This window comes from Nonomuraea sp. NPDC050536, from assembly GCF_044457685.1.
Taxonomy (GTDB): domain Bacteria; phylum Actinomycetota; class Actinomycetes; order Streptosporangiales; family Streptosporangiaceae; genus Nonomuraea.
Window position 1 is genome coordinate 172,680 of sequence record NZ_JBITHD010000008.1, and the last position, 56,858, is coordinate 229,537.

The window sequence follows — 56,858 nt, forward strand, 5'->3', positions numbered from 1 at the left end:
CGGCCTGCTTCGAAGTCGCGCAGCAGCTCAGCGAGCAGTCGCTCATCCTCGGGACCCAGGTCGGCGATGAAATGGGTCAACACGCCGGCCCGGTCGCTACCCGTCCCGAGGAGCCGACGCATCTGCGCGGCCACGGCGATCGATCGCGCCGCCTCGGCATCGGACGCGATCCGGTAGGCGTACGCGCGGCCGGAAGGCTCCCGCTCGGTCAGCCCTCTCTTGTGCAGCCGCGCAAGAGTGGTCATGACGGTGGTATAGGCGAGTTCTCCGCCCATCCGGGTCAGAACCTCACCGGGGGTCAGCGGCCGATCGGACGCAGTCAGGCAGTCGAGGATTTCCTGCTCGAGGGCGCCAGGGGGACGCCGCCCCGACGTTCGTCGCCGAGGTTCTTCCCTCGGCTGCCGCGGTTGCGACTCGGTCATCCATAACCCCCGGGACATCTACTACAGACCTCAAGCGTAGGATGCCTCACCGTCGACGGTGACGTCGAGCTGTGGTGCGGTTCAGCCCTGCTGGTGGTTCAGGGTCTTTTCGAGGGTTCGCAGCGCCGTGGCGCATTGTGCCTGGGTCGGGTGGTCGGCGCGCAGCGCGGTCAGCGCCCCGTCGATCGCGTCGTCCAAGGCGTGCCAGTCATCGGGGGAACGGGGCTTGAGGCCGGCTTCCGCGGCATCCCAGGCCACTTCGAGGTCCTTGATCCGAGCTTTCGCGCCGGCGAGGTCGCCCTTGGCCGTCCGCGCGTTGACGTCGTCGATGATGAGCGCGAACGAGGACAGGTCCCCGAGCTTGGCTGACGCCACATGCCGCGCCTTCGGGGCCGCCGGGTCCTTCGCTGCCGTCCCGGAGGAGTCGGCGGCCACGGTCGAGCCGGGAGGCTGGTCGGCGGCGCCGGCCGACATCCAGCCGCCGATCCCGACGACGGCGACGACGCCTGCGGCGGCCCACATCAGGTCCGCCGGCCGTCCCAGGCTCGCCCCACCCGACTTGCGTCCGGCATGTGCGCCTGTACGGCGGGCCATGGTCGCGGCCACCTGCTCGCGGGCGACGAGCACCACGATGACGGCGAAGAACAGCACGCTGGTCCGGGTCGCGCCCAGGCCGAGACCGCCGAGCGAGTGGTCCTGGGTGAGCAGGTCACCGATCGCGGCGCCCAGTGGGCGGGTCAGGATGTAGGCGGCCCAGAACGCGGGCACCTGCCAGGCCTCGACCCGCCACAGCACCAGCGTGACGAGGAAGGCGCCGCCGAACAGCAGCGCACCGTTGCGGAACCCGAGACTCAACGCCTCGGTGGCCAGGTCACCGGCGGCGGTGCCCAGCGCGAAGGTGGTCAGGATGGCACCCCAGTAGAACGCCTCTCGCCGGGGCGTGTTGATCGCGGTGATCGACAGGGTCATCTCCTGCCGGTACCAGACAGTGAAGACCACGGCCAGGAGCACCGCGAACAGCGTCGTGCTCACGTAGAGACTGACCCCGAGGGTGTCGGTGAGGAAGTCGGTGATCTGAGTCCCCGAGATGCTCACCAGTACCACGCACAGCCAGTAGATCCATGGCGTGTAGCGGCGGGAGGATGCCTGCAGCACCAGCGCCGCTGCCAGGACGACGAACACCAGACCATCGGTCACCACCGGGCCGAGCCCGACATTGACCGTCAGGTAGTCCGCGAACGTCTCCCCCACGGTCGTCGACAGGATCTTGATGACCCAGAAGGTCGCGGTGACCAGGGGCACCTTGCTCGTCATCTGCCGCAGCCGAGGTGGGGCAGTCGTGGACACCATGCGCACGCTCCAGACAGGGAAAGGGGACGTCGTCGCCGGCAAGGTCCGCGGGTACGGCACCCGACGAGAACCGATCGAGGTTAGATACTACTCACACGAATAGTAGCAAGTAGCAGAAGGCTCGAATCCGCTCGGTCGCTGCGGCCGGTCCTAGTCGACGACTGTGGTGTCGGTGTGCAGCTCGGGCTGGCCGTCGCCGCAGGTGATCCACACCTTGATCCTGCCGTTCTCCGACTCGAACTCCACCGACGCCGACGCGCCGGGACCCCGCTCCACCTCGTCGGCCGCGTATCCCTGGGCGGGGCTCCACGAGTGCAGGGTGGCCCGGTCGCCGTCGCATCCGCCGACGACCGTGCCGCCGGAGGTGACGAAGACCCGTCCGGCGCCCGCGGTGGCCGGCGAGGACGGCTGGGGCGCCGTGGTGGCGGTGGCAAGCGCCTGGGACACCTGGACCTGGCTCATCGGCGTGACCACGTGCCTGCTCAGCCCCTGTCCAAGGAGGGAGATCGCCCACGTGCTCGTCACGGTGGTGAGCGCGGCCACGGCCAGCCAGCCGAGCACGCCGAGGGTCGAGCGGCGTTTCACACCCATCACCCTGTCACCTCCACGCCTAACGCTTCCCTAAACGGCCCCTAACACGGACTGAACGCCCAGCTCATGCTATTAACGTGACAGCGTGGCCCAGCTTCTGCTCATCGAGGACGACCCCACGGTACGCGCCGCGCTGATGCGCACGCTGGCCGAGCGCGGCCACGCCCTCACCTCCGCGGCCACCGGGATGAACGGCCTGCGCATGGCCGTCGACGAGCGCCCCGACCTGGTCATCCTCGACCTCGGGCTGCCCGACCTGGACGGGTACGAGGTGATCCGCATGCTGCGCGCGGTCAGCTCGGTGCCGCTGATCGTGGCCACCGCCCGCGACGACGAGGACGAGATCGCCCGCGTCCTGGACGCCGGCGCCGACGACTACCTGGTCAAGCCCTTCCGCGCGGTGCAGTTGGAGGCCCGCGTCCGGGCGGTGCTGCGCCGCCAGCGCGGCGAGGAGGACGACCTGGCGCCGATCGCCGTCGGCGAGCTGCGCCTCGACCCACGCAGCCGCGAGGTCACCCTGTCCGGCGCGCCGCTCGACCTGCGGCCCAAGGAGTTCGACCTGCTCTACTACCTCGCCGTCCGCCGCGGCCAGGTCGTCAGCAAGCGTGAGCTGCTCACCCAGGTCTGGCAGACCCCGTACGGCGGGGCCGACAAGACCGTCGACGTCCACCTGTCGTGGCTGCGCAACAAGCTCGGCGAGTCCGCCCAGGAGCCGCGCTACATCAGGGCGGTGCGCGGCGTGGGCGTCAAGCTGGTCGAGCCATGAGGCGCCGCCTGCTGGTCCTGGTCGCCTCCACGGTCTCGCTGGCGCTGGTGGCCTTCCTCATCCCGTTGGCGTTGCTGGCCCAGACACTGGCCGCCGACAGGGCCACGGCCGACGCCCTGGTCCGCGCGCAGTCGCTGGTGCCCCTGGTGTCGGCCGACAGCCCCGAGAGCCTGCGGCTGGCCGTACAGCAGGCCAACAGCGAGAACGGCGGCCCGCTGACGATCTTCCTGCCGGGCGGGACGGCGGTGGGCGCTCCGGCGGCCGAGTCGGACGCGGTGAAGCTGGCCTTCACGGGCCGCAGCCTGACCGCGCAGGCTGCGGGCGGCCGGGAGATCGTCGTGTCGGTCCAGGGCCGTACGGCGGGCACCGCGGTCATCCGCACGTTCGTCAGCGACGCCGATCTGACCAGGGGCGTCGGCAGGGCCTGGCTGATCCTCGGCCTGATCGGCGTCGGGCTGCTGGCGATCGCGCTGGTGGTCGCCGACCGGCTGGGCCGCTCCCAGGTGCGCCTGATCGCCGGTCTGGCGGGCGTCTCGCACCAGCTCGCCGCGGGTGACCTGACCGCGCGGGCGCCCACCGAGGGGCCGCATGAGCTGCGCGAGGTGGCAGGGGCGCTGAACCATCTGGCCGACCGGATCCGCGTGCTGCTGGCCGAGGAGCGCGAGGCGGTGGCCGACCTGTCGCACCAGCTGCGCACCCCACTGACCACGCTGCGCCTGGAGACGGACGCGCTGCCGTCGTCCGAGCAGGCCGAGCGGGTCGGCACCGCGGTCGAGTCGATGGAGCGCATGGTCACCCAGGTGATCAAGGAGGCCCGCCGTTCCCGGCACGACCGGCCGGGCCGCAGCGACGCCACCGCGATCGTCGCCGAGCGGGTCGAGCACTGGGCGATGCTGGCCCGCGACCAGGACAGGCCCGTACGCACCGACCTGCCGCACGCACCGCTGCCCGTCTCCCTGTCCGACGAGGCGCTGACGACCTGCGTGGACGCCCTGCTGGAGAACGTGTTCGCGCACACGCCCGAAGGGACCGCCTTCCGGGTGGAGCTGCGCCCTGGCCAGGACGGCGGCGCCGTACTGACTGTGTCAGACGAGGGGCCCGGCTACGCGCACGCCGACCCGGCGGCGCGCGGGATCAGCGGCGGCTCGTCCACCGGGCTCGGCCTGGACATCGTCCGCCGCGCCGCCGAGCGCTCCGGCGGCTCTCTCACGCTGGCCGCCTCGCCCTCCGGGGGCGCCCGAGCGGTCGCGGTGTTCCGTTAACCCCGCGTTAGGGATCCCGCAGGGTCGCGCTATCGCCGCCCCCGGCAGCCTCGAGGTGATGACAACCCCCTCACACCGGAGGATTCGCATGCGCAAGCCCATCATTGTCGCCGGCCTGGCCGCGGCCGCCACGCTCGTCGTGGGTGGCGGCGCCGCCTATGCCGTGGCACAGAACGGCGCCCCCACGCCGACCAGCTCCCCCACGATCTCGCAGCAGCAGGCGGATCAGACCAAGCTCGACAAGGTGGACAAGGGCCAGGACGAGAAGGAGGGCCAGGAGACCGGCACCAAGGAGGAAGCCGGACAGGAAGAGGCCGGCAAGGACGACGACGCCGGCAAGGAGGACGCCGGCCAGGACGAGAACGCCCAGGAGGACGGCGGCAAGGAGGACGGCGGCAAGGACGCCACCGCCCAGGGCAGCGGCGGCGAGCAGGCCGACAGCCATGGCGACGCGTCCGGCGAGAACGAGAACGACTGACGGACCACCTGGTCACGGCCGTCGCCGTGGGCCTGGCCGCGCGCACGCCCGGCTGGACCGCGGCCGACGGCGACCTCGAGTGCGAGCGGCTGCTGGCCGTCATAGGTCGCGAAGCACGGTCAGCGGAGGCCGCGCCGCGGCTTTGACGGCGACGGCACCGGCCACGAGCAGCGCGCCCATCCCCAGGATCGCGACCAGGCCGAGGTAGACCCACGGGATGGCCAGGGCGTCGGGCGGCGGGTCGAACACGCCGCTGAGCACCGCGACCAGCATCCGCGACAGCGCCCACCCGCAGAGCGCGCCCAGCACCACCGCCAGCAGCCCGACCAGGGCCACCTCGGTCCAGATGAACGATCCCACCTGGCGCTTGTTCGCCCCGAGCACAGTGGCCAGCGCGTAGGTCCTGCGCCGCTCGGTGAAGCCGAGCACCAGCAGCAGCCCGGTGGCCAGCCCGGCCAGGGCCAGCGCGTAGGCCAGCTCGATCGTGGTCAGCCCGGACAGGTCCACCGCGGTGAGGCTGGAGCCGACCACCTGCCTGGCCGTCTCCACGTCGGTGACCTTCGCGGTGGGCCCGACGGCGCCGCGGACCGCCGCGGCGACCTGGTGCGGCGGCGTGCCGTCCGTAGTGATCAGGTACGTGGTGTCGGTGGGCGCTTGCGCTGCCAGGTAGGAGGCGTTGGCCACCAGGAAGCTGTCGCGGGGCGCCGTGGGGAACTCGGTGACGATCCCCTGGTAGTGGAAGGGGATGATCTTCCCGTTCTCGGTGCGCAGCCGGATGAGGTCGCCGAGGTGGAGCTGGAAATCGTTGACCGTCTCCTGGCTGACCAGCAGCGCGTCGGACTGCTTGGCGAGCCGGTCGAGGATCTGGCGGGCCGTGCCGCCGACGAAATACGTGTCGTGCAGCTCCGTGGTCGTCGGCCGGATGCCGTACAGGTCCTGCAGGTCGGAGCCCACGTAGGCGAAGCGGTGCTGCAGCGGCTCGACTCGCGCCACGCCGGGCACCTGGGCGAGCCGTGACGGCGGCGCGCTCGTCTGGGTGACGGTGACGTCGGCGCCGTTGGTCAGCTGGGCGTCGACCTGGGCCTGCTGCCGGTAGGTGCTGTCGAACACCGAGGTCGACAGGGCGAAGGCGACCGCGAGCGCCGCCAGTGTGGCGGTACGCGCGAGCGGCGCCCGCTGCCTGGACAGCATCGCCGCCACCATGCCCGACATGCGCCCGGACAGCGGCCTGGACAGCCAGGAGATCCACCGGGTGGGGAGCACGCGGGCGATGCGCCAGATGAGCAGCCCACTGCCCGTCCACAGCAGCGCGGGGCCGGCGAAGGCCCAGTAGTCGACCGACAGCTGCGGCAGCCCCTCGGGCACCAGGACGAGCTGGTAGCCGCTCCGCGCGGTGATCCAGAACACCACCGCGGAGCCCGCGAGCAGCCACAGGTCAAGCCCGTAGCGCAGCCAGGCGGGCGAGCGTTCCGGCCTGCCGACGGTGCGCCTGGCCCGCATGACGGTCGTGACGGGGCCCAGCGTGCTTGTCGCCGCGACCAGCAGGCCGATGACGGCGGCCCACCACGACACGGCCGCGGAACCGAACATCACCTTGCCCGCCAGTGCCGCCACGCCCAAGCCGACGAGGGTGCCCACGACGGCGACCAGCATCGACTCCGACAACGCCAGGCGGATCAGCGAAGCGCGGGAGATTCCCCTGGTGCGCAGCAGCGCCTGCTCGAAGGCTCGCCGCTGCGCGCCCGTGCGCATGACCAGCGAGGTGAGCAGGATCGCCAGCACCACGCCCGGCACGCCCAGGAACAGGAACAGCACCTGCGAATACAGGGCGTCCTCGCGGGCGGCGCCGAGCGCCGCGCCCAGGTTGTCGCCGACCAGCCCGGTGCCGGCCAGCCGCTCTTCCAGGTTGCGCGCCTGGCCGGTGACCTGCGTGTAAGCCTCGGCGGGGTCAGCGGGCAGCCGGTGGTCGATCCGCACGTGGTACTGCGTGCGGACCCGGTCCTTGGCCACCAGCGACTGCCAGTCGGCCGCGGGAAGGATCAGCACGTTGTCCGGCGGCGCCGCGGGCTGCGCGCCCGTTGGGGCGCCCACCCGCTGGAACAGCGAATCGGCCTGCGGCAGCTCCACGACCCCCGCCACCTTCACCTGCGCGTCGCGCAGCCCAGGCCGGTGGACGGTCACGGTCGATCCCGGTACGGCATGCAGGTTCGCGGCCGTCTGCTGGGCCAGCAGCGGCCCCGTGGCCGACCCGGCGAGCAGCCGCATCTCGCCGGGGAAGACGGAGGCGTAGTCGGCGGGCAACCCGAGCACCTGGCCGGGGCCGGTCGTCAGCACCTGCCCCGCCTGGTTGGCCTCGAATCCGCTGACCCTGGCGAAGTCCACCTTCCGCGACACGCCGGGCATCGGCGCCGACAGGGTCTCGCCGGGTTGCACCTCGACCTGCCAGTCGACCGCCACCCTCTGCACGGAGCGGGCGGTCATACTGGCCTTGGCCGAGGCCAGGAAGGCGCCGAGGGCGGCAGGCAGCGCCACCGCCAGCGCGATTCCGGCCGCGGCCGCCGCCAGCCGGCCCGTCCGGCGGGCGAGCAGGCCGCGCAGCCACGCGGGAATCAGCATGCCAGGGCCCCATCTCTCATCGTCCAGTTCTCCGGCAGCCGCGCGGCGACCTCCGGATCGTGGGTGGCGATCGCCAGGGCCGCGTTCAGCCTGGTGGCCACGCCGACCAGCAGGTCGATCACGCGGATCGCCATGGCGGAGTCGAGCTGCGCGGTGGGCTCGTCGGCGATGATGAGCCGGGGCGAGCTGGCCAGCACCCTGGCCACGGCCACCCGCTGAGCCTGTCCGCCCGACAGTTCCTCCGGCAACGACTCAGCCAGGTCGGCCAGGTCGATGGTGGCCAGCGCGATCAGCGCCTGCTGCCTGGCCTCCGGCTCGCGCAGGCCGGCGATGACCAGCGGCAGCGCGACGTTCTCCACGACGTCGAGCGATGGCACCAGGCTGGGTCCCTGGAAGACGACGCCGATCCGGCCGTCGAGCCCGGGCCAGGTGATCGTGCCCGAGGTGGGGCTGTCCAGCCGGGCCAGCAGATGCAACAGCGTGGTCTTGCCCGAGCCGGACGGCCCGGTGATGGCCACCTGGTCGCCCGCGCCGAGCGCGCAGGTCACGCCGTGCACGGCGACCACCGCGCCGACGCCGCGCCCGTAGGTGCGGGCCACGTCCCGGCAGGTCACGAGCTCGTTCACAGCGTCCGCCCGTCCTTCAACTCCACCACCCTGTCGGCCAGGCGGCGTACCGCCCGGCTGTGGGAGGCGATCACGACCGCGGTGTGCTCGCCCGCCTGCTCGCGGATCAGCCGCAGCACCGGCGCCTCTGTCTGTTCGTCCAGCTCACCTGTCGGCTCGTCGGCCAGCAGCAGCGCCGGACGGTTGGCCAGCGCGACAGCCAGCCCGGCGCGGGCCGCCTCGCCGCCGGACAGCTGGCTCGGCCAAGCCCGTTCCCGCTTGGTCAGGCCCAGCGCGTCCAGGATGGACCGCTGCCAGGCGACGTCGCGCCGGCCGGTCAACCGCTGGACGAAGTCGACGTTGCCCCCGACGGTCAGATGCTCGATCAGGTTGCCGCTCTGGAACAGGACTCCGACCAGCCGGGCCCGCAGCGCCGCCTTCTCGGCCTCGGGACGGTGGCTGATGCGCTGCCCGTCCACCCTGACCATGCCGCCATCGGGGTCGTCCAGCCCGGCCAGGCAGGCAAGCAGCGTGGACTTGCCCGCGCCAGACGGGCCGCTGACGGCGATGACCTCGCCCGCCTGCACGTGCAGTGACACGCCGCGCAGCGCCCTGGTTTCCTCCTCGCCCGCCCGATAGAAGCGGTACAGCTCCTCGGCCTCGAGGATCACGAGGTCCACCGGAAGGAGTCGGAGACCGTCCGCCACGGGTCCACGTTGTCGGCGCCAACCGGCCCGCTCAGCGTCAGCACGACCTCGTGGCCGTTGCGGTAGAAGACGTAGCGCTCGATCTCGTCCCTGACGACCTTGCCCGTGACCGGGTCGGGCTGGCTGTCGGCCCGGTAGACCACACGGATGGCCTTGCCGCCCTGCCTGCTCACCATGCCGACCTTGCGGATCTCCCCCTTCACCTGCGTCTTGACCGAGGCCTCCGTCGGCGCGGCGGCGGCCTGCGCCGCCTCGACGCGGACCGTGTTCAGCTTGTCAGTGAAGCTCGCCCCGGTGGGCAGGTCCGTGCGGGCCCATCCCTCGGGAACCTTCAGCTGGTACGGCTGGCCAGGATGCCGATATGCCACGAAAACCGTGTTGTCCGGAATATCGCCTGGCGGGTTGGATTCCGTTGGTTGCGGGTCCGGTGTGGTGGCCTGGACGACCGTCTGCGCGTGCGTGGTGGCCGGCGGTGGGCTGCCGGCGCAACCGGCCAGCAGGCCTACGATGCCGAGTCCCAGGATCTTCTGCCGTGCTCCCATACCGCAAACACTAGAAAACCCCTGGTCAGCGGCACCCTAGAAGCAGGTTAGACCGCTTCTTACCTGCCATCTGCGACTCTGGAGATGTGGTGCGCGAAGGGACGCCGCTACGGCGCCGGATGGTCACGGCCATCCTCTGCGGCACGGTGCTGGCCGTGGCGCTCTTCGGCGTGCCCCTGGCCTACGCGGTCAACCTGCTCTTCCGTAACGAGGCGGTGACCGGGCTGCAGCGCGACGCCGGCTGGATCGCCGCCACGATCCCCGACGACGCCGCGCCCGATTCGGGGGTGCCGCTCAAGCTGCCCGCCGACTTCTCCGACGAGCTGACCGTCGGCGTGTACACCACTGCGGGCGCCCGGGTGGCGGGGGCGGGTCCCGCCGTGTCCCGTGTCAGCGCGGCCAGCAGGGACGGGCGCACGCACGAGGCGGTCCAGGACGAGTACCTGGCGGTGTCGGCGCCGGTTCCTTCCGACAGCGGGATCGCGCTGGTGGTGCGGGTGGCCATGCCGTACCAGGTCATCGAGGATCGCGTGCACCGGGCGTGGCTGATCATGGCGGCGCTCGGGCTGGCCGCGGTCGGGGTGTCGGCGGTGCTGGGCGTGCGGCAGTCGGCGCGGCTGGCCGTACCCCTGGAGCGGCTGACCGGGGCGGCACGGGCACTGGGCGGCGGTGACTTCAGCATCAGGCACACGCACTCGGGGCTGCGCGAAGCCGACGAGGCGGGCCAAGCTCTGGAGGCTACGGCCCGGCGGCTGGGTGACGTGGTGGCGCGCGAGCGGAGCTTCAGCTCCGACGTGTCGCACCAGCTCCGCACCGGGCTGGCCGGGCAGTTGCTCGGCCTGGACAAGGCGCTGGCACAGCCTGGCGCCGATCTCGCGCCAGCTGTACGCACGGCCATCCAGCGCGGTGAAGAACTACAGCAGGTGATCGACGACCTGGTCCGGCTCAACCGCGGCACGCCAGAGGAGCCGCTGGACCTGCCCGCGGTCATGGAGGAGGTGCGCGGCACCTGGCACGGGCCGCTGGCCGAGCGGGGGCGGCGGCTGTCGATCTCGATCGAGCCAGGGCTGGACCCGGTCACCGCGCGGCCCGCCGCGGTCCGCCAAGTCCTGAGCGTCCTGATGGACAACGCGATGCGGCACGGCCGGGGCGCGGTGGACGTCGCCGTGTCGAGCGTCGGGCCCGGGGTGGCCATCGATATCAGCGACCACGGCCCGGGGATGCCGGACACCGACGACCCGTTCATCCGCAACGGCGAGCGCGGGCACGGCATCGGGCTGGCGCTGGCCCGCTCACTGGCCGAGGCCGAGGGCGGGCGGCTGGTACTCAAGCGCGCCAAGCCGGCCCTGTTCAGCCTGCTGCTGCCCGGTCAGCGCTCGTAGCGGTAGCCGTGGCCGCGGACCGTGGCGATCCGCTGCAGGTCCTGGCCGTATTCCATCAACCGGCGGCGCAGCGCGAACACGTGCACGTCGAGGGTCTTGGTCGAGCCCATCCAGTTCTCGTCCCAGACCACGTCCATGATCTCCTCGCGGGTGACGACCTCGCCCGCCCGTGAAGCCAGCAGCGACAGCAGGTCGAACTCCTTGGGCCGCAGCGGCACCTCCACCTCGCCCAGGTAGACGCGGCGGGCCGCCATGTCCATGCGCAGGTCGCCGACCGTGAGCACCCGGTCATCCAGGATCGCGGACTGCCGCCGCAGGTGGGCGCGGACCCTGGCCAGCAGCTCCACCAGCCGGAACGGCTTGGTGAGGTAGTCGTCGGCGCCGGCGTCCAGCGCCACCACAACCTCGAACTCCTCGGTCCTGGCGGTCAGAACGACAATCACGGTCTCCGGCGTGGTCAGGCGCAGCCTGCGGCACAGCGCCACGCCGTCCACGTCGGGCAGCCCCAGGTCGAGCAGCGTCAGATCGGGAGGCAGCTGCTCGGCCCGCTCCAGGGCCGCGCGGCCGGTCTCGGCCAGGAACGCCTCGTAGCCGTTCGCCGACAGCGCCTCTGCCAGTTCCGAGCCGATGACCCGGTCGTCCTCCACGACCAGCACGCGAAAGCCCGTCATACCCCGATCGTAGGACGCTCCCGCCGCCGACTCCGGTCCGGTTCTCGAGTAGCCGCTCATACAGGCTCTACTCCCCCGGCTGGAAGGTCACCCCGACAAAGAAGAAGGTCGTCGGGGTGACTTTCGACCCCTGCAGCAACTCCCCGGACCAGCCCATGGGCTACGGCATGCTCGGCCTCGGCCATCTCCGGCCGATCAGGCCTCCGTCCGTGCGCCGCCCTCGGGCCGTTCAGGCCTGTGTCGGTGCGGGCTCGGGGCGGTCGGGTGTGTCCTGGCGAAGCTGGCGGGTCAGCTCCCGGGCGAAGGCCGCGACGTGCGGCGGCTGGGTGCCGGGGCGGGTGGCGCAGTACCAGACCCGGGTCTGCGGCCTGGCCCCGACCTGCACCAGGCTGATGTGGTGCGAGGTCACGTAGGGGGCGGCGACCCAGCTGGGCAGGATGGTCACTCCCTCTCCACCGGCGACCATCTCGATCAGCAGGTCGGTGATGACCGGCATCGTGGTGACGCGGGCGGGCCGGGCGCCGTGCGGGATGGGCAGGGGCGTGGCGGGGATCCGGTTCTGGTCATAGATGTCGTAGAGGATGAGATGGGCGTCGTCGAAGTCACGCGCGGTGACATGGCGGCGATGCGCCCAGGGGTGCCGGTCCGCGACGACGGCCACCATCTCGTCCTCGAACAGGCGGGTCAGCTGGACGCGATCCATCTGACGGTCGAGCTTGGTGACCAACGCGACATCGACCAGGTCCTCGACCAGGGCGGAGATGGGCTCGTCACCGGGGACCGACTCGATCCGCACCTCGGCTTCCGGCTGCTGCTCGCGGAAGCCGCGGATGACGGGGGGCAACCACTGGAACGTGGTGCTGCACTGCGAGGTGAAGCGCACCCGACGGTCGCGACCGTCGCGGATCTCCCGCACATCGCGCGTGGCGGCGCGCAGCTCGGTCAGGACCTGGCGTGACGCGACCAGCATCCGCCGCCCCGCGGGATTCGGCACCAGCCTGCGCCCCTGCCGCTCGAACAGCCGCACGCCCAGCCTCTCCTCCAGCTTGGTGAGGCGCTGGCTCAGGGCGGGCTGGCTCACGTAGAGACGTTCGGCGGCGGCCGTCAGTGTGCCGCTGTCCGCCAGGGCGTCCAGCAGCTCGAGATCGCGCAGATCCACGTCCAGGTCCATAAGCTCAGCTTATCATTATGCCCATAACTTCGTCTTGGACGAATGGGTTTCTCGGGCCGTACGGTCCTGGTGTCAGGTCAGGAACACCACTCAGGAGGACCACCGTGTCCAGCAGAAACAGCACCGTCATCGTCACCGGATCGTCCAGCGGCATGGGCCTCGACATCGCCCGCGCGTTCCTGGAGCGAGGCGCCAACATCGTGCTCAACGGCCGCGACCCCGACAGGCTCGCCAAGGCGGCCGCCCTGCTCGGCTCCTCGGAGCGGCTGGCCGCGGTGGCCGGGGACATCGGGGCCAGGGCCACCGGCGAGGCGCTGGTCGCCGCGGCCGTCGAGCGGTTCGGCGGGGTGGACGTCCTGGTCAACAACGCGGGCGCCTTCGCGCCGAAGCCGTTCGTGGATGTCACCGAGGAAGAGCTGGACGGCTTCTTGACCGCCAACCTCAAGGGCACGTACCTCACCACGCAGGCCGTCGTACGTCGGATGATCGCCCAGGGCGGCGGATCCATCGTCAACATCGGCACCGTCCTCGTCGACCACGCCATGGCGGGATACGCCGCCTCCGCTCCCCTGGTGAGCAAGGGCGGGGTGCACGCGCTGACCACGAGCCTGGCCGCCGAGCTGGCCGGCCACGGCATCCGGGTCAACCTCGTGGCGCCCGGAGTCATCAGGACGCCGCTGCACAGCGCTTCCGAGGTGGACTCCTACGGCGGTATCGCCCTGCTGAACCGGGTCGGCGAGGTCGAGGAGACCACCGCCGCGGTGCTCTATCTCGCCGAGGCGGCGTTCACCACGGGACACATCCTGCGCGTCGACGGCGGCTACGTGACCGGCCGCGCCTGAAGACCGATCGCCCCATCATTCGACCCGTTCATGCGACAAGGAAGGACTGAGCCGTGCCGTACGTCAATGTGAAGATCACCCGTGAGGGCGCGACGCCCGAGCAGAAGGCGGAGATCATCAAGGGGGTCACCCAGCTGCTGGTGGACGTGCTCGACAAGGATCCCGCCACGACGTTCGTCGTGGTCGACGAGGTCGAACTGGAGGACTGGGGCGTCGGCGGTGTGCCGGTGACGGAGTACCGGCACAGGCAGCGCTCCTGATCCAGGACGCTGGTGTCAAGCAGACTCTCGGGTGGGCTTGCTGCTGGTCACCGCCGCATCCTTGGATCGTGCGTAGGGTCGGCATACCTGGGCGGGCAGCTGTCATCAATGGCTTCGGGGCGCAGTTCGTAGTGCCAGGGTTCGTTGCTGTAGATCTGGCACAGCCCGTACTCGGCGCCGTGCTCGGACAGCCACGCCGTGGCATCGGAGGGCCCGATGTCGACCGCGTCCCCCGACACGTGAAGAGACTTGTCCGCGGTGGCCACCCATCGGGCAGCTTCCTTTTCTGAGCCGTACTCCGAGACAGCCTCATGGCGTAGTTGTTCCTGGTACTCCGGGGAACGCCAGCCACTGTTGACGAAGAACTCGACCCCGTCGTCCGCGGCATCCGTTGCAGCTCGGCGCAGGGCACCGAGCAGATCGGGGTCGAGCTTGGCCACGGCCGGAATTTCGTCATCGAAGACCGTCACGCCGTCAGGGACGGCGCCATCTGCCTCGCCAAGTGCACCATGGTGGTCGCCGTGAAGAATGTCGGTGGGTGATCCGGCCGAGGAGGTCGCCAGCGACTGGTAAACGAGGAGACCGACAAGCGCCGCGCTGACGACTACAAGGGCAGGGAGGATGGCCGATCGGGTACGGCGGGCTGCCGTTCGTGCTGGTTCCCTGTAGGTCATGCCGCCAGTCAAGGCAGCGTGGAGTTGTCAGCACGTATCTGGTTTTCGATATGCCGACGATATGCTCCGGCTCGTAGCCTCGAGAGTGTGCGTGTGTTGATCGTCGAGGACGAACCCTTTCTGGCAGAGGCCATCCGCGATGGTCTACGCCTGGAAGCGATCGCCGCCGACATCGCCGGTGACGGTGACACCGCTCTGGAACTGCTGAGCGTCAACGCCTACGACATCGCCGTCCTCGACCGCGATATCCCCGGCCCCTCCGGCGACGAGATCGCCAAACGCATCGTCGCCTCCGGCAGCGGCATGCCTATCCTCATGCTCACCGCTGCCGACCGGCTCGACGACAAGGCCTCCGGGTTCGAACTCGGCGCCGACGACTACCTCACCAAGCCCTTCGCACTCCAAGAACTCGTGCTCCGTCTCAGAGCACTCGACCGCAGGCGCGCCCACAACAGACCACCCGTGCGAGAGATCGCCGGCCTGCGTCTGGATCCGTTCCGCCGCGAGGTCTACCGCGACGGCCGCTACGTCGCGCTCACCCGGAAACAGTTCGCCGTGCTCGAGGTCCTCGTCGCTGCCGAAGGCGGTGTCGTCAGCGCCGAAGAACTCCTACAGCGAGCGTGGGATGAGAACGCCGACCCCTTCACCAACGCCGTGCGCATCACTGTCTCGGCACTGCGCAAACGGCTCGGCGAACCAGCAATCATCGCCACCGTGGCGGGCGTCGGCTACCGCATCGGCACAGGGAGGGGACCGTGGATAGAGCCCCTGGTTTGAGTGTTCGCCTCAAACTCACCCTCAGCTACGCCGGGTTCCTCGTGCTCGCAGGTGCCTTGCTACTCGCCGCCGTGGGGGTCTACTTCCTGCGAGGCCTACCCGATGGTGCGATCTACACCACCGGCGACTTGATGATCAACCGCTCCGTCATCATGCGTTCGTTTGCTCCGGTCGCGGCCATCGTGTTGGCGTTCCTGCTGATGTTCGGTCTCGTGGGAGGGTGGCTTCTCGCCGGCCGGATGCTCGCCCCCCTGACTCGCATCACAGACGCCACCCGCATGGCCACGAGCGGATCGCTCTCCCACCGAATCCGGCTACCGGGCCGCAGAGATGAGTTCCGCGAACTCGCCGACGCTTTCGACGCCATGCTCGTACGACTCGAAGCACACGTCGCCGAACAGCAGAGATTCGCAGCCAACGCCTCCCACGAACTGCGCACCCCACTGGCGATCGCGCAGGCACTTCTCGACGTGGCCCGTAACGATCGCAACCGCGACACCGGCGAACTTGTCGACCGCCTCCACGCCGTCAACACCCGAGCGATCGACCTCACTGAAGCATTGCTCCTGCTCAGCCGCGCCGACCAACGGTCCTTCACCCGAGTACACGTCGACCTGTCCCTCATCGCGGAAGAAGCCGCTGAAACGCTCCTCCCCCTCGCAGAAAAACGCGGCCTCACCATCGAGACCTCCGGCGACGTGACCCCCACCACCGGCTCACACGCGCTCCTGCTGCAGATGACTACGAACCTCGTGCACAACGCGATCGTCCACAACCTGCCCGAACAGGGCACCGTGTGGGTCACGACCAGCGTTCACTCCAAGACTGTGGTGCTCACTGTCGAGAACACCGGCGAGAAGCTCGCCCCGAACTTGGTTTCCTCGCTTGTCGAGCCGTTTCAGCGCGGCACCGAACGCATACGCACCGACCACGCAGGTGTCGGCCTCGGCCTGGCAATCGTCAAAAGCATCACCCAGGCACACGACGGAACCCTCACCCTCACTCCCCGCCCCGCTGGCGGGCTCCGCGTCAGGGTGCGACTACCGCTTGCGCAGTCGCCCTTGATCGGGCCGGCACCTTGGCCCCGTACATCTTGATCACTCCGTAACGGGGATGGGTGAGCCGGTGGACCAACTCGCCGTCGTTCAGGTCCTCAGGACTTCACTTCTTTCCGGGGAAGGCGGCGCTCAGCACGGAACCACGGGTGATGACGGCCACGCCGACCAGGGCCAGCGCAGACAGACCCTGGAGCACGGCGTACCACGCTGGGCAGAGGCCGGGGATCAGGTCGACGCCGATGATCGCGACCGGCATGATGGTGGACAAGGTGCGCACGCGGTCGAAAGCCTTGTACGACCCCTCCGAAGCGCGGATGGTCATCCGGTAGATCAGCGGAGTGACCGCGAGCAGGATGGCTCCCCGGATCCACATGAACGAGGACGCCTCGTGGCCGGTGAACGCCATCACGGCAACCACCCCGAGGACGATGGCGCCGACAGCACCGAAGAGCGTGACGCACTTCTTCACCGTGGTGAAGGCCTCCTGGGTGCGGGCGTCGCCGAGGTCCGTCGCGGTCGTGATGTCGCTGGCGTTCGCCATGATCTTTCTCCTCCGTGTCGTTGTGGTAGCGATGCTATTTAGCGCCTGACCGGCCCAATATGGGCTTGGCCGTACGGGTGGGTGGGGCCAGACCCACTCCTGAGTCGGTGGCCGGCTTCGGCGATTCGAGCGCACGTCGTCCCGTGGAACGGTGAACTGCGGCGGGGTGCGGCGATCAGCGCGAACGAGGCCACGGCGAACGCGAGCAGCCGCGCCTGCTCCGGCATCAGCCGCGCTCCAGTGCGGTGTCCAGCAGGCCGAGCGGGGGCGCGCCGAGGTCGAACAGCGCGGTGTGGAACCTGCGCAGCGAGAATCCGGCACCCCAGCGCTCGCGCGCCTGGTCCCGCAGGTCGCGGATGGCCAGTTTGCCCCACGCGTACCCGCCGCAGAGCGGGTCGAGCAACAGCCGGTGCACCGCCCTGGTGGCGGTGCGGCCCTCCAGGAATGCGTCCTCGGTGAACCGGCGCGTCGCGTCCGCCACCGACAGGTCCCCGCTGTGCAGCCCGATCGAGCAGATCAACCGGGTGATCCTGAGCAGCCCGTCCCTGGCCACCGCCACGGGGAACCCCGGGTCGGCCGACCGGAAGCCCTGTTCCAGCGCCAGTTCCTCGGTGTAGTGCGCCCAGCCCTCGGTGAACGCGTCGGACAGCCAGGTACGGCGCACCGGCGAGGCCACCCGTCGCAACGCCCTGCCGTGCGAGAAGTGGCCGGGAGCCACCTCGTGCACGGCGATCACCGGCAGAAACGACCGCGCGTACAGCGACAGCCACTGCTCGCGGTCCCGCTCCGGCCAGTCCGGTCCGGGCGGAGTGACGTAGAACCGGCTCGGCGCGTCCGGCTCCCCCGGCGCGGCGGGCACCATCGCCGCCACCTGCCATGGCTGGGACGGCGGTGTCGGCCCGACCAGGCACTCGCCGTCGTCGTAGGGCACCAGTCCCTGCTCGGCCGTCCACGCGATCACCTCGGCGACCAGTGCGGCGGCCTCGCCGACCACCTGTTCCGGGGTGGGCCGGTCGGCCAGCAGCGCCCGCACGGTCCGCTCGCTCGGCGCGTCCGGGTCGATCCGGCGGCAGGACTCGTCGAGCAGCTGCCGCAACCGCTTCTGTTCCAGCTCCGCACGGGTGACCAGGTTGGTGAGGTCCGCGTCAAGGGCCTCGGTGGCCGACAACAGCGCGGTCAACGCGGATGCGCCCAGCGCGGCGGTGGGCTCGCCGTGCCTCGCCGCGTGTTCCAGGTGTGCCACCAGCCGGTCCAGCGCACCCAGCGCGGCCCGGTCGTGCACCCCGGTGGCCAGCCCACGCGCCGCGGGCAGCGCGGCCGTGGCGACCGGGGCGGACACCCGGTCCAGCGCGGTCACCGCCGCGTCCACCGCGTCCGGCCAGGCCGCCAGGTGCGCTCGCCGCGCCTCGGCCCGCCTCGCCTCGGCGGCGTACTCGCGGTCGTAACAGGTCAGCTCCAGGTTGGCGATGTGCCACAGCGGATTGGACCGGTGCAGTTCCAGCTCGCCGAACGACACCCGCAGCGTGTGCTCGGCGACCAGCGCCAGCTCCTCGTCGTACCGATCCGGGTAGCCGGGTCCGCCCAGCGCGGCCAGCCCGGCCCGCACCCCGGACGGGGACAGGTCCTGCGGCACCCCGTCGTACTCGTGCCTGCCCGTCCGTTCCCGCGCGCTCGGCACGGACAGGTCGCAGATCGCCTTCAGCCGGTTGTCCATTCGGCAAGCCTGTGCGATTGGATTGTGGTCCAAACGGTCCACTTTCCGCCGAAGTGGACCGTTTTCCGGAGTCAGCTGTCGATGGACGAGGGCCGGAAGCTTCAGTGGGTCGTCCGGACCTCGCCCGCCAACGGCGCAGGTGGGCTGACCGCTCGGCGTGCCTTCCCGCGCCGTCTCTCGCGGCGAGGAGAGACGGGTCACAGATGGCTGCCACCCGCATGTCGTGCCGTTAGCCTCTGGCAGCAGCGGCTCGTATATACCCGTACAAATGGAGGGAAAGTGGACCGGCATCGCGGGATGTCCGAGACGTCCGAACTGATCGACCTGCTGGGCGAGTGGAGTTCGGCCGAGGGTCCGCTGTACCGGCGGCTCACCGAAGCGTTCGTCCGAGCCGTGGGGTCCGGGGACCTGCGTACCGGTGACCGCCTGCCGTCCGAGCGGCGGCTCGCCGACGCCCTCTCGGTCAGCCGGGCGACGGTGGTCGCCGTCTACGACGCACTGCGTGGGTCGGGCCTGGTCGAGACCCGCCGGGGCAGCGGCACGCGGGTGTCGGGAGCAGCCGTCGTCCACCGGGTTCCGGCGGACGGGCGGGTGCAGGGAGGCCAGGCCACCGCGGTGATCCAGCGGCTGGTGGCACAGCCGCCGAACCTCATCTCGCTGGGGCAGGCGGCCGAGGCCGGCGGTCCGGATCTGGCCCAGGCGCTGCTCCACCTGGTCCGCGAGGACCTGCCCGGGCTGATCCTCGACGCGGGCTACCACCCGGCCGGACTCCCCGCGCTGCGGGCAGCGATCGCCGCCCACCACACCGCGCACGGACTGCCGACCACACCCGACCAAGTGGTGGTCACCACCGGTGCCACGCAGGCCGTCACCCTGAGCGCCCAGCTCTATCTCGGACGCGGGTCAACCACGATCGTGGAATCCCCCGGGTGGCCGGGCTGCCTGGACGTCCTCAGAGCGGCCGGCTCACAGCTGGTCGGCGTCGAACTCGACTCCGACGGCATCCGGATCGACCGGCTCGCCACCGCGCTCGCCGGACACCGGCCCGCGCTGCTCTACGTCATGCCGACCTACCACAACCCCACCGGCACCCTGATGTCCGCCGGACGCCGTCGCCGAGTGGCCGAGCTCGCCGCAGAACACGGCGTCACCCTCCTGGAGGACAGCGCCCACGCGGCGGCTCTCGCCCCCGGGCAGGCTCCGCCGCCGATCGCCGCGCACCCTGCCGGAGCAACCGTGCTGACGGTGGGTTCCTTGACCAAGGCGGTATGGGGCGGCCTGCGCATCGGCTGGATCCGCGCGCCGCAGGACGCCGTGGCACGCCTGGCCCGGCTCAAGGCGCTCAACGACCTCGGCAGCCCACTCCTCGACCAAGCCCTCGCCGCCCGGCTACTCCCCGAGCTCCCGGCCCTCGCACCCGAGCGGGACCGCATCCGCCGTGAGCGACTCGCCACCATCACCCGACTGCTGGCCGAGCAGCTTCCGCATTGGCGCTGGCAGGAACCGCAGGGAGGCTCCGTCCTGTGGATCCGGCTTCCCCCGGGCACCGACGCCAGGATCTACGCACAGGTGGCACTGCGCCACGGCGCGGAGGTCATCCCGGGCGCCACAATGGATCCGACCGGCGCCCACGACAACTACATCCGCCTCCCCTGCTCCTTCGCCCCGGACACCTCGGCAGAACTGGTCAGCCGCCTCTCGACGGCCTGGGCCGCACTGCCCCGGAGCAGTGGCCGCTGAGGCAGCCGCCGGCCTGTCGCTCCCGTTAGATGGTGCGGACGGCCGAAGTCGTCATCGCCACACCCTGCAGCGCGTCAAAACTCGCACACATGGTTTGAGCTGGGAGTCAGAGCCGTCGTGGCTGTATTTTGACGCGGTACAGGCTCAGTCACTGACACGTTTCTTACCGGTACCCCTTGAAGTGGCGGATTGCGGGGTACGGCGCGCAAAATCGGGGAGTATGCGCTGGCCGTGGACAAGGAACACCGATGGCTGCCAACACTTGCGCCACGGGTGCCGCTACGGATACCGACGCCGTTGGCGAAAGGCGAACCCGACGAAGGGTTCGGTTTCCACTGGTCCGTATATGAATGGATCGACGGCGAACCCGCTGGCAATCGACACCATCGGCAACCTGACCGATTTCGCGGACAACCTGGCCGCCTTCCTTGTCGCATTGCGACACGTCGATCCGACCGGAGGGCCCGAGCCGGGACTGCACAACTGGTTCCGTGGCGGGCCACTGCGGCTCTACGACCCCCAGACGCAACGCGCGCTTGAAGTGCTCGACGGTCGGATACCCCGGGACCCCATCACGGAGATCTGGCAATCGGCGCTGCGGGCGTCCTGGGATCGCCGGCCGGTGTGGTTCCACGGCGACGTAGCCCCAGGGAACCTTCTGGTCCGTGACGGCGCGCTGGCTGCCGTCATCGACTTCGGGAGTTGCGGTGTCGGCGACCCCGCGTGCGACGTGGCGATCGCCTGGACGCTCCTGTCCGGGGCGAGCCGTGAAGCATTCCGCACAAGGCTTGATGTCGACCCTGGGACGTGGGCCCGTGGGCGTGGCTGGGCACTGTGGAAGGCGCTGATCATCTATGCCGGTGCGCAGCAGGGGGACCATGTTGCGGCTGCAGAAGCCAAACGAGTGATCGACGAGATTCTCACCGAGTACGCGCAATCCGGTTGAATCAGGAAGCCCATGCCCTTGGACGTGCAGGGCGCTGGAAGACGACGAACCCGGCGGGGACATGGCCGGCGTCCTGCAAGTGGAGATCAGCGTACGCAGGTCGGTCGTGGCGATTGCCTTCTCGAGGGTGTACGAGACCGGCCATCGCACCATCGTCGCGATCCGGGACTTCACCTGGATGCGGGCCTGCTGGGTCACGCCCGGAGCAGGCCCGCAACGTCGCCGGAGTGACCAGCTATGAGCGGACGCAGCACCGTTGGCAGCCGGCGGGCCAACCAACGCCGCGAGAACGGCTCCCCTGGCGGCGAAGGAGGGGTCAGCGGAGGTCGCGGATGAGATTACCGATGACGGATTCGACCTCGCCTGAGTTGAAGGTGTCCGTGTCGATCAGCAGGGTCACGGCCCGTTGGCCGTCATCGGTGACGGCGTTCCTGAACGTGTGGCCGCCGGCCATACTGCCGCTGTGTCCCCAGGCGACGAGGTCTGGGGCGAGCCGATAGCCCTCGATTCCCAGGCCGTAGTCCTGGCCAAGGTCGTCCAGAATGGTCTGCTTCATTTCGGCGAGCTGGGCTGGGGCCAGCAGTTGCCCTGTCATCAGCGCGGTCCAGAAGGCGGTCGCATCGGCACCGGTGGAGATCAGCTCACCCGACGCGTCGGCCTCGGAGGTGTTCCATTCCGTCCTGTCCACCAGAGTCTTAGCCCGCTTCACGTAGCTCCGCAGGTCCGGCTTGGCGATCGTGGTCTGGTCGCCAGGCCAGTAGGTCTCGCGCAGCCCGAGGGGCTTGATGATCCGCTGGTCGATCTCGGTGTCGATGCTGCGACCGGTGACCTTCGTGACGATCAGTCCGGCCAGGTTGTAGTTGGTGTTGGCGTAGGCGAAGCCCGACGGAGTCCTGTCATCGGGCGGGGGCAGAGTCAGCGCCTGCTTGACCGTCTGCAAGGGCTCGATGTGATCCCAGCGGTGCGCCTCCTCGTTGTCCCAGAACGGCGCGTCCAGGTAGTCGGGCAGGCCACTGGTGTGCTGCAGGAGCTGCCGGATCGTGATCTTGCGGCCATCGTAGAGCTTGGTGCGGATGAGACCGGGCAGATAGTGGTCGACGGTGTCATCGAGGTTGATCTTGCCTTCGCCGACGAGCTGAAGCACGATCGTGGCCGTCCAGGTCTTGGTATCGCTGCCGATACGGCTGTGCTCATTGCCGACGACCTTACGGCCCGTCCTGCGGTCGGCGAGGCCGACGCCGCCGTTCCAGACGCCGCAGCGCGGACTCTTCACCGTCACGGCGATCCCTGGGGCGCCGACGCGCTTCAGCGCCTCCAGCGCTGTCAGGATGGGCTTGGTGTCACACTGTGGTGTCGCGGCCGTCGCGGCAGGCGCCACCACCAGAGAGGCGGTGACCGCTAAGGCCACGAGAGCACTCGTCCTACCTCGCATGATGTCTCCTTCTACTACTACGGTTTCGCCTCGCCAAGCTCCGGTCGTACGGCTTCCGCGTCGAGACGGCGTATCGGCCGAGCACTGCGGGAACCACGATCACGCAGGACCAGACAGGCAACCGGCCGCGGCACGCTTGCTGGAACGCGCATACTGACAGCGTCGTGTCCGGACCAGCCGTGGGCATTCGGTGCCCGTCCAGAGAGTCCGCGAATGCTTTGTACGTCTGGCTAAAGAGGTGAGGATGCTCGATACCGGGGTACCCGATCTCGGACAGGTCCTCGATGCGTTGGGCTCCTCGCTGCTGCGGCCGTTGACCGTACTGCCGGAAAGGCCGGTACCGGTCTCGGGCGTGCTCATCTTCGAGCGGCGAGCCCCGCTTCCATCCGTCAGGGACGCGATCCTGCTCGCCGTCGGCGTAGGAACGGCCGAAGCGCAGGCGAAGGAGCTCGTTGGTTCGGCGGCCGAGGCCGGGTACGCCTGCCTGGTGGTGAAGAGTTACGGCGAGCCGGTCACCGAGTTGGTGGAAGCCGCGCAGCGGTCCGGAATCGTGCTGCTCGCCGCCGATGAGGCCGTGGCCTGGCACCACCTGGACGCCATGATCTCCTCGGCGCTCACCGCCACGGTGAGTTTCGCGCCGGCCTCGGGCGGCCCGGTCGTCGGCGATCTGTTCGCCTTGGCCAACGCGATCGCGGGGATGTTAGGAGGTGCCACGGTGATCGAGGATTCGCACCGGCGCATCCTCGCGTACTCGACCTTGCCCGGGCAGGCCATCGATGACGGCCGCCGCCAGGGCATCCTCGACCTCCAGGTGCCGGAGGGCCCGGACTACGACGAGCAGTACCGCGCTCTCGTCCAGGTGGTGCGTCCCTGCCGGTTCCCAGCCGTTCCCGGCGGCCTTCCTCGTCTCGGTGTCGCAGTCCGCGCGGGAGGCGAGACGCTGGGTTCGATCTGGGTCGTCGATGCCGAGGACTGCCTGGACTCCGCTGCCACACAGGCCCTTTCCGACGTTGCGGACATCGTCTCGCTGCACCTGCTCGCGGCCCGTACCGCGGTCGATGCCGTCCGGCGCAGGCGCGCCGACCTGTTGCGACGGCTGCTCGCCGACCCGAGCAGTGTCACCGCGGTGGCCCCACAGCTTGGCCTGGACCCGAACCTGCCCGTCGCGGTGGCCGCGTTCGCCGTCGCCTCGAGCAATGCCGACGATGTTCTCGCGTCACACGCGGCCACCCGGCTCGCCGACCTGGTGAGCCTGCACTGCGAGGCCCACTACGGCAGGCACGGCTGCGCGTTGATCGACGGAACGGTCTATGCGCTGCTGCCGAGCGGGCCTTCGCCGAACGCGCATCGCGAACTCGTCGCCGACATCGCCCGGCGAGCCCACGGTGCGCTGCGGGTGCCCGTCCAGGCCGGACTTGGCTCGCTCGTCCAGGGATTGCGCTCGATCGCGAGCTCACGCGCCGACGCGGATCTCGTCCTGCGCGCACTTACCGACCGGCTGGGTGACCCGGAACCGTGTCAGGTGGCCACGATCGACGAGGTGTGGGCCAGCGCGACGCTGTCCTCGCTGGCCCAGCTACTGGCCGCGCACGAGGCGCTGCCCCGCAGGCTCGGGCCGGCGGTCCGCGCCCACGATCTCGAGCACGGCACCACCTATGCGTCCACCATCCTCGCCTACCTGGACGCCAACAGCGATATCGCGGCCGCCTCCAATCGGCTGTCCGTGCACCCGAACACGATCCGGTACCGGCTTTCCCGCGCCGAGGAGATCTTCGGGTTCGATCTCGCCAACCCGGACGAGCGTCTGGCGCTGTGGCTGCGGTTACGGCTCGGCTGGTGAGCCTCAGTGTTCACCCGGCCTGACGGCAGCTCGATCCGGCCGGACTACCGCTGCTCCGCAGGCTCACGCTGAGGGTGCAGGCCGATGCGGCGCGGCGATCTGCCATTTGTTGCCCCATTTGTCGAGGACAGTGGCACGCCGGTCGCCCCACGGCATGTCCGCGGGCTCCTCCTCCGCGCTGGCCCCGGCCGCCACGGCGCGGGCGAAGACGGTGTCGGTGTCGTCCACGTAGACCATGAGGAAGGCCGGCGCCTCGGCGTGCACCCCTCCACCGTCGCTCACCATGACGAGCGAGTCACCCAGGCGCATCTCCACGGGGCGGTCGCCCTCGATCTCGCCCTGGGCGCCGAACACCTGCTGGAGAAAGCCGACGAGGCCCGCCGGGTCGCCGGTGATGATCCTCGGCGTCACGGTCGGCCGGTGCCAGGACTCGGAGGTTCCCATCATCATCATCCTCGGCTCTTGTCGCGGGGTAGTCAGGCCCGTTTGATCGTGGCGAGCCAGGCGGGCGCGCCGTCGGGCTGGTATCTGGTCTGGACCGTGTCCGATTCGATCGCGGTGATGTCCCATCCGGAGGTGAACGCCGCGGTCAGCTCTTCCCTGCTGACGGGGTGCGGGCCGGGCTCGGGACCTTCGTCGCTGAAGCACAACAAGTACACGGTCCCGCCGTGCGCGGTCACCGACGCCAGACCGGCGACGTATTCAGGCCGCTCTTCGTCGTCGAAGGCGTGGAAGAGGCCGCAGTCGAGCACCGTCTCGAACTCGCGTCCCAAGGCCTCCAGCCGGAGCCCGTCGGCCACGGCGAACTCGGCCTTGATCCCACGCTCCGAGGCCTTGGCCCGGGCGATCTCCAGAGCCGTCTCGGCCACGTCCACGCCCAAGACGGGCAGGCCCAGCGAGGCGATGTGGAGCGCGTTGTCGCCGGACCCACAGCCCGCGTCGAGCACGGTCCCGGTGAATCCGCCTTCGGCGGCCAGACGTACTATCGCCGGCTGCGGCTGACCGGTGTCCCATGGCGCGGGACCGTCGGTGTAGGACGCGTCCCACAGTTCTCCGGACCGCCGTTCGTGACTGGTCAGGCGCCTGCCGGTGAGAGGATCTTTCGATTGCTCGGACAAACCTGTCCCTCCTTCGAATCCGATCCTGCGACTCATCATGGCACGTCATGGCTCTTCCCTCATAGGAACAGACCGGCACGCTCGACAGGCGGAAAACGCTGTGCCACATTGCCAACGTCCTGTCGGCCACCGTGTCCTTCTCAGTCCCGGACGATTTGGTGCAAAGCATGGATTTCGACTTCAGCGAGGCACAGCGCAGGCGCTATGAGGAGGTGCTCGCGGGTGTCCGCAGGCAGGGTCCGGACCTGACGGGACCGGGCGTGCCGTTCGCCCGCGCCGAGTGGCTGGCGGCCGCACGCCTCGGCATGACGGGTCTGTGCCTGCCGGCCAAGTACGGCGGCGGCGGCCTGGGCGCGTTGGACACCGCGCTGTGCCTGGAGGCTTTCACCGAGGGCGGGGCCGACACGGGCCTGGCCTTCGCCGTCGGCGCTCACCTGCTGGCCTGCGCGATCCCGGTGCGTGACTTCGGCGCCGACCCCGTGCGCGCCGAGTTGCTCGAAGGCATGGCCGGCGGCGAACTGGTCGCCGCCAATGCGATGACCGAGGACGGGGCCGGTTCCGACGTCGGGACGCTGGGCACCGCGATCGTCCGCGACGGGGACGAGTACGTGCTGGACGGCGTGAAGTCGTTCGTCAGCAACGCGTCGGCCGCCGATGTGTTCGTCGTCTACGGGACCTCCGATCGGGACGCCGGTTTCCTGGGCCAGACCGCTTTGGCGGTGCCCAGGCACCTGCCGGGCATCTCGGTCGGCGAACCGTTCACCAAGATGGGCCTGCATGCCTGCCCGGCCGGGCGGGTGGAGTTCTCCGGATGCCGGGTTCCGGTGAGGTACCGGCTCGGAGAGGAGGGGCAGGGCAATGCGATCTTCAAGCATTCGATGAGCTGGGAGCGCAGCTGCCTGTTCGCCCTCTACCTGGGCCAGATGCGCAGGCAACTGGACGAGTGCGTGGCCCACGCCAAGCGGCGGCGGCAGTTCGGCCGGCCCATCGGCGCGTTCCAGGCGGTCTCACACCGGATCGCCACGATGACCCAGCGGCTGGAGTCGGCGAGGCTGTTGCTCTACCGGGCCTGCTGGCTCCTGGATCGGGACAGGCCGGACTCTCAGGCGACCGCGCTGTCCAAGCTCGCGGTCTCGGAGGCGGCCGTGGCCAACAGCCTCGACGCCGTCCAGATCTTCGGCGGCCCCGGCTACCTCGCCGGCACCGGCAGCGAGGCACAGCTGCGCGACTCGGTCCCCAGCGTCATCTTCTCCGGGACCAGCGACATCCAGCGGGAGATCATCGCCCGCGGGGCCGGGCTATGACCCTGCACCAGCTCGTCATCGACGCGGCGGCCCGCTATCCGGAGCGGCCCGCCGTGGCAGGCGCCGACGGCGTGATGCGCTACGCCGACCTCGACCGCAGGGCCGACGCCCTGGCAGCCAGGATGCGCGGGGCCGGCGTGGCCAGGGGCGATCGGGTCGTCATCTGGGCGGAGAAGTCGCCTGAGGTGGTGGCGGCCATGCAGGCCGTACTCCGGCTGGGCGCCGCCTACGTCCCGGTGGACCCGGCCACCCCGCTCGCGCGGGGCACCGCGGTGATACGCGACTGCGCCGCGCGGCTGGTGTGCGGTGACGGGCCGCGGCTGTCACGGATGGCGGGCGAGTACGGCGGGGCGCCCCGCTGCCTCGATATCACCGAGGCGGTGCCGGGGAGCGCGGAGCCCGTCAACGAGCCGGTCGGCGCCGACGACCTGGCCTTCGTCCTCTACACCTCCGGCTCGACCGGCGTGCCGAAGGGCGTGTGCATCAGCCACCGCAACGCCCGCGCGTTCGTGGACTGGGCGGCGGCCGAGCTGGCCGCGGTGCCGGACGATCGCTTCGCCAACCACGCGGGGCTGGCCTTCGACCTGTCGGTCCTGGATCTCTACGCCGCCTTCTCCAGCGGCGCCATGGTCCATCTCGTCCCCACCGAACTCTCCTATTCGCCCAAACGCCTGGTCGAGCTGCTGCACGAGCAGCGGATCAGCGTGTGGTACTCGGTCCCTTCCGCGCTGACCCTGATGATCCGCGAGGGCGGCCTGCTGGAGCGGCCGGCGCCGCGCACGCTGCGTGCCCTGCTGTTCGCCGGTGAGCCCTTTCCGATCGCCAAGCTGCGCCTGCTGGCCGCGTGGAGCCGCGCGCGGCTGCTCAACCTGTACGGCCCCACCGAGACCAACGTGTGCACCTACCACCAGGTCGAACCCGCCGACCTGGAACGTGACCGCCCGGCGCCGATCGGCCTGCCGGCCGGCGGTGACACGGTCTGGGCGATCAGACCCGACGGCGGCCGGGCCGGGCCGGGCGAGGAAGGGGAGCTGTGGGTCGACGGGCCCACCGTGATGCTCGGCTACTGGGGACGCGAACCGCAGCGGGGGCCCTATCCCACCGGTGACATCGCCCGGGTGCTGCCGGGCGGCGCCTTCGACTATGTCGGCCGGCGCGACCTCATGGTGAAGGTACGCGGGCACCGGGTGGAGCTGGGCGACGTCGAGTCCGCGCTGGCCGCCCATCCCGACGTCGACGAGGCCGCGGTCGTCGTCGGCGGTGACGGGAGCGACGCGTGGCTGGAGGCGTTCGTGGTCCCCGTGGCCGGACGGGCGCCCGGGGTGCTGGCGCTCAAGCGGCACAGCGCCGAGCGCCTCCCCCCGTACATGATCGCCAACCGGATCCACCTGGTCGCCGAGCTCCCCCGCACCGGAAACGGAAAGGTCGACCGCGCCGCGCTCGGGCGGCGAGCCCATCATCACCCCGCCGGCGGTGAGGTAGCAGGAAGGGAGGCAGGGTGGCCGACGACCAGATAGTGTCCGACCTGCTCGTGTTCATCCGCACACAGTTTCTCGACGGTGATCCCGCGGGCGAGCTGACCGACAACACCCCGCTGCTCGCGTGGGGCGTGCTCGATTCGTTTAAGACGGCCAGGCTCGTAAGCTTCATCCACAACGAGCTCGGTTCACAGATCCCGCCGGAGCAGCTCAATGCCTCGAATTTCCAGGACGTCCGCAGTATCGCGGAACTGGTTCGCTCCAACGGTGGCCAGGCGAAATCCGCCCAGCGAGACGGCGTGCAGTGAGCCGTTTCGCTTGATCGCGGGCCGGCCGTCATCATGAACCAGGACGACGGCTTCATCGCCGCATCCGGGAAATCCCACCACGTCGACCTCACTGCGGGCCGGTTCCATTACGTCAGATGGGCCCGGGACGCCGACGCTCCCAGAGCGCTCCTGGTGCACGGAAACGGCGGCAGCTGGACGACGTGGTCCCGGGTCGGACCGGCGCTGAACGCGGCCGGGATGGACGTCATCGCCGTGGACCTGCGGGGCAACGGATCCAGCGTCAAACCACCCGCCGGGTCTTACGGCCTGCACGAGGTCGCCGGCGACCTGCATGACCTCATCGACGTCCTGCGTGTGCGAGCTCCCCTGCTGATCGGGCACTGCTGGGGTGCCGCGGCCGCTCTCACGCTGGCGACGGGTGCCGCGGGCGATCGGGTTCCCCCCGTTCTCGGCGGCCTCGTCCTGGAGGAGCTGCCTCCCGACATGGCTTCCACGGGTACCCAGCCGGTAGTCCAGGATTTCTTGTGGATGATGCGCAGCTCGCGAGAATACTCGGAGAAATGGGTGGAGCTGGTCTGCCGCGACTGGCACCCGATCGATCGGGAAAGCCTGCTTGAGGACGTCCACCGTGCCGATTCCGACGTCTACCTCAGCGCGATCAACGACGGCGCCGCCGCCGGTCCGCTCCTTCCCCTCCTTGCGCAGTTGAAGGTTCCCTCGCTGATCCTGCGCGGCGATCCGCAGCGCGGAGGCATGCTGAACGACGCGGACTGGCGACTGGCTCGCGAGTATCTTCCCAGCCACTGCACCGCCCACGAACTCCCCGGCAGCGGACACGAGATCCATCGAGGTGACTACGCCGAGTTCATGCGCCTGGTGTTGGGATTCAGGTTCGCCGCGGGAACGTCATGAGAACACCACCGGCAGGGTGCTGTAGCCGAACAGGAAATTGGAGTAGACCCGCTGCGGCTCCCCGGCGAGCGCCATCTCGGTGACCGAGGCCCGCAGCGCGTCCAGGAGGATCCTGAGCTCCAGCCTGCCGAGCTGGGCGCCGACGCAGAAGTGCGGGCCGTACCCGAACGCGAGATGACGGTTCGACTGCCGCGCGGGGTCGAAGGTGTCCGGCGACTGGAAGATCGCGTCATCGCGATTGGCGGAGGTGTTCCACAACGTCACAATGTCGCCCTCGGCGATCTGCTGCTCGAGGAAGTCGACCGCTTGCCTGGCACGCCGTCCGACGTGCATCGCCGGCGTGGTCCAGCGCAGGATCTCCTCGACCGTCGAGTCGAGGCCGACCTCACGGGCACGCACGCGGCGCCAGGCGTCCGGCCGGTCGCAGAACGCGAGCACCCCGCAGATGGCCGACATCCGGCTCGATTCGTCTCCCCCGATGAGCAGGCTGTAGCAGTTGTAGACGATCTCCTCGTCGCTCAGCGGCCTCCCGTCGTCGGGCAGGTGCGCGATCAACTCGCTCACCACGTCGGTCCCGGCGTCATCCCGGCGCTCCTGAACCAGCTCGGTGAGGTACATGAGGATCTCGCCGCGCGCCAGCTGCGCGTCGGACTCGGTCGCTCCCGGCAGGTCCGAGCTCAACGCCTGCTTGTTCCATTCCAGCAGCTGGGCTCGATCACCTTCTGGTATCCCCATCAGATCGCAGATCGTGCCCATCGGCAGCCGCTCGGCGATCTCGGTGGCGAAGTCGAACGGCGTGCCGGAGACCATCTTCCGCACCAGCTCGGACGTCCGGGCTCGCAGCGGTTCTGCCAGGGCGCCGATGGTCCTGGGCCGCAGCGAGTCGACCAGCGCGGCGCGCATGCGCCGGTGGCTCGGGCCGTCGGTCACCGCCAGCATGGAGCCCGCGGCCGAATCGCCGCCCGCCGTGAGCGTCGCGAGCACGTTGCCGCCGTGGGAGCCGAACCGGGCGGGATCCTTGTAGACGGCGACCAGATCCTCGTAGCGGGTCAGCACCCAGAAGCCGCGCGGGTGCCGGTAGATCGGGCTCTCCCGGCGCAGGGCCCGCCACAGGGACGACAGGTCGTAGTCGACGAACGTGCCCGGATCAAGCAGGTCGATCTCCCGCAGCTCGCGGATGGTCAAGTCGGCGGCGTCGATCATGGGGTACCCCTGAACACGGATGATCGTGCGTCGTCCCCGCCCGTGCCGGGAGTTCGCAGGCGGGTGACCGGCGGATCCGCCTGGCGCTCCACCTCGGCTGCGATGTCGGAGACGTGATCGACCAGGTAGAAGTGGCCCCCGGGGAACACCCGGACGGCGAAGTCCGACTCGGTGTAGTCCTGCCAGGCATCGATCGAGGCGCGAGACAGGTCCTCGTCGTCCTCGCCCAGCAGGACCGTGATCGGGCAGGGCAGCCGGGTGCGGCTGGGACGGTAGGAGGCGTCAGCGTGGAAGTCGGCGCGCAGCATCGGGGTCAGCACCTCGCGCCACTGGGGATCGGCCGCGATCTCGGGGGGCGTCCCGCCGAGCCGGACTATCTCCTGCCAGATCGCCGCGTCGGTGGGCGGCGGCCTGACATGGTCGTGGTGCGGTGCGCCGCGGGCGGAGATCAAGACGGCCCGGGGCGGCGTGCCCTGGTTCGCCAGCCGTACCGCTGCCTCGAAGGCGACGGCGGCGCCCAAGCTGTGCCCGAACAGAATCAGCTCCGGCAGGCAGGCCACCTCCGCGGCGAGCATCGCGCCCAACTCGTGCACGTCCGTCAGGCACGGCTCAGCAATCCGGTCGCCATGTCCGGGGTACTGCACCGGCACGACCCGGATCTCGGAGGGAAGCCGGGAAGGCCAGTCACGGAAGAACTCGGCCGTCCCGCCGGCATGCGGGCAGCAGACCAGCGACGCGGCACGCCCGGACGCCTCGCCCAGGGGCCTCAGGCTGCCGTACGACACGGTCGAATTTCAGCAGGATCGGCCGCCCGCCACAACGGCCGATGGTCCGCCCACCCGCGCCTCCGCCTCACTCCACTATCGTGTGCTGGACATGGACTCCGAGCCGCATGCCGCGGGTGAGCCCCCGGCCGACGTGCACAGGCCGGGCACCGACCGCCTGTGGGGCGAGTCATGGTATTTCGACTTCGCCGCGGCGGACGGTACGGCCGGCGGCTTCGTGCGGGTCGGTGACTATCCCCATCTGGGCCGGCGCTGGTACTGGGCCTACGTGGTGGCAGGTGACCGCGCCGGCGGGCACGCATTGGATCTTCCATTGACCGGCCGCCGGGAAGTCCCCTGGAGGGCGACGGACCCGGCGCTCGGGTTCCTGGTCGAGCCGGGCGGCGACGGCTGGCGCATCACCGCCGGCGGCGACGGGTTCCGGCTGGATCTCACCTGGCGCGAGCAGGCTCCCGCGTACGGCTACACGCGGGGCAACAGGATGGAGCAACCCGGCTGGGCGGTCGGCGAGGTGAGCCTCGACGGGGAGTCTCTCCCGCTGGTCGGCCCCGGCCAGCGGGACCACTCGTGGGGTGTCCGTGACTGGTGGCGGATCGGCTGGACCTGGTGCGCAGGCCGGCTCTCCGACGGCACCCGGTTCCAGGCCACCCACCTGGACACGCGTGGCCGGATCCCGCCTGACGGCTACCTCATGGCGCCGGACGGCTCAGCGCAGCCCGTGCGCGAGGTCGCCGTCGGCACCGACACGCTGCGGATCGACGACACCCTGCTGGAGTTCACGGACGTCGCGCACGTCACGATCGACCTGCGGTCACCGGACGGCGGGCTGAGCCGGCTGCACCGGGCGATGACCAGGGTGCGGGCCGGTACGACCCGGCACGGCATCGGGTGGCGGGAGCGCAACGTGCCCGAGCGCGCGGCGGGCCGCGTCTGAGTGAGAGTTTTCCTCACTCGCGCGCCGAGGATCCCCGTGGGGATCCGGGACTGGCTGCCGGACTGCGGCCTCAGCTCGCCGGACCGTGGATGCGGCCCTGCGTCTTGGTCAATGCCTGGCCGGTACCGCCCCAGCGCGTCTGGATGAGCTCGGCGGCGATCGACACCGCCGTCTCCTCAGGGGTTCGCGCGTGCAGGTCGAGCCCGATGGGCGAGTGCAGACGCGCCAACTGCTCCTCGGTGACCCCGACTTCTCGCAGCCTCGCGATGCGATCGTCGTGCGTGCGCCTGCTGCCCATCACGCCGATGTAGCCGGCCGGTGTGTGCAGCGCGACCTGAAGCAGCGGCACATCGAACTTCGGGTCGTGAGTGAGGACGCAGATCGCGGTCCGCTCGTCGACGGTGATCTCATTGAGATAGTCGTGCGGCCATCGGACCACGACCTCATCCGCGTCGGGGAATCGTTTGCCCGTGGCGAAGACCCCGCGCGCATCGCACACCGTCACGTGATAACCGAGGAACTTCCCGACCCGCGCGACGGCCGCCGCGAAGTCGATCGCGCCGAACACCAGCATCCGCGGCGGCGGCGCGAAGGACTGCACGAAGACCGAGACCTCGTCCATCCTCCGCTGGCCGTCCAGCCCGTAGTGGCGCTGGCCGATGAGACCCTGGGCGAGCATGCCTCTGGCGTCGTCGTCGATCGCGTAGTCCAGCCCCGGTGATCCCAGCGAGCCCGTGGCGCGGTCGTCCCAGATCACCCGTCGCGCGCCCGTCTTCCCGGCTCCCGCGACGACGGTGGCCACGGCGACCGGTTCGTACGCCTCCACCGAGGCGGCGACCGCGCGCAGTTCGGGGAACGTCCGCCGGTCCACCCGCTCCACGTATACGTGCAGGATTCCACCGCAGGTCAGACCGACGGCGAAGGCGTCGTCGTCACTGAAACCGAACTCTTCGTACGACGGCTCGCCGGTCTCCATGACTTCCTTGGCGGCCTCGAAGACCGCCCCTTCCACACACCCTCCAGAGACGCTGCCGACGACTTCCTCCTGCGCCGAGACCGCCATCGCCGCGCCGGGCTGCCGCGGCGCGCTGCGGAAGGTGTGGACGACGGTCGCCAGCCCGAACGTCGTACCGCTGTCGTACCATTCGAGAATCCGTTCGAGGACGTCACGCATGATCCGTTTCCCTTCGCGCGGGGAGGGCGTGCCACCACGGTCAGTCTGGTGGCGGGGAGCTCCAAAACGCCATGATGTGCATCGTGCCTGCGGGAGACTGCGCGGTTCCGCGCACCGCCGATGTCGTGGTAGTCGGGTCAGGAGCGGCCGGCGCGGTGGTCGCCGCCCGGCTCTCCGAGGCGGGCACGGCGGACGTCCTGCTGGTGGAGGCCGGGCAGGACTATCGCAGTGCGGACACCCCGCCCGCGGTGCGGGGAACCGACATCGGCAGGGCGCTGGCGGTGCGTTCGTTGCGCTGGCCGGGGTTGATGGCCAGGCTCACCGAGGACCAGCCGATGCGCGCCTATGCGTGCGGGCGGGGGGCGGGCGGAAGCTCGGCGATCAACGGCCAGCTAGCGATCCGCGGCACGCCGGCGGACTTCGACGCCTGGGTGCGCGCCGGCTGCTCCGGCTGGTCCTGGCCGGATGTCCTTCCCGCGTTCATCCGCCTCGAACGGGATCTGGATTTCGGTGACCGTCCCGGCCACGGGTCGCGCGGCCCCGTGCCGATCTCCCGCGCGCCCGCGGGCGGGTGCGGGCCGGTCAGCGCGGCGCTGCACGCCGCCGCGATCGATCTCGGCCATGCCGAGCATCCCGATCTGAACGCCGAAGCAAGCACCGGGATCTCCCCTGCCGCGTGGAATCGACAGGACGGCGTGCGCGTCTCCAGCAACGACAGCTATCTCGAACCGGCCAGGAACCACCCCCGGCTGCGGGTCGCCGGGCGGCACGTGGTGTCGCGGGTGTTGTTCTCCTCCGGCCGGATCCGCGGCGCGGAGCTGGTCGGCGAGGGGCACCGCGAGGTGGTGTCCGCACCCGCGGTGGTGTTGTGCGCGGGTGCGGTGCACACACCCGCCATCTTGATGCGCTCGGGAGTCGGTCCGGCAGATCGGCTCGACGCGCTGGGCGTCGAGGTCGTCACCTCGCTTCCCGGCGTCGGCGCCGGGCTGAGCGACCATCCAGCGGTGCTGCTGGGCTTCCGGCTGACCGCCGCCGCGGCCGCGCGATCCCTGGAGACCGGTTCCGGCTGCTGCCTCCTGCGCGCGCGTTCCGGCCCCGGCCGGGCCGACGACATCCAGTTCCTCCCGATGGAGCGGACGGTCGGCCCCGCCGCGGGCGGGCTGCTGGTCTCGCTCATGCGGCCCGAGTCCACCGGCAGCGTGGGGCTGCGGAGCCGGGATCCCGCCGATGACCCGGAGCTCGACCTTCGCCTGCTTTCTGATCGCAGGGACCTGGAGCGGCTGCGCGGCGCCGTCCGGCACGCCGCCGAGTTGCTCGACCATCCCGCTTTCCACGAGGTCGTCGACGGCCGCCCGGCGCAGCCGTACGGTGACCTCGATCAATGGCTTCGGGAGAACTGCAGGGTGCTGTACCACCCTTCGGGCACCTGCAGGATGGGGCCGGCGGGCGAGCCCGCCACCGTGGTGGACGAGGAGGGGTCCGTCCTCGGGGTGGACGGCCTGTGGGTGGCCGATGCCTCGGTGATGCCGGTGCCCTGCGGCGTGCCGCCCTATCTCACGACGGTGATGGTGGCCGAGCGGCTGGCTGCCGCGATCGGGAACCGGCTTCGGCGAGGGCGGTGAGAATTCTCTCCGGGTCCAGCGGTGTCCGGTCGACGCGCGCGCCGACCTGCGCCAGGGCGTCGGCGACCGCGTTGAAGACGCAGGCCAGGGCGCCCGCTGCCCCGCCCTGGCCCATGCCCTTGTGGCCGCCGGGCGTCGCAGACGGGGTCTCGATGTGCACGAAGTCGACCGTGGGCGCATCGAGCGCCGTCGGCACGGCGTACTCCGCCAGCCCCGGCGTCAGCGGCCGGCCCTGCTCGTCGTAGCGCACCTCTTCGAACAGCGCACCGCCTATGCCTTGCAGCACCCCTCCCGCGATCTGCCCCTCGACCACCTTGGCGTTGATGATCTTGCCGCAGTCCTCGGCGACGACGTACCGCTCGATCCGCACCAGTCCGAGATCGCGATCGACCTCCACCACGCAGCCGTGGCAGGCGTTGGACCAGGTCATCGGTGGTGCCTTGTAATGGCCGAACGCCTCAAGCCGCTCGGCGGCCCCGCGGGCCGGGGCCGCTTTGGCCAGTTCGGCCCAGGACAGCGCGGCGCCCGGGTCCAGGCGATCCGCGAGCATCCCCCGGCGCGGCTCGATGCGGTCGGCGGGCACGCCGAGCAGCTCAGCTGCGAGCTCTTTCGCCATGGCCAGCAATTCCGCCGCCGCGGCGCGGCAGGCGCTGCCGGTGATCACCGCGGTGCCGCTCGCGCCGGTGCCCCGGCCGTACGGCGTGGCGCCGGTGTCGCCCTGCACCACCCTGACATCTTCCAGGTCGAGGTCGAGCTCGGCGGCCACGACCTGGGCCATCGTCGTCTCGACGCCTTGGCCGCCCGCCCCGGTCGCGAGGTACGCGGTGACCGTGCCGTCCTGTTCCACCTGCAGCCGCGCGGTGTCCCTGTCGATCGGCTCCATCGTGCCGATGCTGGAGGGCTCAAGACCGATCGCGAGCCCGACGCCGACCAGGCGGCCCTCCTCCTCAAGCAGCCGCCGCTGGCGGCGCCGTATCCCCTGGTAGTCGAGCCGCCGCGCGACCTCCTCCAGGGTCTCCGCCGGGGTCACGTGATCGAGAACCAGCCGCGTCGGCATGGTGTAGGGCAGGTCGCCGGCGCCAAGCACGTTGCGTCGGCGCAGCTCCAGCGGGTCCAGCCCGACCGCTCTGGCCACCTCGTCCAGCATCTGCTCGCGCGCGACCGTGGCGAACGCCCACGGCCCCCGGTAGGCCCCGCGCGGGCAGGTGTTGGTGCGGACCGACCGAAAGCGGAAGGCGTGCAGGGGAACCCGGTAGGGACCTGTGAACGTCATCCCGACGAACGGACCGGCCTTGGCGACCACACCGGTCGGGTAGGCGCCGGTGTCTTCGAGATGGTCGAAGTAGGAGCCGAGGATGTGGCCCTCCTCGTTCAGCGCGAAGGTCCCCGCGCCGATGTCCATCCGGGCATGGCCGGACGCCGTCAGGTTCTCCTGCCGGGTCTCGATCCATTTGACGGTACGGCCGAGCACACGGGCGGCGAGCGCCACCGTCAGCTCGTCCCGGCCGGTCCAGACTTTCTGCCCGAAGCTGCCGCCTACGTCGCGGGCGGTGACCCGCACCCGCTCGACCGGCACCCCGGTCACCCTGGAGATCGCCAGCTTGGCCTCGTGCGGGTTCTGTGTCGAGATGGAGGCCACCAGCTCCTTGGTGTCCGGATCGTAGGAGGACACCACGCCCCGCGTCTCCAGCGGCGCGTTGGTCTGCCGCTGCTGGCGCGAGGTGGCGTGGACGACGTGCGGCGAGTCTTCCAGGGCCTGCCGGAGTTTCGGCCGGACCGGGGAGGCCAGCTCCTGGTGGAGGTTCGATCCGGTCTCCTGGTAGACCAGGGCCGCGTCGCCTGCTGCCGCGGTCTCCGGATCGAGCACGGGGGGCTCCGGCTCGATCTCGACCTCGATCAGGTCCACCGCGTCCTCCGCGATGTAGCGGTCCCGGGCCACGACCAGGGCGAGCGGTTCCCCGGCGAAACGCACCCGGTCCGCTGCCAGCGGCAGCAACGGCGGCTCGTCGGCCTCCAGCAGGGGTGTCGGCCGCATCTGTCCGGCTTGGGGGTTCAAGTCGTCGGCGGTGAACACCGCGACGACGCCGTCGAGGGCCCGCGCCGCGGCCGCCTCCAGGCGCGTGATCAGCCCGGAGGCGATGGGGCTGCGCAGGAACGCCGCGTGCAGCGTCCCGGGCGGGGACACGTCGTTCACGAACTCGCCGCGCCCGGCCAGCAGGCGCTCGTCCTCCCGCCGCGGGACCACGGTGCCCGTCGAAGGCAGGCTCGGGTCGGCCGAGGCGGCGCGGGCCACTGCTTTGACGATGCCGGCGTATCCGGTGCAGCGGCACAGGTTCCCGCACAGCCCGAGGCGGATCTCCTGCTCACTCGGCGCGGCCTGCTCCTCGAGCAGCTCAGTGCCCCGCATCAGGATCCCGGGCGTGCAGTACCCGCATTGGATGCCGTGCTCGGCGTGCAAGGCCTGCGCCAGCGGCGCCGCGGCGCCGTCGAGGCCCTCCGCGGTCCAGATCTCCGCGCCGTCCGCCTGCACCGCGAGCACCAGGCAGGACAGGACGGTGGCGCCGTTCATGGAAACCGTGCACGCGCCGCAGACGCCTTGTTCGCAGCCGAGGTGGGTGGCGGTGAGCCCGCAGTCCTCGCGCAGGAAGTCGGCCAGCGTGGTGCGGGGCGTGGTCTCGGCGCGGAACGGCCGGCCGTTCAGGGTCATCTCGACGATCACGGGCTCAGCCATGCGTCACCTCGGTTCGTACCGTCGCCACGGCCCGCAGGACCGCCCCGCGTGCCAGCGCGCGCCGGGTGGCTCCCTGGGCGTTTCGCGGGTCCAGCTCGGCCACCGCGGCGTCCGCCACCTCCTCAGGAGTGGCGCCCCGGGCCAGCGCCGCCTCCGCTTCGGCCGGGCGCAGCGGCGTCGGCCCGACGCCGAACAGCACGAGCCTGGCGGTGTCACGGGCGAGGACCACCACGGCGCCTGCCAGCGCACGACCGGGCCGCGGGGGAATCTTCTCGATGGCGAACGCCGCGTCGGACGGGGGGAACTCTATGGCGGCGAGCAGCTCCCCGCCGGTCAGGGCGGTCTGGTGCGCGCCCAGGAAGAAGTCGGCGGCGGCCAGGCGCCGGAGCCGTGATCCACGCAGTTCGACGCTCGCTCCCAGGGCGACCGCGACCGCGGGCAGCTCGGCGGCGGGATCCGCGTACGCCAGCGCACCGCCCAGCGTGGCCCGGTTTCGCACCTGGACCGGCCCAGCGAGCGCCGCCGCCCGGGACAGCAGCGGCGCTGCCGCACGCACCACCGGGTCGTTCTCGAGCCGCCGCAGCCGGGTCAGCGCGCCGATCCTCAGCCGATCCGTCCGGCTCACGAAGGACAGCTCCGGCACCCGGTTCAGGTCGATCAGCAGCTTGCTGCGCAGCGTCCGGCTCGCCATCAGCGGCATCAACGCCTGCCCGCCGGCCAGAAGCCGCGCCTGGTCACCGTGTTCGGCCAGCAGGGCGATGACGTCCTCAGTGCTGGTGGGAGCTTGGTAAGCGAATGGGGCAGGTTTCACGTCGTGACCGCCTCCCAGATCGCCTCGGACCCTAGCTTTCAAGGAAAATCACGGTCAAGCAGGCCGATCCGCATGACCACGGGGCCGGGAGGGGTGACCAACGGCGGCTGTTTGCCGCCCGCCGCGGCGCACGGCCATCCTTGACGCAGGGGTACCGCGACCGCCGAGAAGGGATCATCCTGTGCTCGGACTTGCCCAACGTGCGGTGGACCGGCAATGGCGGCTTCCGATGGGTCCGCTCGTCGGCCGGTACAACCCGTACGACCCGGCCTACATCCGGGATCCGTACCGGCAGCTCGACCGGCTGCGTGCCGCCGCCCCGGTCTACCACAGCAGGGTGACCGGCTCCTACGTGGTCAGCAGCTACGCGCTGGCGGCGGAGGTGCTCGCCGATCGCCGCTACGGCACCAACCGCAAGACCGACAGCTCCCTGCGCAGCCGCATGTTCTTCCGCCTCGCCAGATTCACCCAGGAGGAGGAGAACGCGCTCGACAACACGATGGGGGCGGTGCCCGACGAGGTGCACCAGCGCATGCGCAAGGCGATCGCCTACGACTTCGGCAAGCGGCGGCTCACGGAGCTCCTCCCCCGGATGGAGTTCTGGGTGGACAGGCTGCTCGATGAGGCCGCCGCCCGCGGCCAGATCGATCTGATCGAGGATTTCGCGGCCAAGCTGCCGATCCTCGTCGCCGCCGAGTTGCTCGGATTTCCGCCGCAGGACGCGCGCAAGCTCCAGGAGTGGTCCGACAGCTATCTCGTGCTGGTCGACCCGCTGATCAAAGGCGCCGGCATCGCACGAATGAACGCCGCCTTCCACCAGTTCGACCCATATGTCGCCGACACGCTGCGCCGGAAGCGCGCCGAACCGGGCGACGACCTGATCACCCGGCTGCTGGAGCACCACCGCGACGGGGAGTTCGACGACGTCCAGCTACGGGTCCTGATCATGTTGCTCATGATCGCCGGGCACGAGGTGATCACAAACCTCATCGGGAACGCCGTGGCATGCCTGCTGCGCTTCCCCGATCAAAGGGTGCGACTGGCCGGAGGGCCGGAACTGATGCCGGCCGCGATCGAAGAGTTCGTCCGCTACGAGTCGCCGATCCAGGCGGTGTGGCGGATCGCCGGAGAGGACCTGGAGATCGCAGGCGTGCGGGTTCCCGCCACGCGGGCGGTCACCGTGCTGATCGGAGCCGCGAACAACGATCCCGAGGAGTTCGCGGATCCGCGGCGGCTCGACCTTGCCCGCACCGACAACCGGCACCTCGGATTCGCCCTGGGCTCGCATTACTGCGCCGGCCCTTGGCTGGCCCGGATCGAAGGGGCGGTGGCGCTGTCGCGATTGCTGGAGCGCTTCCCCGGCTTCCGCGGCGATGCGAGCCGGTTGAGGTGGAAGCCCGCCGCCGGGCTGCGCGGGCTGTATGAACTGCCTCTCGTCCTGTGAGAGCACTGCGATCCGTCGAGGAGATGACTCCGCGATGGTGCTCGGCCGCCCTGTCCGCATGGATCGGTTCCGCCCGGGTGACCACCGTCGACGCCACCGCGGTGGGCACCGGCCAGATGGCGGACACCTACCGGCTGCGGTTGAGTTACCAGCCCGAGGGAGCCGGGCCGGTCACCGCCATAGCCAAGCTCGCGGCGGCCTCGCCGGCGAGCCGTACGGCGGCCAAGGTCACCCGCGCCTACGAGATCGAGGCGCGCTTCTATCAGCACCTCGCGCCGCGGCTCCCGGTGCGCAGCCCGCGCTGTTACCTCTCCTGCTATGACGAGCGGACCCGGGCGTTCACGTTGCTCCTGGAGGATTCGGCCGGCGGCCACGTCGCCGACCAGCTCGCTGGATGCGATCCCGACGAGGTGAACCGTGCCGTGGACCAGCTCGCGGCGCTGCACGGGCCCATGTGGGGCGACCCCGCGCTCGCGGCGCTCACCTGGCTGCCGCGCCACGACGGTCCCGACGCCGCCTGGATGGCCTCCCTGGTCCAGCGGCTGTACCCGCGCTTCCTGCGCCGGTTCGGGGACCGGCTGGACACCCGGGTCGTCGATCTCCTCGATTTCTTCGTACCGAGAGTCGAGCGCTACCTACGCGAGCGCCCGGGTCCCCGCACGGTGGTCCACGGTGACTTCCGTGCCGACAACCTCATCGTGGGCACGGGCCAGATCACGGTGCTGGACTGGCAGACCGCGGCGCACGAGCCCGCGGCCACCGATCTCGCCTACTTCCTCGGTGGCAGCGTCGACCCCCAGCGGCGGCGGGCGATCGAGCGGGCCGTGGTGCGCCGGTACGTTCGCTCCCTAGGAGACCACGGCGTCGACCTGTCATTCGACACTTGCTGGCGCGACTATCGCCGGTACGCCTTCGGAGGCCTGCTCACCAGCATCGTCGCCGCCGCGCTGGTCGTCAGGACCGATCGCGGCGACGGCCTGTTCGCGACGATGGCGAACAGGCACGGCATGCATGCCATCGATCTCGACGCCGGTTCGTTCCTCCGCTGACGCCGGGCTCAGCCGAGGGTCGCGCTGCCCCGCAACAGGTCGAGCACCAGGTCCTCGACCTCCTCGACCGTGGTGATGTGCTGCACCTGCGACTGGTCGAGCGGCGGCAGGTCGAACTCGTCCTCCATGGTGAAGCCCAGTTCGAGCAGAGCGAGCGAATGGTATCCGAGGTCCTCGACCAGCCTGGTCTCGTCCGCCCGGACCCCCTCGGGGTTCGGCGCCACCTGGATGATGATCGATCGGACTTTCGCCCGAACGTCTTGATCGGCCTTGGCTTCACTGCTCATTCAGATCTCGCCACCGTTCTCATGACATCGCCCGGCCCCGGCGGGCCTCGCGACAGCGGACCGTTCAGCGGCCATGATGCCTCAACGGCCGCCGATCCGACATCCTGCCTCTAACGCACGAGCATCGCCCGCGGCCGACTCCACGAAGGAAGTGCCCGAAGTGATCGCCAATCCACTGATCTCCTGGATCGATGCGCCTTCGCCACATGTGGGCATCCGGTTCCTACGAGACGGTGAGTGGGAGCGGTGGACCTACGCGCAGCTCGCGACGCTCACCCGCAAGATCGCCGGAGGGCTGGCCGCGGCGGGCGTCCGGCACGACGACCGGGTCGTCATCATCGAGCGCACCGGGCCGGACTTCGTCGCGACGCTGTACGGCATCATGCTCGCCGGCGCGATCCCGTGCCCTGTCGCACCGCCGTACCTCTTCCAGAACTCCCAGCTGTACGCGTGGCACCTCCGCGCGATCATCGAGGTCGCGCGGCCGGCCCTGGTGGTCACCGCCGCCAACCTCGTGGAGCGGCTGGAGTTCGACGGCCGGGTCCACACGGCGGCCGAGCTCGCCGCCGTCGGCGGCGGCGCGGAAGGACCGCCGGCGAGCGCGGGGCTGCTGCAGTTCACCTCGGGGTCGAGCGGGCGGGTGAAGGGCGTGCGGGTGCAGGTCTCAGCACTCGCCGCCAACGTCACCGCGATCAGCGACTGGCTGGAGATGCGGGAGGGCGACGCCACCGCGTCGTGGCTGCCGGTGCATCACGACATGGGGTTGATCGGGTGCCTGCTGACACCCGTCAGCCGGCAGCGCGACCTGTGGCTGCTTGAGCCGGCCGACTTCATCCGCGACCCGGCCAGCTACCTGGCCTGCTTCGGCGCGCACGGCGCCACGATGACCGCGATGCCGCCGTTCGGCCTCGAATACATCCTCCGGCGGCTGTCGCCACAGTCGCTCGCCGGGCTGGACTTCTCCGGCTGGCGCGCCCTGATCATCGGTGCGGAGCGCATCGACATCGACCTGCTCGACCGGTTCATGGCGCTGATGGGACCGGCCGGATTCGGCCGGCGCTCGCTCCTGCCGGCGTACGGCCTGGCGGAGGCGACTCTCGCCGTCACCGGAGTGGCGCTCCGCGAGGACGTCGCGACGATTCCGGTCGTGCCCCAGGAGGTGTGGCTCGGCAAGCCGGTGACGTCGGCGGGCGACACCGTGCGCCGGGTGGTCGGGTGCGGGCGCGCCTTGGGCGGCGTCGACGTCGCGGTCGTGGACGAAGCGGGCGGACCGCTGCCGGAGCGGCATGTGGGGCAGATCATGGTACGCGGCGCCTCGGTGGCCGAGGGGTACGTCCGGGACGGAGACTCGACGAGCCCCGCCGACGAGGACTCCGCCGGCCTCACAGAATGGCGCGACGGCGTGCTCTGGACCGGCGACGCGGGCTTCATGGACGACGGGCGGCTGTTCGTCATCGGCCGTCTCGGCGACGCCATGAAGGTCCGCGGCCGCACCGTTTTCGCCGAGGACATCGAAAGCGCGCTGGCCGAGGCCGGCGTGCCGCGGTTGCGCATGGCCGTCCTGCTCGGCTCGTCCGCGAACGGCGCGACGGGTGTGGTCCTCCTCGAACGGCCCACGGCCGAATGGGTCGCCGCGACCTCGGCGACCCTGCGGCGCATGACGGAGCACGCGGCGAACGTCCTGCTCGACGTCCCACGCCGATCGATCTCGCGGACGACGAGCGGCAAGCCCAAGCGCCGGGAGATGTGGGCGGCCTACGTCGCCGGAGACCTCGAAGGAGCCGAGATCCTCCCCCCGGTCAGGACGGGGTCACCCGAAGCGGCACGCTGAGGTAGGAGCGGAAGTTCGGACTGAACCGGCGTACGGCGGGCCCCTCGGGCTCCATGCGCGCGAAGCGCCGGGCGATGAACGTGAACACCGACGCCGCCTCTGCCCGGGCCAGCGCGGCGCCGAGGCACAGGTGGATCCCGCCGCCTCCGAAGCTCAGGTGCGGGTTGGGGTGGCGGGTCACATCCAGCTCGCCCGGTCGTTCGAAGCGCGTCTCGTCGTGGTTGGCCGAGCCCAGCTGCAGGACCAGCACCCGGCCTGGCCGGATCACCCGCCCGCCGATCTCGATCGGCTGATGCACCAGCCTGCTCTTCACCTGGACGGGCGCATCGAACCTCAGCAGCTCTTCGACCGCCCTGGGAACCAGATCGGCGTCGGCGCGAAGGATCACCAGCTGGTCCGGGCGGGCCGCGAGCGCCGCGCAGCCGTTCGACAGCAGGTCGGTCGTCGTCGCGAAGCCGGCGAACAGCAGGAACACCACGTTGTCGATCAGGGCCTGCCGGTCGGCCGTCGCCTGATCGACCTCGCACAGCCGCGAGATCAGGTCGTCGCCGGGGACGCGTCGCCTCGCTTCGAACATGGCGGCCACCAGCTCCCGCATCCACACCAGCGCCTCGACGGTCGCCGCTCGCCCGGATTCGGGAAGGTAGGTGGCGAAGGCCTGCGACAGCGTCCTCGCCCGAGGACGTATTTCATCGATGTCCTCCGCTTCCACCCCCACGAACTCTGCCAGCACCCGGATCGGCAGCTTGTCGGCCAGATCCGTCACCGCGTCGAACCGGCCCTCGTCGGCGACCGGCGCGAGCAGGTCGTCGACCATCATGTCGATGCGGCGTCGCCGCTGTCGCACCGCCGGGGTGGTGAACTCGCGGCCGAGGAGGCGGCGCAGGACCGTGTGCACCGGCGGGTCGCTGTTCAACATGACGCGCCCGAAGAAGTCCGCCAGCGGCCCCTCGCCGAGCGCGATCCGATGGTAGGCCCGGTCGAACTGCGCGCCGAGCCGGGCGTCACCGACCAGCGCTGCCACATCGGCGTACCTGGTCACCACCCACTGCGCCGGGCCGCCCCGGCACAACGGCCCGGCCTCGCGGAGCCGCCGGTAGACGGGATACGGGTCGTCGAGATCCGCGAGCTCCACCGCGTCGTACTTCGGTGGCAGGGTGACGCTCCCGGTCATATGGTGCCCTCCTCCGCCTCCGGCGAATCCGCCGTGGCCCCGGCGTCGAATACCCGTAACCCGGTCACGGCGTCGGCATCGAGCAGCCGCTCAACCGCCCATGCCGGATCGAGCACGTCGGCCGCGAAATGCAGGCCAGGGGCAACCGCGCCCTCCAGTACGGCCAGGGCCGCCATCGCCGCGGTCGCCCCGGTCAGTTCGCTGGACCCCCTGCCCGACAGCACGATCGTCGGCATCGACGGCTCGTCGCGTAGCTGGAACACCATCCGCTGATAGCGCGACCGCCCGAAGGCGTCGAGCTCGCTGGCCCTGACCACGGCCTCCGCGTCCACCGAACCCTGCTGCGGGGCGACCAGGGCCGCCCGCAGCCGGCTACCGGGAAAGACGGTGTAGAACACCAGCTCGGCGAGCTCCAGGCGACGTGCGAGCCGCTCCATCTCGGGACTCAGGAACGGCACGCCGCTCGCCGGTTCTGAGAAGTACGGAACCTCCCCCTCGATGACGGGGACGCCGGCTCGCTCCACCCGGGATCCGCCCCGCCACACGGCGAACGTACGGCCGGCCGACCTGCTCACCGCGGCCAGGTAGTCGGCGGCCGCGGCGATCGTGAACCGGTCCTGCCCACCGGCATAGCAGACCAGCCGACGCCCCGGTCCCGCCACGAGCAGGCGTGGCAGCAGCCCGGTCAGGCCGGGCAGCATGCCGGCCGACAACACGACCGGCTGCGCATAGGCGGTACCCGACAGCAGCTCGTGAAGCGGCTCGTCCCCGTCCGGGTCGATGTAGGGGATGCCGGCCTTCGCCGCCGCCTCGGCTACCGGCACCCTGTTCGCGGGCGGCGACCCGGTGCAGTTGACGACCAGCCGCAGCGACGCGCAGAACCGCTCCAGCACGGCCGGATCGTCCGCGTCGATCACGGCATCCGCCCGCTCCGGATCCCGGCCCGCGACCACGACCGGGCCCAGTCCCCAGGCCCGTAGCTGCGCCACCGTGGCGCGGCCGGCGGAGCCGTACCCGCCGATGACCCCGATCGCGCTCATGGGCCGTCTCGTAGGTGCGCGGCCAGAACCATGACTGACGGCCCCTCCAGAAGGATGCGCAGCAGCGTGTTGAAGGGCAGCGGCTTCGCCTCCGGAACCTCCTCGATCAACTGCCCGGCCGCCTGCGCGGCGAGCAAGGAGTCCCCGCCGAGCTCGTAGAAGCCTGGGGAGCGTCCCACGGCCGGCAGGTTGAGCACCTGGCCGAGCAGGGCCGCTATCCGACGCTCGAGATCGTCGGCCGGCTGGTCGGCCGACGCCTGGGCGGCCGTGGCCAGCCTGGGGATCAGGGCGCGCAACCCGTCCCTGTCGACTTTCCCGGTGGCGGACACCGGCAGCCGGTCCAGGATCTGCACCAGGCTGGGCACCATCGCGGGCGGCAGCCGCCCGGCAGCGGCTTCCGTGACCTGTTGCGGCCGCAGCGGCACCCGATCGGTCTTGACCTGGCAGCCGTAGACGTACAGCCCGATCTCGGTGAAGGCGTCGTCCTGCGAGGGGAAGGCGAACACGAGGTCGTCGCCGAGCAGCGACAGCCAGTCCTGGTGCGGCACGAACGTCTGGTCCCGGCCGCGTCTCATGTCGGCGAAGTCATCGCCCTGGCCGAGCAGGAGCTCCATCGAGGTCATGATCTGGTAGTGGTCGCGTGTCATCTCCGCGAACAACAACCAGCCTTCCGGAGCCAGCAGCTCGCGCACCGCCGCGATGCTCTCGCCGACATGCCTGGTCGCGTGGAAGACGTCGCCGAGCACGATGACGTCGAAGGAGTTGGGCGAGAACCCCTGGGCGCGGAAGTCGGTGTTGATGTCCAGGACCGCATAGCGCACCCAGGGGTACTCCCCGAAGGTCTCCTTGGCCCGGTTGAGGAAGAACTGGGACAGGTCGGTGAAGACGTATTCGACGTCGAACGCGGCCAGCGCCGGGATGACGTCCATGCTGGTGCCGCCGACCCCGGCGCCGATCTCGAGGATACGCAGCGGCTTGGAGGCCGCCGCGGCGACGGCGGTGACCGCCGAGGTGAGGACCGTGTTGGCCCAGCGGTTGAAGAGGGTCACGTTGTACAGCGACTCGCCGATGTCCACCCGGCCCTCGGGGAACAGCAGCTGAACCGCGTCGTCTCCCCCGCTCTTCAGTACCTCCGGCAGGCTCTCGGTGGACGCTTTGAAGTAGTCGTGGACCTTCGCCGAGGCCGGGTCCAACCGCATGACCAGGTCGTCCACCTCGCGCCAGCCCGCCGCTATGGCGGCCGGTTCCACCTGCAGGGCCGCGCGATAGCGGTCGGCCCCCTCCCTGACCAGCAGGCCGTGGTCGGTCAGCACCCGGACCCAGCGCCGCACCACCCGATGCGCCTGTGGCGGCGCCTGCGTCCCGGCGAGGATCTGCTCCAGCGAGTGCGCCTCCCCCGGCTCCTGGAACAGGCCATCGCGCTGGAACGCGCGCAGCATGCACAGCAACGCGAGCTCGTCCAACCGCCGCAGATAGGCGACGTACTGCCCGCGGTCGACGCCCGGGGTTCCGGCGTCAGCGGATGCGGCGGCCGTCTCGGTCACCACGGCCGCGAGCTCGGTGCCCGGGGCTTGCGAGGCGGGCTGGACGAACGCGACCAGCCGCTGATCCGCGGCGTTGTCCACGATCACGGCGGCGTTGCCGACCTGAGGATCGGCGACCAGCGCGGCCTCGACCTCGGCGAGCTCGATCCGATGCCCCCGGATCTTGACCTGGTTGTCCTCCCTGCCGAGGAATTCGATGTTCCCGTCCGGCAGGTAGCGGCCCAGATCGCCGGTGCGGTACAGCCGCTCACCGGTCCCCGGATGCTCGACGAACCGCTCCGCCGTACGCTCCGGGTCGAGATAGCCCTCGGCGACACCCGCGCCGCCGATGTAGATCTCCCCCTGCACGCCGTCCGGACATGACTGCCATCGCCGGTCGAGCACGTGCATCTGCTGGTTCGACAGCGGTTTGCCGTACGGCACGCTGCGCCACCCGTCCTCGACCGCGCCGATCGGATAGTAGATCGACCAGATCGACCCTTCTGTCGCCCCGCCGAGGCTGATCAGTTCGAGATCGGGAACGAGACGGCGGATCCGGTCGGGCAGGCTGACGGGGATCCAGTCGCCGGACAGGAGCGCGAGGCGCAAGGACGAGATGTCGGCGCCGGAGGCGGACAGGAAGTCGGCCATCATCTGCAGGTGGGCGGGCACCGAGTTCCACAGCGTCACCCGGTGCTGAGCGATCAGCTCTCCCCAGTGCGCGGGCAGGCCGCGCCGCTCGTGGTCGGGCAGGACCAGGCAGCCGCCGACGGCGAGCGGCCCGAACATGTCGTAGACCGAGAGGTCGAAACCGAGGTTCGCCAGCCCGAGGATCCTGTCGTCCGGACCGACGTCGAAGCGCCGATTCACGTCCTCCACCGTGTTCAGCGCGCTTCGGTGGCTGACGCACACGCCTTTCGGCGACCCGGTCGAGCCGGAGGTGTAGACGACGTAGGCGATGTCGGGGACGGGCCGCGTGAGCGCCTCACGGCAGAACGACTCGAGGTCCAGGTCCGTCTCACGTCCGCCAGGCGCGTCGACGGCGACGACGTCCAGTCCCTCCGGCCACGACATCCCTTCGCGGAGGTGCTCCTGGGTCACCGCTGTCGTGACGCCGGCATCGGACAACATCCGGTCGCGCCGCGCGGCCGGCTGGTTGGTGTCGATCGGCAGATAGGGAGCGCCGGCGAGCAGGATGCCGAGCACGCCGATGAGCTGGTCCGGGCTGCGGTCGGAGATCACCGCCACCGGCGTGTCCGGCCGGGCGCCCCTGCCTGCCAGCTCGATGGCGAGGCTCGCCGCCCGGCGGAGAACGACGTCGTAGCTCAGGCTTCCCCATGAGCCGGCGACGGCGGGGAGATCGGGTGTGCGAAGGGCCTGCCGTACGACGGGCTCATGAAGCAGCCGGTGCGCGGGAAGCCCGGGCGAGGCGGTCGCGTTCGCCGCGCGGCGGCGCTCGGCCTGAGCCTGCGGCAGCGGCATCAGCACCGGCCGATCCCAGAGGTCGTCCTCGTCCGCCAGGCCATGAAGCAACCGCTCGAAAGCCGCGAACATGTCGTCGATCAGCCCGTCCGGGAAGATCCCCGCACGAACGTCCCAGTTGACGAGCAAGGCGTCGTTGGCCACGAGCGTCTGACAGTCGATCCACACCTGCGGGGTCTGGGTCAGCCCGTGCACCAGCGTGGCGTCGCGCCAGAACTGCGACTCCTCGTCGAGCGCGATGGCGCTGGTGTAGACGATCGGCATCAGCGCCTCGGTCCGCCCCCGGCGCGAGCCGAGTTCACGCAACACCTCGACGCCGGAGCAGGCCAGGTGGTCCAGGTCCATCCAGAGCTGCGACTGCAACGCGCGTGCTCTGTCCGTGAAGGAGTCCTCGGCACACGGCCGTACTTCAAGCAGGCCCACGGAGGAGAAGTCCCCGACGATCCGTCCCACCCGCGGATGCACAGGCAGCCGGTTGAGCAGGGTGACGCCGAGCGTGAAGCCGTCCTGCGACGTCCAGCGGTCGATCGTCTCCGCGTAGGCGGCCAGCACGACGCCCGACGGCGTCAGCCCGTGGCCTGCGGTCAGTTCCCGCAGCCGCCGCCAGCGCGCGGGGTCCAACCGCGTCTGCCATCGATGGAAGCGGGCGTGCCCGCGCTTTCGCAGGTCGGCCCGTACCGGCAGCTTCGGCGCCGGCGGAAGGTCATCGATACGCGCCCACCAGTAGTCACGCGCGCGGCGGTAGCCTCGCCGACCGGCGAGGCGCAGCTGCGCCGCCAGGTAATCACGGAACGTGAGATCCAGCGCGGGCAAGGGTTCATCGGGGGCGTGATAGAGCTGATGCAGCTCATCCAGCAGCAGCTGGACGCTCATGAAGTCGGCGATCAACAGGTCGAACGAGAGGTGCAGCACCGATCGCTCCGCTGTCAGCGACAACCTGACGTCGAACATCGGCCAGCGGCCTGGCTCATATGAGCGGCTGCACAGCTGCTCCCGGACCGCGGCCACGTCCTCGGCCGCCGCGGCCGGGGGCGTGGAGCGCAGGTCAGAAACCGGGATCTCGAAGTGGGGAACGTCCGGCAGGATCTGCTGGAATCCGCGCTCGTCGACGACTGCCCGCAGCATCGGGTGCCGTTCGATCAGCTGCCGCCAGGCAGCCGACAAGCGTCGCGGTTCCGCGTCGGCGAGGTCGGCTTCGAGATAGACCTGACAGCCCACACCGCCGTAGTCCAAGCCGTGGCTTCGCCCCAGCAGATAGGCGGTTTGCATGTCGGTCAGCGGGAAGGGATCGCCGGCGTGGTCCGGGTCCGCCACGAGGAGAGCCGGGCCGACGTCTTCGCTCAGATACTCCAGCAGCGTGGACCGGTGCCGCCGCAGCTCGGCCTTGTCCTCCTCGGTCAGCACACCGCGCGGCGCGCGGAATCGGAGCTGACCGGCTTCCACCCACAGCTGGACGCCCACCGCCTCCAGCCGATCGACCAGTTCGACGGGGCCCGCGTCTGACCCGATCTCGCTCACACGCCTTCCTCCTCGCGTGTCCGGGGAGCACTGTAGAACGCACCGGCGCCGGTGTTCGAGTGGAGAAATCGCTCAGTCGGTCGTGACCCTCGCATGCGTTAACCGTCCGCCCTGCGGTCCACGAACAGCAGCCGCAGCTCCGCGGTGTAGCTGTTCCCGTCGGCGTCGGCCAGCCACGACTCCCCCGGCGCGGGCAGCATCTCGGTGATGGTCATCGACGCGTCCTCGCCGGCGGCGGCGGCCCGCAGGACCCTGGCCAGGTTGGCCACCTGCACCTCGCTGCGGAAGTCCACGAACACCGGTTTGCTCTCCGAGCTGATGGCGGCGAATACGGTCTCCGGCAGGTCGTGGTCCCGCCGCCAGCGCCGAGCGGCCAGGAAGTGCTCGGGATCGCTGCGCACGGAGATCCACTCCAGCTCCGCGACCCGGAACGACCATGTCTCGCGGAACACCACCGTGTTGTCCACGACCGTCCGGGGCGTGTGATCGTATCCCCGGGTCACCTGCTTGAACACGTCCATGAACTCGTACATCAACCACGAGCCGTGGACGTCGGCGATGTCGAACCACTTGTCCGTGCCGGGCAGTCCGGTGACCACCCTGTCCCCGTCGCGGCGTACCTCCAGCCCGCCCAGCGGCAGCAGCCGGTCGGAACCGCGTGGCGGGAACGGGGACACGCACAGCCACCAGTCGCGGTCGTTGTTGACCCACGGGTAGGTCCGCGCGGTCACCCGGGGGAAGTCCTTGACCGGGCTGAGCATCACCCGGTCGTCGGGGACGATCTCCGCCAGCATGTCCCGCAGCCCGTCGATGTCGGGGTGCCCCCAGGCGAAGACGGGACTCTCGAACGGGCAGTAGCCGACGTGGAGCTCACCGACCACGGGCTGGAACTCGCCCCGCGCGAACGCCTCCTGTCCGCGTGCCGCGATGAGCAGGTCCACGCTGTGAGTCCAGGCGAACCCCCAGTCCGGGGCTCCGCCCGCGAAGGATTCCTCGACCTGCCCGCGGATCTCGTCGCTGGTGTAGGTCACCACGTGGGCGTCGGCGTCCAGGCCGAGGATCGCGCGCCAGCGCGTGGCGAACTCGCGCACCAGGTGGTCCATCGGGCGGTCGCCGGGGGTGAAGAGCTTGTCCGCGCAGGAGAACACCAGCTCGGACAGGCCGACGGTCTCGACGCCCAGCGCGTCGAACCCTTCGGAGACCACAGCCCGCACCCGCCTCGCCGCCTCGCTCACGAACCAGCGGGCGCTCGTCAGCAGCAGCGACATCGGGACGGCGCAGGACTCCAGCACCTGAGGCCCGAACGACACCTCCACGTCCCGGGCGCATTCGAGGTAGGTCAGCCGCCGCCCACCGTACGTCTGACCGGGACGCCGCATCGGATCGACTCCGGTCAGCGTCGTGAACTCCTCCTCCAGGCGCTGATTCAGGCGGAGCAGGTCGGCCAGGTCGCGGTAGCCGGCGAGCGCGTCACGCGCCTCTTCGATCCGGTCCAGCTTCTCGGTCGCCCGCTTGCGGACCTCGGCGTCACCGATGGCGTCGAGGTACCTGCGCAGCTCGCGTTCCGCGTTGTGCATCAGTGGCGGTTCCAGGTTCCACATCACCAGCCCCTTGTCGACCAGCTGGTCCAGCAGGGCGTAGGCAGTGGAGGGATCCGCGGGATCGGAGCCGAACTCGGCGGCTATCTCCCGCGCGGTGCGCCGCCCGCCGTCCAGGAGGGCCATCATCCGGGCCTCGTCGTCGGAAAGCACGACGGGGCCGGCCATGGTCCGGGCGTGCGAGCCGGAAACGTGGACGGTGGGGTGGTGGCGAGGTGCGATCCACGGACGCACCTCGGGATCCGCGGAGATGGTCGCCGCCAGCACGTCGACGGCCCAGGGCTCCAGGAAGAGCTCACCGTGTGCGACCGTGGCGGGGCCCGGTCGCATGCGCAGCGCCTCCCCGCCCGTTCGGAGGCTGAACCAGCTCACCGGGCCGAAGAAGCCGATCGTCTCGTTCTTCGCGCAGTACCGGGCCCAGTAATTGGCCACGAGCCGCTGCCGCTTACGCAGCCGGTGGTTGTTCGTGGCGTCGGGGCCCAGCGTGCCGAGCTTGACGATCATTGGCTCGACGAGGTCGGGGTTCTGCCAGCTCATGGCCTCCTGGAAGTCGCTGCGGCGAGCGATGCGGCGGAGCAGCTCGGCCTGCCGCGCGCCGGCACGGGCGGCCACCGCCTCCAGGCCTTCGCCGGCCCCGTCGATCGAGCGGTCCACGGCCGCGGCATAGTCGGCGTCACCGAGTTCGAGCAGACCGCTGATCGGGAATCCGGCGCTGCGGAGCACGCCCTGCGACCACACGGTGAATCCGCCGAGCTGCGGGATGAAGGTGCCCGCCGGCAGGGATGAGGGCGCCGGCCTGGGAGCGTGCAGGCGGGCGAGTTGCTCTGTGGCTGTGTCGGACACGCCCACCGCGAGGTCGGAGGTCACGTCGGGTGTCGCAACAGCTTCGGGTTCATGGGTCACGTGAACTCCCGTCCTCATCGTCTGGCGGCTCGGGCGTCGGGGTGGTTGGGGCTTCGCGGTGGTTCGGTCAGGACGTCGAGGGGCTCGCTCAGGTCACAGCGCGGCGGACCAGCATCACTCCTGCGCGGACCGTCAGCACCACCTGGGCGAGGTCGGCGCGGCTCGCCACATGGGCGTTGAAGGCGTGGACGGCCGCAGCCTCCACGGGGTCCGGGGTGAGGGCGAAATGCAGCACATTGTCGACCACGATGAAGCCGTGCTCGCCGAGCAGCGGGACCAGCAGGTCGAGATACCGGATGTAGGACGGCCTGTCCGCATCGAGGAAAACCAGGTCGAAGGGCCCCTCCAGCTTGGGCAGGGCGTCGAGGGCCAGCCCTTCCCAAATCTCGATCCGATCCGCGTACGGCGAGGCGGCGATGTGCTCGCGGGCGATCGCGGCAGTCCGCGCGTCGGCCTCGAGAGTCACGATCCGGCAGCCGGGGGGCATGGCCTCGGCCATGCACAGCGCGGAGTAGCCCGTGAACGTGCCGATCTCCAGGATGCGCTGCGGGCGCACCATCGCGACCAGCATGGCGAGCAGAGCGCCCTCGACCGGGCCGATCATCATCTCGGGCCGTTCCATCGTCGCTCTGGTGGTGGCGGCCACCCTCGCGAGCAGCGGCGACGGCACGCTCGTCTGCTCTTCGGCGTACAACTCGATCTTGGGTCGGACGATCATGACATGTCGCCTCTTGATCAACCTGAGATCTGGAGATCAGCGCGGATCAACCACAGATCGGGGTAGAACCGACGGCTGCAACGGTGCTCCAGATACGCGAGACCGGCCGTGCCGCCGGTGCCGGGAGCGTTGCCGATCTGCCGGGCCACGGCAAGGGAGTGCCGCTGCCGCCAGATACAGAACGCCTGGTCGTGGTCGAGCAATGCTTCGCAGACCGCGGACATGGGGCCTGCCTGCCGGTAGATGTCCACGAGGGTGCGCGCCCGCCGGGCACGGGCCTCTTCCGTGTCGTCGGTGGGCATGTCGTGGCCGTCGCCCTGGGCACGCAGGCACAGCGCCGACCACAGATCCGCGGCCGGGAGAGTGGCCGGAGCTCCGCAACCGGAAGGCGGGCACGAGAGCCGCTCGATGATGGCGAACTGCCGTGACTCCGCGGCGGAGGCGCTGGCCAGGGCCGGCCGGAGCACGCCGAAACCTCCCGGCGGCAGCTGGTCGATCAGCACGAACTGGTCGATCAGCAGCCGTTCCACCTCATGAACGCGGTTCAGCCGGCGGAGGGCCGCACCCACGTCGTCGGCACCGAGGGCATCGATCGTGCCCTTGATGTCCTCGATGATCAATTTGAACCACAGCTCGCTGACCTGATGCACCACGATGAAGGGCAGTTCGGTCTCGATGTGCCCGGTGCGGGGCCGCTGCAAGCTGAGCAGCTGGTCAAGTTCCAGGTACTCGTGGTATCCAGCCACGGTCAGGACGCCTCGACATCCGTGCTTCGCATACCGGTAAGGCTCATGAACACCGTCTCCAGTGATGGTTTGACGACGTTCACGGCTTCCAGCCTGCCGCCGCCGGCCGTCACCTGAGCGATCGCCGCGGCTACGTCGTCGCCGTCGACCACCCGCTGCTCCCCGTCCACGGTCATCTCGATCCGGCCGCCACCGTGCTTGGCGATCAGGTCGTCGACGTCCCCGACGGCGATGACCGCGCCATGATTGATCATCACTATCGAGTCGCAGGCGGTTTCGACTTCTTGCAGCTGATGGCTGGACAGCAGCACCGCGACACCCTCCGAGCGACGCCGCGCCACCGCGTCGAGCAGCATCCCACGTGCGCCTACGTCGAGTGCGGCCGTCGGCTCATCGAGGATGAGCAGATCCGGCATCGCCACCAGGGCCGCGGCGACGTGGACCAGCCGCTGCTGCCCGATCGACAGGTCCTTGGGCAACTTGCCGAGCAACGACTCGAGCGCGAGTTCGGCGGTCAGCTCCGCCAGCACCTCCTCCACGTTGCCGACCCCCGACAGACGGCTGAAGAAGATCAGGTTCGTCTCGACGGACAGCCCCGGATACAACTCGATCTCCTGGGCGGCGATTGCGACCGGCGACTTCCCCGGCGTCGTGCTCGGAGCGATACTCACCTCTCCGGCATCCGGCTTCAGCAGGCCGGCGATACACCGCACGGCAGTCGTCTTCCCCGCACCGTTGGGCCCGATCAGACCGACCACCGACCCCGGCACGACGTCGAGGTCGAGGCCCTGGAGCGCGACCACATCGCCGTAGGTCTTCCGCAGCCCGCGAATCCGAGCCGCGGGCTGGGGCGGGGCCGGGGCATCCGCTCCGGTTTCATCGTCAACGCTCATGCGATCCTCCCAGCCGGTAGTTAAGGGCAGACCCCGCGCGCCCGCATACCCCGCCATTTCCTGGACACGCGAAGAAGTGGGACACGCGAAGAACTGGCCAACTGCGGCAGACCCACAGTCGGCACCCAGCAGTCCACATCACGGTCGACACCCCAGTCACCCCCGGTGCCCCGCGCGAAAGGCGCTGCTACCGGCGGGCATTTCACGCGTGGTAGGTGTCCCCTATGGCGAATCTAGAGCGGCAAACCGCGGTCGAACGGACGGGTGACGGGACGTACCGAGGCGAGATCGTCGAAGACTGGAAGATGTGGGTCCCCATCGGTGGATACCTGACCTCGATCGCACTACGAGCGGCTCAGGCCCACGCTCCGAGCACGATGGCCCGGCCGGTCAGCGTGTCGTGCCACTACCTGAACGAGGCGAAGCTCGGCCCCACCGATCTCGAGGTCACGACGCTACGCAGTACCGATCGGGCGGGGTCGTACCTGGTACGGATGAACCAGGATGGCCAGGACATCCTCGTCGCGCTGGTGTCGGCAGCACCCACCGGCGAGATGGGGCCGAACCTCAACTGGCAGCCAGCTCCCCAGGCGCCCGCGCCGGAGGACCTCGAGACGACCATCCTCGACGACGACGTGCTCGCGCTGATGGGCGAGGAGCCGTTCTGGAAGCAGCTCGAGTTCCGCATGATCAAGGGGCTGATGGGGTCGCACAATTACCCGGGCGTCGAGGACCTCACGACGGAGGAGCTCAAGTTCACGCCGCGGCGAGACGCGCACATCCGGGGCTGGCAACGCATGCCCTGCGGAGAGGGACACAAGGATCCGTGGGTCGATGCCTGCCGCCACACCATCATCACCGCCGCGATGCAGTTCGCGACGGTCGCGGACCCCTTCACGCCGCCGCTGCAGTTCATCGCGCCGACGATGAACCTCACCGTCGACTTCCACACCTTCCATCCGGAAGCGCAATGGCTGCTCGCGGATGCCGTCGGCAGCTACGCGGGCGACGGCATCCTCGGCGCGGAGACCAGGCTGTGGACGCAGGACGGCGACTTCGTCGCCACCGCCAACTCGAAGATGACCTACCACGACTTCTCCGACCCCAGGACCACGGAGCGCCTGGGCAAGTCCTGGTTCCAGCTGACGGAGAGCTGACGCGGAAAGAGACAGGGGAGAGCCGATGCGCAAGGGATCGGAGTACCTGGCCGCGATCGCGGATGAGCGCGAGGTCTACGTCGATGGCGAACGGGTCCGCGACGTCGTCGAGCACCCGGCGTTCGCGCCGATCGCACGGACGACGTCGGAGCTCTACGACATCGCCGCTGATCCGGCGAGCGGGATGACGGCGTACGCCAGGGAGATCGACGGACCCGCCAACCTCGTGTACTCCATCCCGCAAAGCCGCGAGCAGGTGGTTCTGCGGCGCAAGGCCATCGAGACATGGGCGCGGCACACCCACGGCTGGGTGGGCCGGAGCCCCGATCACGTCGGATCGTTCCTGGCCGGCTTCGCCGCCCATCCCGAGGCGTTCCGGTCCGAGACACACGACTTCTCCGCGAATGTCACCGCGTACTACGAGCGGCTGCTGCGCGACAGCCTCTACGTCTCCTACGCCATCGTCCCGCCGCACGGCTCCCGGATCCCGGGCGCGCACGCGGAGCGTGACGACCTGATCCAGGTCGGCGTGGTCGAGGAACGCGACGACGGCATAGTCGTGCGCGGTGCCCAGATGCTCGCGACCGGGGCCGCGGTCGCGGATGAGATCTTCGTGTCCTGCATCAAGCCGTTGACGCCGGAGGACCGCGACTTCGCGCTCGGCTTCGTGGTGCCGGTCGCGGCACCCGGTCTCAAGCTGTACTGCCGGCGCCCGTACGCCCCCGCCGCGACGAGCCACTACGACT

At 70.2% G+C, this 56,858-nt stretch carries 49 protein-coding genes and 1 pseudogene (2 of these 50 cut by a window edge); 22 read left to right on the forward strand and 28 right to left on the reverse strand.

Annotated features, from left to right (window positions below; translation table 11 throughout):
* The 3 genes from ACIBHX_RS23825 to ACIBHX_RS23835 form a co-directional block, all read right to left on the reverse strand.
* Positions 1-440 carry the 5' portion of a BlaI/MecI/CopY family transcriptional regulator gene (locus ACIBHX_RS23825; protein WP_397069393.1) on the reverse strand. 73 nt of this gene lie to the left of the window's left edge, so 440 of the gene's 513 nt are visible here — the first part of the coding sequence; it begins with the start codon at positions 438-440; the stop codon falls past the left edge of the window.
* Between the two features lie 63 nt (positions 441-503).
* On the reverse strand, positions 504-1,736 hold the full coding sequence (locus ACIBHX_RS23830; protein WP_397069394.1) for a hypothetical protein: 1,233 nt from the start codon (positions 1,734-1,736) through the stop codon (positions 504-506).
* Positions 1,737-1,922: 186 nt separating this feature from the next.
* Positions 1,923-2,357, reverse strand: coding sequence for a hypothetical protein (locus tag ACIBHX_RS23835; RefSeq protein WP_397069395.1), 435 nt, complete (start codon positions 2,355-2,357; stop codon positions 1,923-1,925).
* A 91-nt stretch (positions 2,358-2,448) separates the two neighbouring features.
* Here ACIBHX_RS23835 and ACIBHX_RS23840 point away from each other — a divergent pair, with 91 nt between their 5' ends.
* The 3 genes from ACIBHX_RS23840 (at position 2,449) to ACIBHX_RS23850 (ending at position 4,869) form a co-directional block, all read left to right on the forward strand.
* Positions 2,449-3,129, forward strand: coding sequence for a response regulator transcription factor (locus ACIBHX_RS23840; protein WP_397069396.1), 681 nt, complete (start codon positions 2,449-2,451; stop codon positions 3,127-3,129).
* Positions 3,126-4,391, forward strand: coding sequence for an ATP-binding protein (locus ACIBHX_RS23845; RefSeq protein ID WP_397069397.1), 1,266 nt, complete (start codon positions 3,126-3,128; stop codon positions 4,389-4,391). Before ACIBHX_RS23840 ends, ACIBHX_RS23845 begins: the two co-directional genes overlap by 4 nt.
* An 88-nt stretch (positions 4,392-4,479) precedes the next feature.
* Positions 4,480-4,869, forward strand: a complete 390-nt coding sequence (locus ACIBHX_RS23850; RefSeq protein WP_397069398.1) for a hypothetical protein — start codon at positions 4,480-4,482, stop codon at positions 4,867-4,869.
* A 99-nt stretch (positions 4,870-4,968) separates the two neighbouring features.
* On the opposite strand, the gene ACIBHX_RS23855 is transcribed toward ACIBHX_RS23850, so the two are convergent.
* From ACIBHX_RS23855 to ACIBHX_RS23870, 4 genes are read right to left on the reverse strand one after another with little or no spacing between them, the layout of a single operon-like run.
* Positions 4,969-7,485 (reverse strand): FtsX-like permease family protein, encoded by a 2,517-nt coding sequence (locus ACIBHX_RS23855; protein WP_397069399.1) that lies wholly within the window; start codon positions 7,483-7,485, stop codon positions 4,969-4,971.
* Complete coding sequence (locus ACIBHX_RS23860) at positions 7,479-8,111, reverse strand: ABC transporter ATP-binding protein (protein ID WP_397069400.1); 633 nt, start codon at positions 8,109-8,111, stop codon at positions 7,479-7,481. The genes ACIBHX_RS23855 and ACIBHX_RS23860 overlap by 7 nt, the downstream gene beginning before the upstream one ends.
* Positions 8,108-8,770, reverse strand: a complete 663-nt coding sequence (locus ACIBHX_RS23865) for an ABC transporter ATP-binding protein (protein WP_397069401.1) — start codon at positions 8,768-8,770, stop codon at positions 8,108-8,110. Before ACIBHX_RS23865 ends, ACIBHX_RS23860 begins: the two co-directional genes overlap by 4 nt.
* Positions 8,758-9,339, reverse strand: coding sequence for a hypothetical protein (locus ACIBHX_RS23870; RefSeq protein WP_397069402.1), 582 nt, complete (start codon positions 9,337-9,339; stop codon positions 8,758-8,760). The genes ACIBHX_RS23865 and ACIBHX_RS23870 overlap by 13 nt, the downstream gene beginning before the upstream one ends.
* 89 nt (positions 9,340-9,428) lie before the next feature.
* Here ACIBHX_RS23870 and ACIBHX_RS23875 point away from each other — a divergent pair, with 89 nt between their 5' ends.
* Positions 9,429-10,721: an ATP-binding protein gene (locus ACIBHX_RS23875; RefSeq protein WP_397069403.1), complete on the forward strand. Its 1,293-nt coding sequence runs from the start codon at positions 9,429-9,431 to the stop codon at positions 10,719-10,721.
* Here the strand turns inward: ACIBHX_RS23875 and ACIBHX_RS23880 are convergent.
* The gene (locus ACIBHX_RS23880) at positions 10,709-11,392 is read right to left on the reverse strand and encodes a response regulator transcription factor (protein ID WP_397069404.1); all 684 of its coding nucleotides are present in this window, start codon (positions 11,390-11,392) and stop codon (positions 10,709-10,711) included. The two genes, ACIBHX_RS23875 and ACIBHX_RS23880, sit on opposite strands and share 13 nt — an antisense overlap.
* Positions 11,393-11,621: 229 nt before the next feature.
* Positions 11,622-12,563 (reverse strand): LysR family transcriptional regulator, encoded by a 942-nt coding sequence (locus tag ACIBHX_RS23885; protein ID WP_397069405.1) that lies wholly within the window; start codon positions 12,561-12,563, stop codon positions 11,622-11,624.
* 104 nt (positions 12,564-12,667) lie between these two features.
* On the opposite strand from ACIBHX_RS23885, the gene ACIBHX_RS23890 reads away from it, so the two are divergent.
* Both ACIBHX_RS23890 and ACIBHX_RS23895 read left to right on the forward strand, forming a co-directional pair.
* Positions 12,668-13,405 carry an SDR family NAD(P)-dependent oxidoreductase gene (locus ACIBHX_RS23890; RefSeq protein ID WP_397069407.1) on the forward strand — a complete coding sequence of 246 codons (738 nt, stop codon included), beginning with the start codon at positions 12,668-12,670 and terminating at the stop codon, positions 13,403-13,405.
* 53 nt (positions 13,406-13,458) lie between these two features.
* Positions 13,459-13,665: a 4-oxalocrotonate tautomerase family protein gene (locus ACIBHX_RS23895; protein ID WP_397069408.1), complete on the forward strand. Its 207-nt coding sequence runs from the start codon at positions 13,459-13,461 to the stop codon at positions 13,663-13,665.
* Between the two features lie 47 nt (positions 13,666-13,712).
* Here ACIBHX_RS23895 and ACIBHX_RS23900 read toward each other — a convergent pair whose 3' ends face one another.
* Positions 13,713-14,339 (reverse strand): M15 family metallopeptidase, encoded by a 627-nt coding sequence (locus ACIBHX_RS23900; RefSeq protein ID WP_397069409.1) that lies wholly within the window; start codon positions 14,337-14,339, stop codon positions 13,713-13,715.
* An 87-nt stretch (positions 14,340-14,426) separates the two neighbouring features.
* Between ACIBHX_RS23900 and vanR-Sc the strand changes: the two genes are divergently transcribed.
* Both vanR-Sc and ACIBHX_RS23910 read left to right on the forward strand, forming a co-directional pair.
* On the forward strand, positions 14,427-15,116 hold the full coding sequence (gene vanR-Sc / locus ACIBHX_RS23905) for a VanSc-type vancomycin resistance response regulator transcription factor VanR (protein WP_397069410.1): 690 nt from the start codon (positions 14,427-14,429) through the stop codon (positions 15,114-15,116).
* Entirely contained in the window at positions 15,095-16,213 is a 1,119-nt protein-coding gene (locus ACIBHX_RS23910; protein WP_397069411.1) for a sensor histidine kinase, read from the forward strand. The genes vanR-Sc and ACIBHX_RS23910 overlap by 22 nt, the downstream gene beginning before the upstream one ends.
* Before the next feature lie 64 nt (positions 16,214-16,277).
* Here the strand turns inward: ACIBHX_RS23910 and ACIBHX_RS23915 are convergent, their stop codons facing one another.
* Together ACIBHX_RS23915 and ACIBHX_RS23920 are read right to left on the reverse strand one after the other, a co-directional pair.
* Complete coding sequence (locus tag ACIBHX_RS23915; protein ID WP_397069412.1) at positions 16,278-16,715, reverse strand: hypothetical protein; 438 nt, start codon at positions 16,713-16,715, stop codon at positions 16,278-16,280.
* Between the two features lie 226 nt (positions 16,716-16,941).
* Positions 16,942-18,429: a DUF885 family protein gene (locus tag ACIBHX_RS23920; protein WP_397069413.1), complete on the reverse strand. Its 1,488-nt coding sequence runs from the start codon at positions 18,427-18,429 to the stop codon at positions 16,942-16,944.
* A gap of 297 nt (positions 18,430-18,726) precedes the next feature.
* Here ACIBHX_RS23920 and ACIBHX_RS23925 point away from each other — a divergent pair, with 297 nt between their 5' ends.
* Both ACIBHX_RS23925 and ACIBHX_RS23930 read left to right on the forward strand, forming a co-directional pair.
* Positions 18,727-20,169, forward strand: coding sequence for a PLP-dependent aminotransferase family protein (locus ACIBHX_RS23925; protein ID WP_397069414.1), 1,443 nt, complete (start codon positions 18,727-18,729; stop codon positions 20,167-20,169).
* A gap of 273 nt (positions 20,170-20,442) precedes the next feature.
* Positions 20,443-21,115 (forward strand): annotated as a pseudogene (locus ACIBHX_RS23930) (aminoglycoside phosphotransferase family protein).
* 316 nt (positions 21,116-21,431) lie between these two features.
* Here ACIBHX_RS23930 and ACIBHX_RS23935 read toward each other — a convergent pair.
* Entirely contained in the window at positions 21,432-22,523 is a 1,092-nt protein-coding gene (locus tag ACIBHX_RS23935; protein ID WP_397069415.1) for a serine hydrolase domain-containing protein, read from the reverse strand.
* 268 nt (positions 22,524-22,791) lie between these two features.
* Between ACIBHX_RS23935 and ACIBHX_RS23940 the strand changes: the two genes are divergently transcribed.
* Entirely contained in the window at positions 22,792-24,387 is a 1,596-nt protein-coding gene (locus ACIBHX_RS23940; RefSeq protein WP_397069416.1) for a PucR family transcriptional regulator, read from the forward strand.
* Positions 24,388-24,450: 63 nt separating this feature from the next.
* Here the strand turns inward: ACIBHX_RS23940 and ACIBHX_RS23945 are convergent, their stop codons facing one another.
* Entirely contained in the window at positions 24,451-24,831 is a 381-nt protein-coding gene (locus ACIBHX_RS23945) for a VOC family protein (protein WP_397069417.1), read from the reverse strand.
* Positions 24,832-24,863: 32 nt separating this feature from the next.
* The gene (locus ACIBHX_RS23950) at positions 24,864-25,505 is read right to left on the reverse strand and encodes a class I SAM-dependent methyltransferase (RefSeq protein ID WP_397069418.1); all 642 of its coding nucleotides are present in this window, start codon (positions 25,503-25,505) and stop codon (positions 24,864-24,866) included.
* A 167-nt stretch (positions 25,506-25,672) separates the two neighbouring features.
* Here ACIBHX_RS23950 and ACIBHX_RS23955 point away from each other — a divergent pair, with 167 nt between their 5' ends.
* Genes ACIBHX_RS23955 through ACIBHX_RS23970 form a run of 4 tightly spaced genes read left to right on the forward strand, consistent with a single transcriptional unit; the run spans position 25,673 to position 29,489 of the window.
* Entirely contained in the window at positions 25,673-26,809 is a 1,137-nt protein-coding gene (locus ACIBHX_RS23955) for an acyl-CoA dehydrogenase family protein (RefSeq protein ID WP_397069419.1), read from the forward strand.
* On the forward strand, positions 26,806-28,326 hold the full coding sequence (locus ACIBHX_RS23960; RefSeq protein WP_397069420.1) for an amino acid adenylation domain-containing protein: 1,521 nt from the start codon (positions 26,806-26,808) through the stop codon (positions 28,324-28,326). The genes ACIBHX_RS23955 and ACIBHX_RS23960 overlap by 4 nt, the downstream gene beginning before the upstream one ends.
* Positions 28,308-28,595 (forward strand): acyl carrier protein, encoded by a 288-nt coding sequence (locus ACIBHX_RS23965; protein WP_397069421.1) that lies wholly within the window; start codon positions 28,308-28,310, stop codon positions 28,593-28,595. Before ACIBHX_RS23960 ends, ACIBHX_RS23965 begins: the two co-directional genes overlap by 19 nt.
* Positions 28,596-28,628: 33 nt before the next feature.
* Positions 28,629-29,489, forward strand: coding sequence for an alpha/beta fold hydrolase (locus tag ACIBHX_RS23970; protein WP_397069422.1), 861 nt, complete (start codon positions 28,629-28,631; stop codon positions 29,487-29,489).
* On the opposite strand, the gene ACIBHX_RS23975 is transcribed toward ACIBHX_RS23970, so the two are convergent.
* Both ACIBHX_RS23975 and ACIBHX_RS23980 read right to left on the reverse strand, forming a co-directional pair.
* Positions 29,484-30,692, reverse strand: coding sequence for a cytochrome P450 (locus tag ACIBHX_RS23975; RefSeq protein ID WP_397069423.1), 1,209 nt, complete (start codon positions 30,690-30,692; stop codon positions 29,484-29,486). The two genes, ACIBHX_RS23970 and ACIBHX_RS23975, sit on opposite strands and share 6 nt — an antisense overlap.
* The gene (locus ACIBHX_RS23980) at positions 30,689-31,477 is read right to left on the reverse strand and encodes a thioesterase II family protein (RefSeq protein ID WP_397069424.1); all 789 of its coding nucleotides are present in this window, start codon (positions 31,475-31,477) and stop codon (positions 30,689-30,691) included. Before ACIBHX_RS23980 ends, ACIBHX_RS23975 begins: the two co-directional genes overlap by 4 nt.
* Before the next feature lie 91 nt (positions 31,478-31,568).
* Between ACIBHX_RS23980 and ACIBHX_RS23985 the strand changes: the two genes are divergently transcribed.
* Entirely contained in the window at positions 31,569-32,411 is an 843-nt protein-coding gene (locus tag ACIBHX_RS23985) for a hypothetical protein (protein WP_397069425.1), read from the forward strand.
* A gap of 70 nt (positions 32,412-32,481) precedes the next feature.
* Here ACIBHX_RS23985 and ACIBHX_RS23990 read toward each other — a convergent pair whose 3' ends face one another.
* Positions 32,482-33,585 carry an XdhC family protein gene (locus ACIBHX_RS23990; RefSeq protein ID WP_397069426.1) on the reverse strand — a complete coding sequence of 368 codons (1,104 nt, stop codon included), beginning with the start codon at positions 33,583-33,585 and terminating at the stop codon, positions 32,482-32,484.
* An 83-nt stretch (positions 33,586-33,668) separates the two neighbouring features.
* Between ACIBHX_RS23990 and ACIBHX_RS23995 the strand changes: the two genes are divergently transcribed.
* The gene (locus tag ACIBHX_RS23995) at positions 33,669-35,207 is read left to right on the forward strand and encodes a GMC family oxidoreductase (protein WP_397069427.1); all 1,539 of its coding nucleotides are present in this window, start codon (positions 33,669-33,671) and stop codon (positions 35,205-35,207) included.
* Here ACIBHX_RS23995 and ACIBHX_RS24000 read toward each other — a convergent pair.
* On the reverse strand, positions 35,140-37,938 hold the full coding sequence (locus tag ACIBHX_RS24000) for a molybdopterin-dependent oxidoreductase (protein WP_397069428.1): 2,799 nt from the start codon (positions 37,936-37,938) through the stop codon (positions 35,140-35,142). The two genes, ACIBHX_RS23995 and ACIBHX_RS24000, sit on opposite strands and share 68 nt — an antisense overlap.
* Positions 37,931-38,749 carry an FAD binding domain-containing protein gene (locus ACIBHX_RS24005; RefSeq protein ID WP_397069429.1) on the reverse strand — a complete coding sequence of 273 codons (819 nt, stop codon included), beginning with the start codon at positions 38,747-38,749 and terminating at the stop codon, positions 37,931-37,933. Before ACIBHX_RS24005 ends, ACIBHX_RS24000 begins: the two co-directional genes overlap by 8 nt.
* 229 nt (positions 38,750-38,978) lie before the next feature.
* Between ACIBHX_RS24005 and ACIBHX_RS24010 the strand changes: the two genes are divergently transcribed.
* Positions 38,979-40,193: a cytochrome P450 gene (locus ACIBHX_RS24010; RefSeq protein ID WP_397069430.1), complete on the forward strand. Its 1,215-nt coding sequence runs from the start codon at positions 38,979-38,981 to the stop codon at positions 40,191-40,193.
* A gap of 23 nt (positions 40,194-40,216) precedes the next feature.
* On the forward strand, positions 40,217-41,242 hold the full coding sequence (locus ACIBHX_RS24015) for a phosphotransferase family protein (RefSeq protein ID WP_397069431.1): 1,026 nt from the start codon (positions 40,217-40,219) through the stop codon (positions 41,240-41,242).
* A gap of 8 nt (positions 41,243-41,250) precedes the next feature.
* Here the strand turns inward: ACIBHX_RS24015 and ACIBHX_RS24020 are convergent, their stop codons facing one another.
* Positions 41,251-41,529, reverse strand: a complete 279-nt coding sequence (locus ACIBHX_RS24020; protein ID WP_397069432.1) for an acyl carrier protein — start codon at positions 41,527-41,529, stop codon at positions 41,251-41,253.
* A gap of 160 nt (positions 41,530-41,689) precedes the next feature.
* Between ACIBHX_RS24020 and ACIBHX_RS24025 the strand changes: the two genes are divergently transcribed.
* A complete protein-coding gene (locus tag ACIBHX_RS24025; RefSeq protein WP_397069433.1) occupies positions 41,690-43,360 on the forward strand; it encodes an AMP-binding protein in 1,671 nt (556 codons plus the stop codon).
* Here the strand turns inward: ACIBHX_RS24025 and ACIBHX_RS24030 are convergent.
* The 7 genes from ACIBHX_RS24030 to ACIBHX_RS24060 all read right to left on the reverse strand — a co-directional run bounded on the left by ACIBHX_RS24030 (position 43,329) and on the right by ACIBHX_RS24060 (position 55,012).
* A complete protein-coding gene (locus ACIBHX_RS24030) occupies positions 43,329-44,534 on the reverse strand; it encodes a cytochrome P450 (RefSeq protein ID WP_397069434.1) in 1,206 nt (401 codons plus the stop codon). The two genes, ACIBHX_RS24025 and ACIBHX_RS24030, sit on opposite strands and share 32 nt — an antisense overlap.
* Complete coding sequence (locus tag ACIBHX_RS24035; protein WP_397069435.1) at positions 44,531-45,574, reverse strand: saccharopine dehydrogenase NADP-binding domain-containing protein; 1,044 nt, start codon at positions 45,572-45,574, stop codon at positions 44,531-44,533. The genes ACIBHX_RS24030 and ACIBHX_RS24035 overlap by 4 nt, the downstream gene beginning before the upstream one ends.
* Complete coding sequence (locus tag ACIBHX_RS24040; protein WP_397069436.1) at positions 45,571-50,097, reverse strand: amino acid adenylation domain-containing protein; 4,527 nt, start codon at positions 50,095-50,097, stop codon at positions 45,571-45,573. The genes ACIBHX_RS24035 and ACIBHX_RS24040 overlap by 4 nt, the downstream gene beginning before the upstream one ends.
* Positions 50,098-50,195: 98 nt before the next feature.
* Complete coding sequence (locus ACIBHX_RS24045) at positions 50,196-52,598, reverse strand: lantibiotic dehydratase (RefSeq protein WP_397069437.1); 2,403 nt, start codon at positions 52,596-52,598, stop codon at positions 50,196-50,198.
* Between the two features lie 88 nt (positions 52,599-52,686).
* Positions 52,687-53,316: an O-methyltransferase gene (locus ACIBHX_RS24050; protein ID WP_397069438.1), complete on the reverse strand. Its 630-nt coding sequence runs from the start codon at positions 53,314-53,316 to the stop codon at positions 52,687-52,689.
* Between the two features lie 17 nt (positions 53,317-53,333).
* Complete coding sequence (locus ACIBHX_RS24055; protein ID WP_397069439.1) at positions 53,334-54,062, reverse strand: tryptophan 2,3-dioxygenase family protein; 729 nt, start codon at positions 54,060-54,062, stop codon at positions 53,334-53,336.
* A 2-nt stretch (positions 54,063-54,064) separates the two neighbouring features.
* Positions 54,065-55,012 (reverse strand): ABC transporter ATP-binding protein, encoded by a 948-nt coding sequence (locus ACIBHX_RS24060; RefSeq protein ID WP_397069440.1) that lies wholly within the window; start codon positions 55,010-55,012, stop codon positions 54,065-54,067.
* A gap of 167 nt (positions 55,013-55,179) precedes the next feature.
* On the opposite strand from ACIBHX_RS24060, the gene ACIBHX_RS24065 reads away from it, so the two are divergent.
* Both ACIBHX_RS24065 and ACIBHX_RS24070 read left to right on the forward strand, forming a co-directional pair.
* Positions 55,180-56,112, forward strand: coding sequence for a thioesterase family protein (locus ACIBHX_RS24065; protein ID WP_397069441.1), 933 nt, complete (start codon positions 55,180-55,182; stop codon positions 56,110-56,112).
* Between the two features lie 25 nt (positions 56,113-56,137).
* Positions 56,138-56,858, forward strand: partial view of a 4-hydroxyphenylacetate 3-hydroxylase family protein gene (locus ACIBHX_RS24070; protein WP_397069442.1) — the 5' portion only. It continues 734 nt past the right edge of the window; 721 of the gene's 1,455 nt are visible here — the first part of the coding sequence; the start codon lies at positions 56,138-56,140; its stop codon lies beyond the right edge, outside the window.

Excerpts from the sequence above, each read along its gene's own strand:
- ACIBHX_RS23830 (WP_397069394.1), bottom strand. The coding sequence starts at position 1,736 with ATGACGAGCAAGGTGCCCCTGGTCACCGCGACCTTCTGGGTCATCAAG.
- ACIBHX_RS23955 (WP_397069419.1), top strand. The coding sequence starts at position 25,673 with ATGGATTTCGACTTCAGCGAGGCACAGCGCAGGCGCTATGAGGAGGTG.
- ACIBHX_RS24060 (WP_397069440.1), bottom strand. The coding sequence starts at position 55,012 with ATGGCGGGGTATGCGGGCGCGCGGGGTCTGCCCTTAACTACCGGCTGG.
- ACIBHX_RS23975 (WP_397069423.1), bottom strand. The coding sequence starts at position 30,692 with ATGATCGACGCCGCCGACTTGACCATCCGCGAGCTGCGGGAGATCGAC.
- ACIBHX_RS23970 (WP_397069422.1), top strand. The coding sequence starts at position 28,629 with ATGAACCAGGACGACGGCTTCATCGCCGCATCCGGGAAATCCCACCAC.
- ACIBHX_RS24065 (WP_397069441.1), top strand. The coding sequence starts at position 55,180 with ATGGCGAATCTAGAGCGGCAAACCGCGGTCGAACGGACGGGTGACGGG.
- ACIBHX_RS23960 (WP_397069420.1), top strand. The coding sequence starts at position 26,806 with ATGACCCTGCACCAGCTCGTCATCGACGCGGCGGCCCGCTATCCGGAG.
- ACIBHX_RS23900 (WP_397069409.1), bottom strand. The coding sequence starts at position 14,339 with ATGACCTACAGGGAACCAGCACGAACGGCAGCCCGCCGTACCCGATCG.
- ACIBHX_RS23985 (WP_397069425.1), top strand. The coding sequence starts at position 31,569 with ATGGACTCCGAGCCGCATGCCGCGGGTGAGCCCCCGGCCGACGTGCAC.
- ACIBHX_RS23915 (WP_397069412.1), bottom strand. The coding sequence starts at position 16,715 with ATGGCGAACGCCAGCGACATCACGACCGCGACGGACCTCGGCGACGCC.
- ACIBHX_RS24015 (WP_397069431.1), top strand. The coding sequence starts at position 40,217 with ATGACTCCGCGATGGTGCTCGGCCGCCCTGTCCGCATGGATCGGTTCC.
- ACIBHX_RS24020 (WP_397069432.1), bottom strand. The coding sequence starts at position 41,529 with ATGAGCAGTGAAGCCAAGGCCGATCAAGACGTTCGGGCGAAAGTCCGA.
- ACIBHX_RS24035 (WP_397069435.1), bottom strand. The coding sequence starts at position 45,574 with ATGAGCGCGATCGGGGTCATCGGCGGGTACGGCTCCGCCGGCCGCGCC.
- ACIBHX_RS23850 (WP_397069398.1), top strand. The coding sequence starts at position 4,480 with ATGCGCAAGCCCATCATTGTCGCCGGCCTGGCCGCGGCCGCCACGCTC.
- ACIBHX_RS23990 (WP_397069426.1), bottom strand. The coding sequence starts at position 33,585 with ATGCGTGACGTCCTCGAACGGATTCTCGAATGGTACGACAGCGGTACG.
- ACIBHX_RS24050 (WP_397069438.1), bottom strand. The coding sequence starts at position 53,316 with ATGATCGTCCGACCCAAGATCGAGTTGTACGCCGAAGAGCAGACGAGC.
- ACIBHX_RS23925 (WP_397069414.1), top strand. The coding sequence starts at position 18,727 with ATGTCCGAGACGTCCGAACTGATCGACCTGCTGGGCGAGTGGAGTTCG.
- ACIBHX_RS23940 (WP_397069416.1), top strand. The coding sequence starts at position 22,792 with ATGCTCGATACCGGGGTACCCGATCTCGGACAGGTCCTCGATGCGTTG.
- ACIBHX_RS24030 (WP_397069434.1), bottom strand. The coding sequence starts at position 44,534 with ATGACCGGGAGCGTCACCCTGCCACCGAAGTACGACGCGGTGGAGCTC.
- ACIBHX_RS24000 (WP_397069428.1), bottom strand. The coding sequence starts at position 37,938 with ATGGCTGAGCCCGTGATCGTCGAGATGACCCTGAACGGCCGGCCGTTC.
- ACIBHX_RS23885 (WP_397069405.1), bottom strand. The coding sequence starts at position 12,563 with ATGGACCTGGACGTGGATCTGCGCGATCTCGAGCTGCTGGACGCCCTG.
- ACIBHX_RS23870 (WP_397069402.1), bottom strand. The coding sequence starts at position 9,339 with ATGGGAGCACGGCAGAAGATCCTGGGACTCGGCATCGTAGGCCTGCTG.
- ACIBHX_RS23845 (WP_397069397.1), top strand. The coding sequence starts at position 3,126 with ATGAGGCGCCGCCTGCTGGTCCTGGTCGCCTCCACGGTCTCGCTGGCG.
- ACIBHX_RS23945 (WP_397069417.1), bottom strand. The coding sequence starts at position 24,831 with ATGGGAACCTCCGAGTCCTGGCACCGGCCGACCGTGACGCCGAGGATC.
- ACIBHX_RS23855 (WP_397069399.1), bottom strand. The coding sequence starts at position 7,485 with ATGCTGATTCCCGCGTGGCTGCGCGGCCTGCTCGCCCGCCGGACGGGC.
- ACIBHX_RS23880 (WP_397069404.1), bottom strand. The coding sequence starts at position 11,392 with ATGACGGGCTTTCGCGTGCTGGTCGTGGAGGACGACCGGGTCATCGGC.
- ACIBHX_RS23920 (WP_397069413.1), bottom strand. The coding sequence starts at position 18,429 with ATGGACAACCGGCTGAAGGCGATCTGCGACCTGTCCGTGCCGAGCGCG.
- ACIBHX_RS24010 (WP_397069430.1), top strand. The coding sequence starts at position 38,979 with ATGGGTCCGCTCGTCGGCCGGTACAACCCGTACGACCCGGCCTACATC.